This window comes from Sphingomonas sp. ABOLE (assembly GCF_003950455.1).
In the GTDB taxonomy this organism is placed as follows: domain Bacteria; phylum Pseudomonadota; class Alphaproteobacteria; order Sphingomonadales; family Sphingomonadaceae; genus Sphingomonas; species Sphingomonas trueperi.
The window spans coordinates 1-57,671 of record NZ_QQWY01000027.1; the positions used below are offsets into that span (position 1 = coordinate 1).

The window sequence follows — 57,671 nt, forward strand, 5'->3', positions numbered from 1 at the left end:
GCGGTCTTCACGCCAGCCTCATGCTCCCGCAGCACCCCAATGATCTGATCCTCGGTAAATCGGCTTCGCCGCATCACTCGTCTCCATCTGACGAGCTAACTTACCAATGGCATGATTTCTGGGGAGCAGGTCATCCGGTTCGTGATCGCTCGCTTTGTTCCACTGAAGCGCAAGGCCAAGTGGGGCCCTTTTCCCAGGATTGCGTCTATGCCGCCGAGCAATTCTCGAACACGGTCTCGGTCACCGATCCGGTCGAAGGAAAGCTGCGGCGTGATCCGCCTGGGCGATCCCAGCCCGCCAATTTCAGTCCGCTCTACAAGGGGCAGGTGCTGGTCCACGGGCTCGGCTTCTCGCCCGACGGCAAGACCCTGGCCGTGGTGTCCATCGGGTCGAACGCGGTAACCTTCATCGACACCGCCACCAACAGCGTGAAGCACACGACCTATGTCGGCCGCAGTCCGCACGAAGCATTCTTCACGCCGGACGGCAAGGAAGTGTGGGTGACGGTGCGCGGCGAGGATTACATCGCGGTGCTCGATCCGGCGACCTACCAAGAGACGGCGCGGCTGAAGACGCCGGGCGGGCCGGGCATGACGATCTTCTTGCCCGACGGGAAATAAGGCTATGTCGTTCAATCCCGAACTGGTGGTGTTCGACGTCGCCAGCCACACCATTGTCGGCCGCGTCGCCCAGCCCAGTCCTTTCTGCCCCAACATCGCCGCCACCCCGGACGGCAAGCAGGTCTGGTATACGCTCAAGGACATCGGCGAGACGGTCGTCATCGATGCCAGGCCGCCCTTCGCGACGCCGAAGGTGACCGACACCGGCCCGATCACCAATCACGTCAATTTCGCCACGACAGCCAGCGGCCTTTTTGCGTATGTCACCGTTGGTAGGCGCGGCGAGGTGCAGGTGTTCCGAACGGATAGCTATGAGAAGGTCGCGACCGTCCCCGTGGGGCGACTCCCGCACGGCATCTGGACGTCGGGCGATGGCCGCCGCGTTATCGTTGGCCTTGAAAATGACGACAGCCTGGCGATGATCGACACCGCGACCAATACGCTGGTCGGCACCGTGCCGATCGGCCAAGCGCCCCAGGCCATCGCCTATGTCGCCAATGCGGTGCCGCAGGGTGATGGGCTCCAGAACCTGCAACCGCTGGGCATCGCCGGACATACCAGCAAGCTGACGCTCGGCACGGGCGGCACGGCGCTGACCAACGTCACGCTGTTCGACCAGGGCCTGATCCAGATCCTCCAGGCATCCGCAACCGGGCTCATGCCCAGGCACCCCTATCAGCTTGTCCTCGCAGCACATGCCGACGGCACTGGCGCGGTACAGCCGCTCGCCAGCTTCATGACCAACCCCACGGGCGCGGCGATCGTGAATGCGAGCGGCCCGATCCGGCAGGTGGTGCAGCCGGATGCCCCGTCCGGGCGGCGCTGGCTCGCGATCCGGGAAGGCACCGCCGACGCGCCCGGCGCGAACGTGCAAGTGCAACAGCGCTGAAGCGCGATGCGCGACATGATGCTCCTGATCGAACCGCTGATCCCCCGGCTGCGGCGCTATGCGCGTGTGCTGCTGCGCGACAGCGCTGCGGCAGACGATCTCGTGCAGGACTGTCTCGAACGCGCGATCAGCCGCTGGCATCAACGGCGGGCTGACGGCGATGCCCGGGCCTGGCTGTTCACGATCCTGCACAATCTGGCGATGAACCGCATGCGCCAGACCGCGCGGCGGGGCGCGCACGTGCAGGTGGAAGACGCCAGCCCGGCCGCGGTGGCGCGCGCGCCGGATCAGGAAGCGGGCATTCATCAGCGCGACGTGCTGCAAGCGCTGGATCGCCTGCCCGACGACCAGCGCGCGGTGCTGCTGCTCGTGACGATCGAGGAACTGAGCTATGCCGATGCCGCAAAGGCACTGGGCGTACCGATCGGCACGGTGATGTCGCGGCTGTCCCGCGCGCGGACGCGCCTGCGCGAGGAGATTGCAGGCCGTGATCAGCCCGCCGTTTCCCATTTGAGGAGAGTGAAATGAATGGCGGCCGCCCGATTACCGAGGACGACCTCCAGGGCTATATTGACGATGCGATCGACAGCCGCCGTCGCGCCGAGGTCCAAGCCTATCTTGCCAGCCATCCCGAAGTCGCCGAGCGCATCGCGATCGACCGGGCCCTTCGCGACACGTTGCGCGATGCCCTGGCCCCGATCGCGGACGAACCGGTGCCGGCGGAGCTCAACCTCAGCCGCCTGGTCGATCGTCATCGGCGCCCGCGCCGGGATTGGCGCAGCGGCCCCTGGCAGGTGGCCGCCGCGTTGCTGCTGATGGTCCTGGGCGGCGCGGGCGGCTGGGGCTTGCGTTCCGTGCAGGAGCCGCCGCGCGCCGGCATCGCTGCGCTCGCCCAGGAGGCCACGGAGAGCTATGCAGTCTACGCGCCCGATATGGGCCGGCCGGTGGAGATCAAGGCCGCCGATGCGCCGCAACTGGTCCAATGGGCATCGCGCCGTCTCGAACGGCCGGTGTCGATCCCTGATTTGTCGGGCGCGGGATATAGCTTTATCGGCGGTCGCGTCGTCCCCACGCCGCATGGCCCGGCGGTGCTCTACATGTTCGACAACGGCAAGGGCACGCGGCTGACCTTGCTGGCGCGGAACATGGCGGTCGATCGCGACACGCCGATGAAGCTGGAGACCGAAGGGCACGTCACATCGGTGAGCTGGTCGCGCGACGGGCTGGGGTTCAGCCTGGTCGGGCCGCTCGACCAGGCCCAGATCCATCCCATCGCCGATGTCGCTAGGGCACAGTTCAGCCGGGCGATTTAGCGGGTTCGGCGGGAATAGACGCGGCCGGCTGGGGTCTAACGATCGAGCGCATCACCGATGCGCGCCACCGGCCGGTCCCGCATGGCGGGATGCGGCACCCAAGGAGAATCGACATGCGTTTCCTGATCCTGTGCAGCCTTTCGCTGTTCGCAGCCAGCCCCGCCGTCGCGCACAATCCGCCGTCGATCCATGTCGCCGCGACGGCCAAGGGCCAGACCCTGGTCGATGCGGCAGGCATGACCCTGTACGTGTTCGACAAGGACTCAGCGGACCGCTCCGTCTGCAACGGTGCCTGCGCCGCGAACTGGCCGCCGGTCGTCGCCGCCCCCGGCTTTCCCGCGCATGGTGACTGGTCGATCGTGACGCGCGACGATGGCAGCCGCCAATGGGCCTATCGCGGACATCCGCTCTATCGCTGGGCCAAGGACGCGAAGCCCGGCGACATCACCGGCGACGGCCTGCTGAACGGCGCCTGGCACGTCGCCCTGGCCGACGGGAAATAAATAGGGTCCTGCGGAATAATGGATGCCGGCCGGTGTCTGACAAGCACCGTGCCTGCCACGTAGCGGCCCGGCCGTCACAGATTAAAAGGGAGCTTCCATCATGTATTCCTATAGCAACGGCGGGCGCCTTGCCCGCCGCATCCTGTCGTGCGCCCTGCTTGTCGCGGGTTCGACGAGCGCACCGGCGCTGGCCCAGGCTATTTCCGATCCGACCGGGGACTTTATCCCGAGCTTTACCGGCCCGAAGAATGGCGATCTCGACCTGACGCGCATTGAGGCGACCTTTGACGGTGCCAAGTTCCGCCTCGACGCGACGACCGCCGCGGCGATCGGAACCACGCCGACCGGGCTCTAGAGCGTTTTCACCTTGGGCGAAGACGCTCTAGGTTTTCGACTGCCGCATTTTCCGAGTCGTTGACCGTAAACGGTCAACTAGAAAATGCTCTATGTCTGGGGATTGAATCGCGGCAAGGGGACTGCGGGCTTCGCCGCGATCGGCGCCACCAACGTGCTGTTCGATTCGGTGGTGATCGTGAATCCGCGCGCGGGTACGGTGACGCTCCGCGACCTGATCTCGGGCACCGGCACCACGCTGCCCGCCAGCGCGATCAAGATTTCGGGCAATTAGATAAGCGCCGAAATCCCTGCAAACTTGCTGACGCCGCAGTAGCTTGAACAGGCCAAGTTCCTCGTCAATCGGTGGCCGCGCAGCACCAATGGCGGCAACGAGACGATTCCCGACTTCAGACCTGACAATGCGAGTACGCGGCTGGTCCTCGCCTTCCCGAGGTCGGTGGAAACCTCCGTCCAGACCGAAGGCGTGTTCGACGATGCCAGCGACCCGTTCGCGCGCATCCAGCACCGGCTCGCCGCGCAGCGTCGCGGCGGTGGCGGGAACATCGGAGGCTTTCTCGATCTGGGCGCGCGGTTCGACACGCGCGGCATCGGCGATTCGCTCGCGCGCGATGCCGTCAATCGCGTAACGGCCGGGGCATCGATGTTGCACTGGGTCGCGATGCGGTCATCGGCCTAGCTGTTTGGTCCCACAGTCTGGTGTAGCTTGGGCGGCGTAGCCGCTTTGATCTCCGGTCAGTCCAGGGTCGATCACGCCGGCAAGGACGACAACGTGACGAGGGGATCATCGCTCAATTGCGAGACGCTTTCCAGTGTCATGTAGCGGCCCCGCTGAACGGCCCACTCGTCGTTCTGCTCGATCAGCAAGGCGCCGACGAGACGGGTGATGGCATCCTCGTTGGGGAAGATGCCGACGACGACGCCGGCCGGTCAACTCGCTCCAGCAATCGCGCCGGGAGTAAGCACAAGCGCCAACACCACCAGTCCGACGGCGAGATAGCCCCATGCGCCCATGCCCGACCAGGCGATCCGGCCGACGCCGCATCTCGCCGGATCGGCCTTCGACAGCCGCTTCGCGTAGATAATCGTGCCGGTCACGGACAGGCCCGTCAGAATCAGGCCGAACAGGAACCAGAGGATCTTGGTCGGCATCCCACCAAAGGTCCCGAAGTGAAGGGGATCCGCCATTTCCGAGATCCGCTGGTGTGCATTTAAGTTGCGTCCGTCGAGAGATGCCAGGATTTTGCCCGTTGCGGCGTCAATCGCGATGCCATTGGCACGATCACGTACCAGCCACGCACGATCCTGCCCGAGCAGAATGACGCCATTTCGCTTCGTAAACCGGATCTCGCGGATCTTGAGCGATGGACGGGCTTGGGCAGCCATCGATACCAAGCGGTCTAGCGCAGCGCCGGTCGGAATCGAGACGACGGCTTCGGACGTTGGCAGTTCCGGCACGGCAGCATTTCCGCCCAGGCTTTCGACCAAGTACCAGAGACCGGTAACGGCGATCAGCGTGACGAACCAGAGGCTCCATAGTCCACCCAACCGATGCACGTCGCCGGTCACCCGGCGAAGATCGCCGCCGCGCGGCATCCGGAAGAAGCCCCGCCACCACTTCTTGTAGGTCACCAGCCCGGTGATGAGGGAGGCGAGAAGCAGCAGCGCCAGTGTCGTTACGATCGGTATGCCGATGCGGGTCGGCAGCATGAGGTGGCGATGCACCTGCCGGAGGAACCGATGAACATTGGCCCAGCCACGCGTTCCCGCCACCCTGCCGCTCCAGGGATCGAGATACACCCGCCGCGGCGCACCGCCTCCCATGTCGACCCACGCCTCCGCCGTGAACCATGGATCGATGGGGGCGTACAGCGTCTGCAGCCTGCCCTTGGGCTCGGCGCGGACGGCCGCGGCAGCGAGCGTGCCCCAGCTGACCTTCGGACCCGACTGCGGCGTCGCCCGCATAGCAGGCGTCACGAGCCAGTCGATCTCGTGCGCGAACACGGCCAGCGTGCCGGTGGCGAGGACAAAGGTCATGAAGATCGCCAGCTTCAGCCCTGCCCAGCTATGCACCCGCCACCATAGCGACCGCTGCTTCGCCTTGCCCTGCGCCGCCACGATCAGAAACGAAGGCGCAGTTCGGTGAGGAAGGTGCGCGGCTCGCCAGGGAAATGGCCGCTCTGCGCCGAGAAGCCCGACGCGGCATAGACCGTGTCGAACAGATTATCGACGCGCAGCAGCAGTTCCGCGAACCCCAGCCCCTTGGTGATCGAAGCGTCGAACACAGTATAGGGCTTCACCGTCTGGCCCGAGAGGCTGATCCGGCGGGAGACATGCTCGCCGCCAAAAGCGAACGCAGCCCTGATCGCGGGCACCTGATAGCGCGTCCAGAATCCCAACTGGTGCTTGGGCGCGTTGGCGAAACGGTCCCCCACCGCGTTCGTGATCGCCTGGCCAGGCACGGTGCCGGTGATCCTGGTGTCGTTGTAGCCGTAATTGGCCAGCAACACCCAGTTGGGGGTGAGATCGGTGGTGAGGTCGAACTCGAACCCCTTGCTCGTCACCTCGCCGATCGGCGCGAGCGGGTCGACGCCGTTGACGGGCGAGCGCGTGGGATCCACCTGCAGGATGTTCTTGCGAAGAATGCGGTAGGCGGCCCCATTCGCCTGCAGCCTGCCTCCGAACAATTGCGTCTTCACGCCGCCTTCCAGCTGATTGCCGGTGATCGGCGCGAACGGCCCGCCGGCGTCGCGATTCTGGTCGGCTGCCGCCTGCGGCTCGAAGCTTTGCGACCAGCTGGCGTATAGCGAAACGTCCCTGCGCGGTTTGAAGACCGCGCCCCCACGGAACGTCACATCGTTGTCGGCATAGCGCGATCGTCCCGACACGGTGGCGCCGGTGCTCGTCGTCACGCCGTCTTCGAACTTGTCGTAGCGCACGCCCGCCACGAGGAGCAGCGCATCGGTGATGCTGATCTGGTCCTGCAGATAGGCGCCTTTGCGCCTGCTGCGCGTCTCGGTGACCGTGAAGGGCAGCGATGCCGCTCGGGCCGCGTCCCCGGCCCCGGAGCCATAGACCGGGTTGCTGAGGCTGAGCGAGGTTACGCCCGCGCGCAGGATACGCGAGCGCAGGATGCTCGTCTCACGGTACCAGTCCCCCCCCGCCTGAAACTTGTGCTCCATGCCCAGCAGGTCGACCCGCGCGGTCAGATTGGCCATGAAGGACAAGCCGTCGACGGGGCGGATCTGGTCGCGAAACTCGCGGCGCACCAGGTCCGGGTTGGCCGGATCAAGCCCCCGCGGCTCATGATATTGCTGCGTCTCGGTCGCCTTGAAATAGCGGACACCTGCGTCGAACGTCACCCGGTCGCCGATCGCCGTTGCATAGCGTGCCTGATACGCTTCCGAGCGCAAGCGGAGGAAATCGGTCTTCTCGTTGGCGTTCCAGCGGATGCTGGTCAGGAAGTTGCCGCGATCATCGACCAGCACCCCGCGCAGCCGATTTGCCTGATAGGTGCTGTCGTAGAGCGTCGCCTGCAGGGTCAGCTTGCCGCCCTCGTTCGTCTTGATCGCAATGCCCGCGTCACCGATGCGCGACTTGTTCTGGGTGTTGCGGCGATAGGGATCCATCGATTCATAGAAGCCGCCCAGCCGATAGGTAACGACCCCCTGCCGATCGACGGGTCCGGTCGCCTCGGCCGAAATGCCGATGCGGTCATAGGTGCCGCCGGTGATGACGGCGCGCAGGCCCGTCTTGTCCGACGGAATCTTCGACACATAGTTGATGATGCCGCCCGGCGATCCCGGCCCGAAGAACAGGCCGGCGGGCCCCTTGAGCACCTCCACCCGCTCGATATTGAACAGCTGGGGCACCGAGAAACCGATGAACGGATTGCCCCGCTGGCCGTCGTAGAAGGACTGGTCCTGGCGAAAGCCCCGGAAGGTGACGCCGGCATAGCTGAACGCCGTGACGCCCGAGATATTGCGGTAAATGTCCGTCGCATCCCGCGCGCCCTGGTCCGCGAAGAGGTCCGCGTTGATGACCTGCACCGCCTGGGGGATGTTCATCGGATCTTCCGCCGACTTGCCGACGGTCGTCTGCTCCACCCGGTACAGCCGCTGCGCGCGGCCGGTGACCGTGATCTCGTCTGCTTCGCCCCGCGCCTGCGCCGACTGTTCCTGCGCAAGCGCCGGAGCCGAGACGAACGCAACCGCCGCAGCCAGCGCTGTTTTCAAAGGCAACACTACTACCCCCTATGTGCGAATCAATCGCAACAGCACGTAACGCCCGGCGAAACGTTTGCCAATATTATTGCAATTTGTTCTCGATAGCGATTATTCTTTGAAATCCGGCGTGGGAACCTGCCATCGTGGTCGTAGCTGCCGGATCGTGGAGAGAGGCCATAATTGCGCAACCAGCCGCCCGTGTTACGTAAACAACACAGCAAAAGGGATCGTGTGCTTGAGAATCCTTGCGGCAGCTACCGACGGAGCCCCTTCGCAGGTGCGCTTGGCCAACGCGAAGCTTTCAGGACCTTCGCCCGCCTGGAGCGGAATGCCCATCGCTGCGTAAAGCCATCGCTTCCAACATCATGGCCGGAGCTGAAAAACTATTCCTCAGCCACAGAGACCACTTCCGGCCACCGGGCGATTGAGCGTCTTCACCGAACGGTGGACGGGTATCGCCGGCATCGTGATGTCGCCGTCGCCGATCGACAGGCGGCGCACGAGACGCTTAGAGACCGTTTGGAAATTCGCGAAAGAGCGAATTTCAAGGACTCCTAGACCCGCTGGAACCCAGAGCCTTCAAAGTGAGCCGGTCTGCGGGGGCTCTCGCCCTTGCCGCCCGCCTTTGCAGGTGCCACCCCGCCGGGACCGAGGCGCTACCGCGACACTGGCACGTTCACGATCGGCAGCGGCAGACAACAATGATACATTGTATCATTCGCGGTAGCCCGCTAGAGTCCACGCTCGACCAACAACATTGGACCCCGCATGCGCGCCTGTCGTCTTCTCGCCCTCCTCGCCACCTCGATGCTGGCCAGCCCGGCCCATGCCGACGAGGGCATGTGGACCTTCGACAATTTCCCCGCCGCCAAGGTGAAGGCGGCCTATGGGGTGACCATCGACCAGGCCTGGCTGGACAAGGTACGCGGCGCAGCCGTGCGCCTGTCGGGCGGCTGCTCGGCTTCGGTGGTGGGCGCGCGCGGGCTGGTGCTGACCAACAATCACTGCGTCGCCGAATGCGCGCAGGATCTCTCCTCCAAGGGCAACGACCTCTACATCCAGGGCATCGTCACCGCCCGTCCGGAGGAGGAGCGCAAATGCCCCGGCATGCAGGGTGAAATCCTCGAAGGCATCACCGACGTGACCGCGCAGGTGCGCAAGGCGGGCGACGGTCTGGCCGGCGCCGCGCTGATCCAGGCGCGCACCGCGGCGATCGGCGCGATCGAGGTGCAGGGCTGCGCCCAATCGCCGGCGACCTTGCGCTGCCAGGTGGTCGATCTCTACCACGGCGGGCAGTTCAAGCTGTATCGGTACCGCAAATATGCCGATGTCCGGTTGGTCTTCTCGCCCGGCGTGCCGACCGCGTTCTTCGGCGGCGACCCGGACAATTTCAACTTCCCCCGCTATGCACTCGATGCCGCATTCGTGCGGCTCTACGCAGAGGGCAAGCCGGTCGAGACCCCGCAGCATCTGCGCTGGAACCCTGCTGCGCCCAAGGCGGGCGAGCCGGTGTTCGTCGCCGGCAATCCGGGTGGCACCGATCGCCAGCTGACCGTCGCCCAGCTGGAGCGCCAGCGGGACCGCACGCTGCCGCTCACCCTGCTGCGCATGGCCGAACTGCGCGGCAGGCTGATCCAGTTCGGCACCGAATCCGACGAGCATCGCCGTCTCGCCCAAGATCTGCTGTTCGGGATCGAGAATGGCTACAAGGTCTATTTCGGCCGGCTCTTCGCGCTGAACGACGCGGCCTTCCTGGCCGAGAAGCGCACCCAGGAGGCGGCGCTGCGCACCAAGGCGGGCATCGGCAATGCCCCCTGGCAGCAGATCGCCGGAGCGCAGGCGCAGGCGGAAACGCTCTATCTCGACTATAGCTACATCGCCGGCGGCCCGATCGGATCGCCGCTGTTCGGCTATGCTAGGGCGCTCGTCCGCGCCGGCACGGAACGCGTCAAGCCCGCGGCGCAACGCCTGCCCGGCTTCGCCGACTCGCAGCTGCCGCTGCTGGAAAAGCAGATCCTGGACGCGGCCCCCGTTTCGCCGGAACTGGAACAGCTGACCCTTACCTTCTGGCTCTCCAAGGCGCGCGAATATCTCGGCAGCGACGGCGTCGGCACCCGGCTGCTGCTCGGCAAGGACAGCCCGGAGACGCTGGGCGCGGCGCTATCCCGCTCGCGGCTCGGCGACCCGGCCTATCGCAAGCAGCTGTGGGAGGGCGGCGCAGCGGCGATCGCGGCGTCGGACGATCCGCTGATCGTCTTTGCCCGCCGCATCGATCCCGAGGCCCGCCGGCTCCAGGCAGCGTGGAACGAGAGGGTGACCGGCCCCACGGTCGCGGCGAGCGAGCAGATCGCCCAGGCGCGCTTCACCGCGTTTGGCGACAGCCTCTATCCCGATGCAACCTTCACGCTGCGGCTCTCCTACGGGAAGATCGCCGGATGGAACGAGCGCGGCAATGCAGTGCCGCCCTTCACGACCTTCGCCGGGCTCTACGCGCGCGCGACCGGCCAGGAACCGTTCAAGCTCGATCCGCGCTGGCTAGCGGCGAAGGATCGACTGAACCCGGACACCATCTTCAACATCAGCACCACCAACGACATCATCGGCGGCAATTCAGGCTCGCCGCTGATCAACGCCAAGGCCGAAGTGATCGGCGCGGTGTTCGACGGTAACATCCACAGCCTCGGCGGGAACTATGGCTATGATCCCGCCACCAACCGGGCGATCTCGGTATCGGCGGCAGCGGTGAGCGAAGCCCTGCGCAAGGTGTATGGCGCAACCGCACTGGCCGACGAGCTTGGTAAATAAGCTGGCTGGGGAGCGTCTTCGCTCCCCAGCCATCACCTGAATCGGTCGCCGTCAAACAGCCAGACGCCGCTATCCGACGCTCAGGATGCCGCTGACACACGATGGTCATCGACCCGCAGCGCACCTCCCGGCTTGTTTGGCAGCAACGGCCATAGCCGCTCCCACTGCTCGTCGCTCCGCCAGAACTTTCCCGGCAATCCACCCTCCACGCCAACGTGCAGGGTGAATTCCGTCTCTCGCGCTAAGGGAATCCCGTTTATGGATCCCAGCAGCCTCCCGCACGGCATGCGCAGGTCGCATGCCGATGTGATCAACCCCGATCCGCTTGCCTTCGTCCGGAAGTGACGCGGGCGGCCCGATACAGGCGGTGGGTGGCGCGACGTGCCGTCCTCCGCTGCCAGATCTGCATCCTCAAGTGCCGGGACCAACCACCTAACCCTGCTCCAGGAAGAACGCCTTGCGCAGCGGCAACATCGCAGCGCCGATGCCGACGGCGTCCCCGGGCACTTCCGTCGGGACAACGGCCGGCAAGGGAAACGGCATGTCGTTGCGCATCGGCGTGGCGGGCAGGATGGTCTCGCGCGCCAGCGCTGCGGCGATCGGGGCGGGAAGGCGGCCGCCGATCACCACCTTTTCCGATGCGACCATATGGCCCAGCAAGAAGGCCAGCTGGCCGATCGACTTCGCTGCCTCGCGCACCCATTGCGCGACCCCGGGGGTGTCCAGGCACACCCGCCGCACCATCGCTTCCACGCCCTCGTCGGGACCACCCGCCGCGCGGACCGAGGCGTGCAGCGTATCCAGGCTCGGATACAGGCCGCCGAGAAGCCACAACACACCCCCAAAGTCGCCGGCATTCCCCAACCGCCCCTGCACGACCCGACCGTCGACCGTAAGGCCCCCGCCAAAGCCGTTGGTGAGGTGGCAATATCCGAAATTCCTGCACGTGCGGCCGACACCGACCAACCCTTCGGCGACGGTTGCGGCGATTCCGTCATTCTCGCTCAGCATCGGCAAGGCCAGCGCGGCCCCGAGCGCCGCCGCGACGTCCAGGCTCGCCCAACCGGCGAGTTGGGTCGGCGGATTGAACCGCGACGGCTCGCCCGGCACGAGAAAGCCCGAAACTCCGGCGCCGGCGCCGATGATGCGCGCCGGGTCGATTCCCGCCTCGGCGATCAGTGCCGTCTTGAGCGTCCGCAATGCCTCGAGCACCGAAACGGGTGCCATGTCGGACAGGCCGATCGTGCGCGCGCCGCGGACCTTGCCGGCAAGGTCGAGGATCGTGATTCCCACCGCGTCGCCCACCAGCGTAACGCCGATGGCAAAGGCATAGTCGGGCGCGAGCGTCACCTGGACGCTGGGATGCCCGCGCACCCCCGGCGTGCGCTCGCTCAGCGCGACGATGCCCGCGGCGTGGAATGTACCGACCAGACGGGCGACACTGGGTTGCGACAGATCGAGCACCTGGCTGAGCGACGCCTGGCTGGCCCCGCCAGTACGCAACAGATGATCGAGGACGGCCCGCCCGCCGCTGCTAATGCTGGGCACCCAATCCGGTGCACGGAACGAGGAAACAGACGAGGGCAACGGGGTTTCTCCCTTGAGCGACGGCACGACCGAAGCGCATCGCATACCGGGCGGATACTATTCAATAAACCGCCACGTGCATGCCGCGCGCCGCACGGGCGATCGACGGTGGGCGACGGAACGGATGACGAGCATCGTCGCCCACGCGGCCACCTAGGTCTTCGCCCGGGACAGGGAGGCGCGAAACGCCAGCAGCGCCTCGGGTTCGTCCGTCTGAAACACGGTCACGCCGTCCGCCAGCAGCCGGCCCCAGACCGCCGCCGGATCACGCAGCGCGTCGAGATCGCTATAGGCGCCCTCCACGAAGCCCTCGAAGATGGTGTTGACGAGCAGCCTCAGCCGATGGCGCCGGGCGAGCGCGGCGACGGACGACAATTGCTCCGCGCGCAGGCGCGGCAATTCGGCGCCGATGGGCCGCTTGCCGTCCAGCTGCCGGGCGAGCACCGCGGCCAGGTCCGCCTTGCCCTCGACATTGAGCAGGATCGGCATGAACGCCACCCGGTCATAGGGCGTCAGCCCGGCGAGCGGCGGCGTGGCGATCCCGGCCTCGGTCTTGATGAACACCCGGTCCTGCGCCCCTGCCCGCACGACCGCTTCGATCACCTCGGGATAGATCGCCGCCTTGATGTCGAGATTGAGCAGGATCCGCCCGCGCGCCGCCGCCAGCATCTCGTCCAGCGTGACGATATGTTCGTCGGTGAGCGGCGCTGCGGCACCGCCCAGATTCTGCCGCAGCCGCAACGCCCGGAGCTGCGCCAGGCTCAGCGTTGCCACCCGACCGGTGCCGTTGGTGGTGCGATCCACGCTGTCGTCATGGATCATCACGAGATGGCCGTCCGCCGTGCGCAGCACGTCGGTTTCCATCACGTCGGCGCCGATCGTCACGCAATGCTCAAGCGCCAGCAGCGAGTTTTCGGGCGCCGGCCCCAGACCATGCCGCGGCGCGGGATTGTGGCAGCCGCGATGCGCGACGACGATCACGCCGTCCGGATCGGCGAAGCGCACCTGGACGCCGGGCACCGCTTCCCGCGGTGCGGCGGGCACCGGGAAGGCGGGCAGCACAAGCGCGAGGGCCAGGACACCCTGGCGAAGGAACGACGCCATCCTCAGAACTTCGGGGTCAGGCGGATGCCGACCCAGAAGGTGGTGGGCACCGAATAGCTGTCCTTCAGCAGGTTCTTGCCCGGGCCGGTGACGCTGGTGATCCGCGCATGGGTGACGTTGCTCACCTGCCCGAACAGGCTGATGCCCGATCGCACCGCATAGCTGGCGGAAAGGTCGACCTGGTCGCGCGCCGCCCAATAAAGGTCCTGCCAGGCCACGTCGTTGACGATCGCCCGGAGCGCCTTGCCTTGCCGGTTATAGGCCGCCCGCAGCTCGATCCCGCCGCCATTGTAGAACAGGGTGCCGTTCAGCGTATAGTCGGGCTGGCCGACCAGCCGGTCGATCGCGCGCTGGCCGCCGGCGCTCAGCGGCACGGTGATCCGCCCGTCGAGATAGGCGGCGTTCACGCTGGCGCCGAAGCCTTCGAGCAGCGTGCCGGGCGCACCGAACGAATTGATCACCGCGTTGAACTCGGCGCCGCGAATGCGGGCATCCGCGGCGTTGACCGGACGGCTGACCAGCGCGTTGACATAGGTGACGCCCGACGCCGGATCGGTGAAGCCGGGGCTCGAAAGGGTGAAGATCTCGTCGTCGATCTGCTTGTTGAACAGGGCGACCGAGACCATGCCGCCGCGAGCGCCGCCGAAGCGCCAGTCGGCGGCGAGGTCGAGATTGGTCGACTTGCGCGGGCGGATGTCCGGGTTGCCGATGGTAACGGTGACACCGGTCGCGTTGGGATTGCCGGCATCGGACGCGTTGACGAAGTTGATCGCGCTGCGCGCCGCATAGGCGTCATAAGGCGGGCGGCCGATCGTGCGGCTGGCGCCCGCGCGCAGGTCGATCGCCGGGGTGGCGTGCCAGGTCAGCAGCGCGCTCGGCAGCAGATAGTCATAGTCCGACCGGGTCGGGATGTCCTGGAACACCCCGGCGCGGCGGATGCGGCCGGTGGTCGCCTGCTTGGTGCTGTCGAAATGCACGCCGGCCTGCGCGTCGATCGCCTCGCTGGCATAGCGCACCAGGCCATAGGCACCGAAGATCTTCTCGCTGTGGCGGAAATCGTCCTGGTTGTTGAAGCCGCTCTGGTCGGGCATGTTGAACATCGACTTGGGCAGCGCCGAAAGGATCGCGTTGGCGCGGCGCGGATCGATCGTGATCAGGTTCAGCCCGTCCGAATAGCGAAGCGGCGCCCCCTGCGGCCCGAGCACGTCGGCGACGCCAAGGCGCGGCGCGCTGGTGTTCGGGGCATATTCGGTGCGATCGACATTATAGGTCGGGCGGTCGTCGGTATAGCTGGCGCCCGTCTCGAAGCCGATGCCCTGCTCGCCCGGGCGGAAGCTATAGTCGATCCGCCCCGTCCAGATCTTGTCGTCGGCATAGCGCTTATAGTCGGGACGCCAGTAGAACAGGCTGTAGGCGCTGTAATCGTAGAAGGCCGATCGCGCGACGGGGAAGCGAAAGTTGAACGCGCTGGTATCGTAGGTGAAGCCGAGCGCCGGCGAGGTGTTGACGCTGGTGCCACCGCCGCCGGGCGCGGCGCGGCCGACATTGGTGATGTATTTGATCATCGCGATCGGTTCGTCATAGGTGGCGAACGAATAGCCGCCGCGCAGACTCAGCCGATGCGCGGGCGTCGGCGTGAAGTCGATCCCCGCCTGGGCCATGCGCGTCCGGCTGGTGAGCTGCTGGCTGGCATAGCCGAGCTCGATCGCCCCGGCCGGATAGCTGCCCGACGTCGCGGTCTGGCCGGTGACGGTGCCGCGGTTGCGCGGATCGATCAGCAGCTCGTTGCGCTGCATGTCGTCCTTGAAATAATAATAGCCGCCGGTCACGAAGCCGTGGACGGCATCGCTCAGCCGCGCCTCGAACTTGGCCGTCACGCCGTAGCGGTCGCGCTTGTCCTGCACGTACCAGTATTTGTCCTGCTGCGGCACCGCATAGCCGTTGCCCAGATTGTTGCCCGACTGGAGCTGACCGGCGGCGTTGTAGAAGCTGTAATGCACCGTGTCGGTGGTCATATGGGTTTCGGTGTAGCTGCTCAGCGTCTGGTAGTTGGCCGAGACGGTGAGGCCCAACTGCTGCTCCGCGCCGAAGGTGAAGCTGCCGGTGCCGACCAGGCGATAGCCGAGGTCCGGCTGGTCATAGGGCTGGCCGTTGTCACTGGCATGGCCGAGCGAGGCTTCGAGGTTGAAGAAGGGCTTGCCGCCATTCTCGAAGGCGCTGCGCGTCTTGAGGTTGATCGCGCCACCGATCGCGTTGGGATCGAGATCGGCGCTGAACGTCTTCACCACCTGAATCTCGCTGATCATCGACGAGGGCAGGATGTCGAGCCGTACGCCGCGGGTGACCGAGCCGAGATTGCCGTTCGGCGTACCCGGCGAGGCGACCAGCAGCCCATCGATGATGACGTTGTTGTAGCTCGGCCCGAGGCCGCGGATCACCGGCGTCGAGGCTTCGTCGCGCGGATGCTCGTTGTCGATCGCCGGCAGTACCGAGAGACCCGGCACGCGGCGCAGCGCCTCGACGATGGTGGCGTCGGGAAGCGCGCGCACATCGGTGGCGCTCACCACGTCGATGATGTTCGCGGCGGCACGCTTGCTCTCGATCGCGCTCAGATTTGCGCAGCGAATGCCGGTGACGACGATGTCGCCTTGTCCGTCCGGCTGGTCACTTGGCGCGGTTTGCGCATGCGCCTGACAGATCGAGGCTGCGAGCGCCGGTCCGGCGAGCGAGAGGAGCAGTTGCGTACGAATGGACATGAGATCCCCTAACGAATCATTCTTTCGCTATAGTATTCGCTATGTATTACATTTACGTGACGACCTGGACGACGACGCCCGCCCCCCCGCTACGCCGTCTACCGCCCCCTGCAACGAGGGAGGGCTGACACGTCGCGCCAAGCGTCACCGACTTCTTTATTTCATACACTCCGAATACAACTTTGCATGTAGCGCTGAGGAGCGTGATTCCCGGGCGCTACAGCATCGAGTCCCCGGCCTGGCGAAGACCGTAGTTCCGTCCCGCCACGCCGGCACCGGCATCGCTGCGCGTTCGTCACCAAATTCCAAGGAGAAGCCATGACACGCCTGCTTCACGCCGCGCTGGCGCTCGCCGCCGGTCTGTTTCTATGGGCCGGCCCGGCCGCCGCCCAGGGAAACCCCTGCGGCCTCAATCCAGCCAAGATCATCACCGAGATTCGGCACCCGCATAAGAGCGAGCTGACGGTACTCGTCGCCCATCGCGGCCTGCATGCGCAGCTGCACACCGACGCCTTCAGCAGGACGCCCGAAAACTCGCGCGAGTCGCTCGACAATGTTGCGGCAACCTGCTTCGAAGCGGCCGAGATCGACATTCGCCGGACCAGCGACGGCGTGCTCGTCCTCTCGCACGACTTCAAATGGGGGCGGGCAAGCTTCGCGAAATATGTCGACTATGCCGTCAGCAGCTTGCCCGAGCCCAAACCGCATTTCGCCGAGCGCAAGGCGAAACTGGTCGCAGCCTATCGCAAGGAACAGGCGAAGCACGCCGAGAAGCTCAACTGGGCCCGCATCGAGCCCGGGATCATCAAGGCGTTCGGCGGGATCGACCCGCGCGACGCGGCCGCGATCGAGGCCTTCTACCGCACGCCGGCCGGGAAAGCCTGGGCCAAGGCGTCGCCGGCCGTGAAGATCGGCATCGCCGACGCCGTCACGAAGGTCACCAAGGAGATCGCGCCGGACACGTTCGAGGCGACGGAACAGCTGCAGAAGAAGGTCGATGCGATCAAGCTGGACCGGCTGAACCACGCAGGAGGGAAGGAATGATCCTGGAGCGTCCGCTGCGTCTGCGCGCCCGCTTCCCGGCGTCATGGATCGCCGCGGGTTTCGGCATGCTGTCGCTGCCGGGATGCAGTTGCACGCCGAGCGACGACGCAACGGGTATCGTCACGCTCGCCGAAAGCAACGACGAGACGCCGGCCGGGCATGCGAAAGGCATGCCCGGCGCCGGGGAAGCCGCACCGCGCCGGCATGCGCCGCCGATCCCGCCGACACTGGTGCCGATCGCGGGAGCCGAACGCACCGACAAGTGGGTCGGGGCCTGGCGAAGCGATACTGCCGGGATGCTGATCGTCGAAGGCACCGGCGTGGCCGGCAACTACACCGTCACCAGGACGCGCCCCGGGCGCGACGCTGAAATGCGCACCTTCCCGGCGAAGACAAACGGCGCCGGAATCGTCGTCGAGCTCGGCAGTGCGGTTTCCTCCTTGCGCGAAGCATCGCCGGCCGAAGCGCAAGCAAGCAGCGATGCGGCAACGCAATGCATCGTGGACGACGAGCGAAACTATTTCTGCAGGCGCGAGACTGCCGCAGGTCGCGTCGACTCCGGTTGAAGCCGCGAATCTCGACGTTCGCAAGCATGGCGCACCAGGCTTTCCTGGATCTCCTTGGCCCGCGGACTCGTGGTCGCCTCGCCCAGTTCCAGTGTGCTGATGGCGCGCGTGCGGCATTGCCGGCGGCACGCCCCCCCGCCCGACCCTGCCGCTGAAACCTGCCATCCATGGCCTGTCCTGTGACCCAAGGGCTACCGTGTCTTAGAGACCGTGAGGGGTAAGGTTAGCCTGAAAATGGATTGCGTACGGGTCCGGCCATATGCGGCATCGCCGCCATGGGCGCGCGCGATGGCCCGGACGACGGCGAGCCCCAGTCCCGTGCCCTGCGTGCGCTGTGTGTCCCTCGCGAAGGGATCGAACGCCCGGTTCTCGAAGCCGGCACGAAGGCCGGGCCCTTCATCGATGACGCTCACGGAAGCAGTGGCATCGGTGAAGTAGGTTTCGATGCGGATCACGCAGGGATCGGCATGGCAGCGCGCATTCTCGACGAGCGCAATGATCGCTTGGCGCAGCCGAGCGGGATCGCCTTGGATGGTCCCGGGCTGCAGGTCCAGCGCGAGGCCGAACCCCGCGGGCGCGAGCATGGCGGCAAGGGTGGGCGCCAGGGCATGCACCTCCCCCGCGAGATCCACTTCCGTCAGCATCAGCTCCAACCGCCCGCTGTCTGCGAGGCTGACACTCCGAAGGTCCTCGACAAGCCGTGTGAGGCCGTCGACCTGCTGCAGCAATCCGGCGATCAGTTGCGCATCGAGCGGGAAGACGCCGTCCTGCACCCCCTGCAGCCTCCCGCGCAGGATCGTGAGCGGGGTGCGCAGTTCATGCGCGATCTGGGCATTCCAGGTCGACAGGTCCTCGGACATGCCCTGCAAGCGCCCCGCCATGGCGTTGAAGTCTGCAATGAGCAGCGCCGTCTCGCCATGCGCTTCGGAGATTTCGTCGACCCGCGTGGCGAGATCCCCGCCGGCGATACGGCGCGCAGCCTCTCCGAGGGCGCGCAGCGGATGGACGATCCTCCTGGAAATCCAAAGCGCAATTCCCAGCGCCAGCATCGCGCCGAACAGGCAGCCGGTGAGAAGGATGCCGAAGTCGAGGCCGGTGAAGTCATCGGCTCCAGGAGGCGACGGGGCGAGGATGTGCAGCCGTTCGAGCACCGCGTAGACGATGTAGAAGGTGGCCGACGTGGCGATGATAGCCATCATCGCGAGTGCCGCCATCACCAGCGCCAGCTGGCGGGTCAGGCTGATCCGCTTCCTCATGCCCGTGACCAGAGCCGGTAGCCGACGCCGCGAACGCCTTCCGGCATGTCGGGGGCGCCCGCCTGGTCCAGCTTGCGGCGCAGCTTGCTGATGTGACTGTCCACCGTGCGATCGAGCGCATCCGACCCCGGCAGGCACGCGTCGAGCAGTTCGCTGCGGCTGAACACGCGGGTTGGCGTGCGGGCCAAGTGGGTCAGCAGCCGAAACTCGGTCAGCGTGAGCGCCACGTCGCCCCGATCGGTGCGGACGATGTGCGCGATCGTGTCGATCTCGACCGGGCCGATCCGCAGCACGCCGCCCGCAGCTCCGGGCCCGGCGCGGCGCAGCACGGCCTTCACCCGCGCCACCACCTCCACCGGGTTGAACGGCTTGACGACATAATCGTCGGCCCCGATGCGCAGCGCCTGGAGCTTGTCGATATCCTGGTCGAGCGCGGTGAGCACGAGCACCGGCGTGCCGCCCCGCCGCCGCACTTCGGACAGCACCTCCCAGCCGTCGACCAGCGGCATCGTGATGTCGAGCAGCAGGACGTCGGGCTTCAGCGCCAGGTGCAGGTCCAGTGCGGTGCGGCCGTCGCCCGCCTGCACGGTACGAAAGCCCTCGCGCTCCAGATAGGCGCGCAGGATGTCGGCGATGTCCTTGTCGTCTTCGGCGATCAGCGCGAGCGGGTTCATGCGGGGCGGGCTCCGGCGGGCATGGCAACGTCCTATCAGCGAAGACGAAGCCGCCGCCAGTGCGCCTCCACAAAGCCTCCACACAATCTCGACGGAGGCGCAACCCGTCGCGCGGATAGGCGGCCGCATGATGGCTCGAATGCTTTTCCGAACCCTGCCGCTGGCACTGGCGGCCGCTGGCGGGCTGGGCGCCTGCACTGCCGATACGTCGCCCGCCACACCAACCCAGGAGGTGGAGGTGCTGACGCTGCGCGTCGCTCCCCAGGCCGTGATCGCGAGCGACGAGCTGCCGGGCAGGGTCGTCGCGTTCCGTACGGCCGAGATCCGGCCGCAGGTGGGCGGGATCCTGCAGCGCCGCAGGTTTGAGCAAGGCGCGATGGTACGCACCGGGCAGGTGCTGTTCGAGATCAGCCCCGCGCCGCTGCGCGCCGATGCCGATATGGCGCGCGCGACCGTCCAGAAGGCCGCAGCGGCCTTCGCCCGCGCACGAACCCAGGCAGAGCGGCTCAAGCCGCTGGTCGCGGCCGATGCGATCAGCCGCCAGAGCTATGACGATGCCGTCGCCGCGCGCGACCAGGCCGCCGCCGAGCTTGCCGAAGCGCGCGCGACGTTGCGTCGCCGCCGCATCGACCTCGGCTTCGCCCGGGTCACTGCGCCGATCGCGGGCCGCATCGGCGCGGCGAACCTCACAGAGGGCGCGTTGGTGACCGCCGGCGACGCCACGCCGCTCGCCACCATTATACAGATCGACAGAGTCTATGTCGACGTTCGCCAGCCTGCCGAGCGCTATGCGCAGCTCCGGGACGCGGGCGGGGCGACAGGCCCGGTCGAGATCGTCCTGGCATCGGGTGCTGCGCATCCGATCAAGGGACGCCTCCTGTTTTCGGGCATTGCCGTCGATCCGGCGACCGGCGATGCGCTGGTCCGGGTCGAGGTCCCCAATTCGGGCGAGCGCCTGCTGCCGGGCATGTTCGTGCGTGCCCGCCTGCCGCGCGCGCCGTTACCGGCCGCACTGACCGTGCCGCAACAGGCCGTTACCCGCGCCGATGACGGTGCCGCGCAGTTCGCGGTGGTGGACTCGCAGGACCGCGTGCATCTCCGGCGCGTGCAGCTCGGGCCGATCGTCGGCGGCCGATATGTCGTGCTGTCCGGGCTTCGTGCCGGGGAAGTGGTGATCGTCGAGGGGCAGGATCGCGTGCAGCCCAACACCCCGGTGAAGCAGCTCCCCTGGCGCGATCGCAGCGCGGGCTGAGGACAGGACCATGCCGCACTTCTTCATCGACCGCCCGGTCTTCACCTGGGTCATCGCCATCGCGATCGTGCTGGCGGGCGCACTCGCCCTTCCGCAACTGCCCGTCGCGCGCTTCCCCAGTGTCGCGCCGCCGACCGTCAGCATCTATGCCAGCTATCCCGGAGCCACGCCGCAGACGCTCAACGACAGCGTCGTCTCGCTGATCCAGCGCGAGCTCTCCAGCGTGAAGAACCTGCTCTATTTCGAGAGCTCGGCCGACAGCGCCGGCTCCGCCACGGTCACCGCTACCTTCCGCCCGGGCACCAACCCGGAAATGGCGCAGGTCGACGTCCAGAACCGGCTCAAGGCGATCGAGGCGCGACTGCCCCAGGTGGTACGCCAGACCGGCGTCACCGTGGAGTCCGCGAGCTCCGGCTTCCTGATGATCGTCAGCCTGATGTCCGACGGGCAGCAGGACGAGGTCGCGCTGTCCGACTATATGACCCGCAACATCGTCGACGCGCTCAAGCGCGTGCCGGGCGTCGGCCGCGTCCAGAATTTCTCCGCCGAGCGCGCGATGCGGATCTGGATCGACCCGACCAGGCTCGCCGGCTTCGGCCTCACCGCCAGCGACGTTACCGCAGCGATCACCGAGCAGAACGTCCAGATCGCGCCCGGCGCGCTCGGCGCGGAACCGACCGCGCAGGAACAGCGCGTGCTGGTGCCGCTCACTGCCGACGGTCAGCTCAAGACCATCGAAGACTTCGCTGGGGTCATCCTGAAGGCGAACCCCGACGGATCGAGCGTCACGCTCGACAAGGTCGCCCGAATCGAGCTGGGCTCGCAGAGCTTCGGCAACGCCACCCGCGAGAACGGCAAGGTCGCCGCATCCGTCGGGATCCAGCTGAGCCCCGGCGCCAATGCCGTCGCAACCTCGCAGGCGGTGCGCGCGCGCATGGACGAACTGGCGCGCGCGCTGCCGCCCGGAATGAGCTGGTCGGTCGGCTTCGATACCGCGCCGTTCGTGCGCATCTCGATCGAGAAGGTGGTGAAGACGCTGGCCGAGGCGATGCTGCTCGTCTTTCTGGTGATGTACCTGTTCCTGCAGAAGGTGCGCTACACGCTGATCCCGGCGATCGTCGCCCCCATCGCGCTGCTCGGCACGATGACGGTGATGCTGGCGACGGGCTACTCGATCAACGTGCTGACCATGTTCGGCATGGTGCTGGCGATCGGCATCGTCGTCGACGACGCGATCGTCGTCGTCGAGAATGTCGAGCGGCTGATGCACGAGGAGCACCTCTCGCCCCGCGACGCCACGGCCAAGGCGATGCGCGAGATCACGCCCGCGGTGATCGGCATCACGCTGGTGCTCTCGGCGGTGTTCATCCCCATGGCGCTCGCCGCGGGATCGGTGGGCACCGTCTATCGCCAGTTTTCGATGGCTATGGCGGTATCGATCCTGTTCTCCGCCTTCCTCGCGCTGACGCTCACCCCGGCGTTGTGCGCCACGCTGCTGAAGCCGCTGGACAAGGCGCCGCGCAAGAACCGCTGCTTCGCCTCGTTCGACCGCATGTTCGAGGCGGCGACCCAGCGCTATGAGGATTGGGTGCGAGCGCTGCTCAAGCGCTCGCTGCGGATGATGCTGGTGTTCGCGGCGCTGCTCGGTCTGCTCGGTTTTGCCTTTACCCAGCTGCCGTCGTCGTTCCTGCCCGAAGAGGACCAGGGCTATTTCATGACCAGCTTCCAGCTTCCCGCCTACGCCACCGCCAGCCGTACCCTGGAGGCCGTGCAGGCGTTCGAGCGCCACATGGCCGGGCGGCCGGGCGTCGAGCGGACCGAGGCGATCCTGGGGTTCGGCTTTTCGGGCTCAGGGCCTAACGCGGCGATGATCTACACCATCCTCAAGGATTGGGGGCATCGCGGCGGCACCGACGTCCGCTCGGAAGCCGCCGCCGCCGATGCCGCGATGCACAAGGCGGTGCACGAAGGCCAGGTGATGAGCATGCTGCCGCCGGCGATCGACGAACTCGGCACGTCCTCGGGCTTTGCGCTGCGGCTCGAGGATCGCGCGGGCAAGGGGCGACAGGCGCTATTCGACGCGCGCGACGCGCTGATCGCTACTGCCGCGCACAGCCCCAAGCTCGAGGGTGTCTATGCCGAGGGGCTGCCGGCGGGTGCCAGCGTGCGGCTCGACATCGATCGGGCCAAGGCGCGCGCACTGGGCGTGTCGTTCAGCGCGATCAGCGACATGATCGGCACCGCGCTCGGCAGCAGCTATGTCAGCGACTTCCCCAACAAGGGCCGCTTGCAGCAGGTGATCGTCCAGGCCGACGCCAAGGACCGCATGAACCTGGAAGACGTGCTCCGCCTGCGCGTGCGCGGGGTCGAAGGCAAGACGGTGGCCCTCGCCGAACTGGTGACGCCGGTGTGGACCACCAGCCCCCTCCAGCTCGCCACCTATAACGGCTATCCTTCGGTGAGCATCACCGGCACCGCTGCACCGGGCACCTCGAGCGGCGATGCGATGCGGGAGATGGAGCGTCTGGCGGCACAGCTGCCGCCCGGCTTCGCGATCGAATGGACCGGACAGTCGCTCCAGGAGCGCGAAGCGGGCGCGCAGGCGCCGATGCTGGTCCTGCTCTCGATGCTGGTCGTCTTCCTGGTGCTGGCTGCGCTGTACGAGAGCTGGTCGATCCCGATCGCGGTGATGCTGGTGGTGCCGCTGGGACTGATCGGCGCGGTCTCGGCCGTGGCGCTGCGGGGGCTGACCAACGACATCTTCTTCAAGGTGGGGCTGATCACGATCATCGGGCTGAGCGCCAAGAATGCGATCCTGATCGTCGAATTCGCCAAGCAGTATCACGCGAACGGCAGCGACCTGGTCGAAGCGGCGATCGCTGCGGCCCGCGTGCGCCTGCGGCCGATCGTGATGACCAGCCTGGCTTTCACGCTCGGCGTGTTGCCGCTGATGCTGGCGCATGGCGCGAGCGCCGAGACCCAGCATGCGATCGGCACCGGCGTGTTCGGCGGCATGATCACAGGCACGGTGCTCGCGCTGTTGTTCGTGCCCGTCTTCTTCGTAGTCGTGGTGGGACTGGCGGAGCGCTGGCAGACGCGTCGCGCCGGCAAGGAGGCATGACGATGCGCCGTCTTTTACTCGTGATGCTCCTGACGACGACCGCCTGCTCGATGACGCCGAGACGGACCTTGCCGGCACCGCCCGTCGATCATGCCTATCCGGTGGTCGATGGAACGGAGGCGCTGCCCGAATGGCGGGGCATGTTCGGCGATCCGCGCCTGCAACGGCTGATCGCATTGTCGCTCGACAGCAACCGCGACCTGCGCATCGCCGCGCTGAATGCCGAGGCGACCTATGCGCAGCTGCGGGTGCAGCGCACGCAGGCCTTGCCGGGCGCCAATGCCGAGGGAAACTATACGCGCCAGCGCCAGCCCTCGTCGGTGGCCGGTGCCGGCGTCGGCCTGGCGCCGGGCGGCAGCGCGACCGGTTTCGAATTCGGCCAGTTCGCCGCGCAGGTGGCGCTGACCAGCTTCGAGCTCGATCTGTTCGGGCGCGTGCGCGCGATGAACGCGGCGGCGCTGCAGCGCTGGCTGGCCTCGGTCGAGGCGCGGCGGGCGGTGCGGCTGGCGGTGATCGGCGCGGTGGCCGAGGCCTATTGGACCGAGCGGCTCGCCGAGGAACAGCTGTCCCTGGCGCGCGCGACGCTGGAGGACTGGCAGGCGTCGCTCGAGATCACCCGCCTGCGCCGGGCGGCGGGCCAGGCGAGCGGCGTCGATCTCGAGCAGGCGGAGGGACAGGTCCGGCAGGCCCGGGCCGACCTCGCCCAGCGCGAGCGTGAACGGGTGCAGGCGACGAACGCGCTGACGCTGGCGGTGGGCGCGCCGCTGCCTGCCGATCTGCCGTCCGCGCTGTCGCTGCTCGACCAGCCGGTTCGCACCGCGTTGGCAGCCGGTGCGCCCTCGGATCTGCTGATGCGCCGCCCGGACATCGCCCAGGCGGAACATGAGTTGCGCGCCGCCAACGCCGATATCGGTGCGGCCCGCGCGGCCTTCTTCCCGCGCGCCTCGCTGACCGGGGCGTTCGGTTTCGCGAGCCTGGCGCTGGACAGCCTGTTCCGCGGTGCCAGCCGCAGCTGGTCGTACACGCCGGCGATCAGCGTGCCGATCTTCCGTGGCGGCGAACTGCGCGGCAATCTCGACCTCGCCAAGCTGCGCGCGTCGAGCGCTGTCGCCGCTTATGAAAAGGCGATCCAGACCGGGTTTCGCGAGGTTGCCGACGGGCTCGCCGCCCAGTCGACCTATGCCGCGCAACTCACCGAACAGCGCGCCGCCGTCGTCGCGACCGAGCGCCGGACGGCGCTGGCTGCCATGGCCTATGCCGCCGGGCAGACCAGCCGCATCGAACTGCTCGACGCACAGCGCACCACCTATGCGGCACGGCAAGCCACGCTCTTGGCACGACGAGATCAACTAGCCGCTGCTGCGGCGCTGTACCGCGCGCTGGGCGGCGACGTTCGAGAGAAAGCAACACGATGATGCACGCGAGCACGCGCTATCCGTTGCCAATGCGGATGCTGCACTGGATGCGCGCCGCGCTCCTGTTGGGATTGGTCGCTCTGGGTTGGACGATGACCAGCCTCCCCGACAGCCTGCCTGCGAAGTTCGCGTGGATGTATCCCCTCCACAAAGAACTCGGCGTTCTCGCGTTCGTTGCCGGAAGCATTGCACCGGCCATCCGCCTGCGTTCCGCCCTGCCACCGCCTCCTGCTGGCTTGTCCAAAGCGGAAAGGACACTGTCCGCTATCGTACATCATGCGCTGCTGGCGCTGGCGATGCTGGTGCCGCTGATGGGCTATGCGATGTCCAGCAGTTTCGCGCAAAGCGACGGCATTCCCTTTTTCGGCCTCGATCTGCCCGAACTCCTGCCGAAGAACGACCGTGCTTTTGCGGTATTCGCATGGGCGCACAAGACGCTCGCCTACGCGCTGCTCGCCTTGGTCGCCCTCCACGTCCTGGGTGTGATCAAGCACCGCTTTCTCGATCGCGGGCGTGATACCAACGTGCTGCCACGGATGCTATGACCTCTCACTGTGCTTCCGAACCACCTGTGCCCGCTACGGAATCCGATCCGGGTTCTGGCTGGCGTTGGCGCTATTGGTCGATCTTCAGCGGGCAGACGCTATCGGTAATCGGTTCCGCGATGACCCAGTTCGTGCTGATCTGGTGGATCACCGATACGGTGGGCACCTTCGGCGCGCTGGCTACCGCAGGGCTGGTGGGGCTGTTGCCGCAGGCATTGCTCGGACCGATCGGTGGAACCTTCGCGGATCGCTACAGCCGCCGCACGCTGATGATCATGTCCGATGCGATCGGCGCAGGCTGCATCCTGGTGCTGATCGCGCTCTTCCTGCACGGCAGCGTCGCGCTCTGGCATGTCTATGCGGCAATGTTCGTGCGCAGCGCCGCCGCCGCCTTCCAGATGCCGGCAGCCGCGGCCAGCGAGGCAATGTTGGTGCCGGCTCATTTCCTGCCGCGCGCTGTCGGGCTCAACCAGACGATGATGGGCATCGTCACCGTCGCCGCTGCGCCGCTGGGCGCGCTGGCGATCGGCCTGATGCCGGTGGGCATGGCCTTGTGGATCGATGTCGCGACGGCGGTGCTCGGGATCGCGCCGCTGCTGTTCTTCCGCATTCCGCAGCAGCGGATGCCAAGCGAAAGCAAAGGCATGTGGGCCGAATTTGGCGAGGGCATCGCCATCGTTTGGCGTAGTCCCAGGCTGCGTCGCGTCTACGCCCTGCTGACTGCCGTGGTGCTGGTGGTGATGCCCAGCGCCGAATTGTTGCCGTTGCTTGTGAAACAGCATTTCGGCGGCGGCCCGCAAGCGGTCGCAGTGCTGGAAGGATTGGGCGGCGCGGGTATGATCGTTGGGGGCGCGATCGTCGCGACCTTCGTGCCGAAGCGGCTCATGTCCTGGATATTGTGGGGGTTCATGTTATCCTGCGCCACGCTGATGGCGGCAGCGCTGGTGCCGCCCGGCTTGTTCTGGCTGGCGACGCTGTTCTGGGCGCTGAGCGGCGTCACCTTCATCCTTGGCGACGCGCCGTTCACCGTGCTGATTCAGACGACCGTGCCGAACCATCTGCAGGGCCGCGTGCTGGCGCTGCTCGGCACGATAATGGGCTTAGCCGCCCCCGTCGGCCTGCTTGCCGCCGCACCGCTCGGCGAAATCCTCGGCGTGCGGTGGCTGTTCGTGCTGACGGGAGGGTTGGGAACGCTCGTTTGCCTGATCGCCTTGCTTTCCCCGGTTGTCTGCACGGAGCTGACGGATCGAGGTTGACGCGGCATGAGCGGCCGATTGGTTTGCCTGCGGTACTGTTCGTACCCTTGGCGCTCCGCCTGTCCGGCTTCCTCATAGGCAACACACCGATCACTACGCCGTCCCCAGCCGGGACGGTCGGCACCATCGCTCACACCGTGAGCGGTTTCGCGGTCGTCTTCCTATGGTGGTTCTGCCTATCGTGCTTTGAGAGTCGGTTCAGGTTGGGAGGGGGCGTGCTGGGTATCGGTCTGGCCTGGGTCGCCATCGACGCAGTGGATCGCGGGCTGCTCGGCGACGCGCTCGCGGGCACGGGCCTGTCGTTCCTGCTCGTACCGATGGGCTTCGCGATCGCCGGCCATCTGGTCTGGCGGCTGATCGCCGAACGTCAGGGCGACCTGATTCAGCAACGTCACGACGCCGGGATCCTGGTCGCCGTTCTCCTTGGCGGGATGCTATTTATCGACTGGCGGCCGATGCGCTGTTCGGCTTCGCCTGGCGTCCGCTCGCGTTCGCCATGGCCCAGACCGCGATGGCGTTCGCCTTTGCACTATGGCTGGCGGGCAGGCTGATGACTGTGCGTGCCGATGTGCTGACGCTCGGCATCCTGGAAAAAGCTTCGTCGCCGACGGAAGCAACGCCACAGCCCGGCCTCTGGCATGTTGGCGAGTTGCATCGCTGGCTGTCGAGCCTGATGGACCGAACGCGTGTTCCTTGATCCCGAGCTAACCTTCGCGGCTTTCGTCGAGCACATGGGAGCGTCGGAACGCACCGTGCAGACGCTCATCAACCATGAAATGGGCAATGATCATTTCCGCACCTTCAGCCGACAGGCGGTGTGGGTGGTCGCCGCCGCACTCGCCGCCGCTGCGCCCCTGCTCGCGTTCCGGATCGATCTCGCCAGTGCCTATACGCAGGGGCTGCCGACCAAGCTCGCATTGACCGGCGCTGCTCCCTCTGGCCGGCGTGAACAGGCAGCCCCTCACACTCCGCATTGCCCACAGCCCGCCCACGCGCAGCTGGCTGCGCCGGGTGATCATCGCCGAGATCCTGCTGTTCGCCGGCGTACTCGCGGCGACGGCGTATCTTACCACCTTCCTGTCACCGCATGACGCAGGGCACGCGCGGCGTGCCCATGGCGACGCGGGTGTGGTCCACGACCCAGTTTCCGTCGCCGAAGCATATGGCGCAGGTCCCGCTTCGCCTTGCGCACGCCCATCCAGGTGCCGGTGGCGCAGACCAGGGTAACCATGGCGAGCAACGGCAGCACGACCAGATCCCAGACCGGGCGCGACCGCAGGCCCGGCAAATCGAGCCGGTGCAGACCGTCCTGAAGCCACCGAAAGGCCCGCGCATTGCCGTCTACCGCGCGCAGCAGCTTCCCGCTTTGTGCGTCGATATAGAGCCGGGTGGCCTCGCGATCGGCGCGCACCGCCCGCCATACCGGCAATGCAACCGGGGCCTTGTGTCCGTAATAATAGGAATCCTCGGCCGTCAGCAGGTCGAGGCTGGCGAGCGGCGGACCGGCGCGCAGTGCCGCTGCCACCGCCTCGCGTCGCAACGGCGCGGGTTCTCCCCGGTCGTCGAAGCGCATCGAGCTGCCGGACCCGCCGATCGCGATCGGGAAGACGCGACCGGCCATGGCGACGCTCTCCACCCGGCGGGTATCGGCGGGGACGCGATCGAGACGGGCAAGTGCGGCGCGCACCGTACCCCAGGCCATCGGCCCGGCGAGTTGCTGGTGTTCGGCGGCACCTGCGCGGCTGTCGAGAAAACCCCAGGGGTTCATCGACAACAGCCCGCTCGCGACCCAGCTCAGCGTCAGTACGCCGAAGACCAGTCCCAAGACATGGTGCCACCACCACAGCCCTTTGTACGGCGAGCCGAAGCTGCCATCCTTCCGCCGCCGCAGCCGGGCGATGCCGACCCAGATGCCGGTGGCGGTGAGGAAGCAGCCGACCAGGGAGGTCCAGATCACCACCTGGCTCCAGGCAGCGCCGTTCTGGCGGAGCAACGTCGGATAGAGCCAGTGGGGCACCGCACCGAGCCATCCCCAGAAGCGCTCGAACCGCGTCGTCTGCTGGACGATCTCGCCGCTCCTGCCGGCAATGTACACGCTGGTGCCGGCCGGATCGGCATAGTCGACGCGGATGAGCGGACGGTTGGCACGGAAGGTTTGAACGGTCCATTGGTCGATGCCGGTCTCGGCAATCCGCGCGGGTGCGCCGGCGATGTTGGCCTGCGCGGCATAATCGACGGCGATGCGGCGAAAATCCTCCGGCGCCAGTTCGGCCAAGCGCGCGCCGGTGGCGAGATCATAGCTGACCGGCATCGCGCGAATCTGCCCTATCCGACGCTCCGTCGCCGCGGCGGGGACGATGCGCAGGACGGTCCGCCCCGCCATGGTCTCCAGCCGCGCCGAGGCCAGCGGCAGAGCGTCCGGCAGGTCGATCCGCGCCCGCGTCGCCGCAGCGGGCAGCCGCAGGAGCGGCAGCCCCCGCACCTGCTCCGCCGGGGTCAGCCGGGGATAGTCTACATACAGCATCACGAAGCCCGACAGACACCAGAGCGTCATCACCATGCCGATGACGACGCCCAGCCAGCGGTGCAGGACAAGGACTGCCTTGGGCATCGTCAGAAGCCCAGGCCGTAGCTGACTCGCAGCGTCCGCGGCACGCCGCGCGCGAAATAGAGGAAGCGCCCCACCCCGCTATCCGACACGGCGGACTGGAAGCCGCGCGTCGCGTAATCGCGGTCGAACAGGTTCTCGACGTTGATGCCGAAACGGTGCCGGCGCGCCGCATCGGGGAACAGGTGCACACCGGCATCGACGATCGCGTACTTGCCATAGTTGCGCCGGCCGAAGCCGCTCGCCGAGGTATAGGCGTCGCCCACCCAGTTGACCGAGGCGTTGGCGCCGATCGGCAGCGTGCGTGGCCGCCACGCGACCGTGCCGCGCGCCAGCTGTTCGGGGGTCCGGTCGCGCTGGAGCGACGAACCGGCGTTGCGCGCGCGGGCATAGGTGTAGCTCGCGTCGAGGTGCCAGGCGTCGGCGATCACCGCGCCCAGCACCAGCTCGGCACCGCGCACGTTCACGCGCGAGTCCGAATTGCGGTAGATGCCGTCCGGATAGGCGGGGTTGGCGGTATCGATATCGATCAGATGATCGATGCGCCGGGCGAAGACCGTGCCCTGCCAGTGGAACAGGCCGCTCGCCAGTGTGCCGCCGATGCTGGCATTGGCGCTAAGGCTCTCCTCCGGCCTGAGGTTGGGGTTGCCGCGTTCGCAGCAGGGATCGATCTGGTAGAGCTGCGAGGCGCTGGGCAGCAGGAACGACGTGCCACCATTGGCCTGGACGAACAGATCGTCGCGCAATTCGATGCGGCCGGTGACGTTCCACACCGTCTTCCGCGATCCGCTGCCATCGTTGTAGCGCAGCCCGGCCGAGAGCCGCGCGCGACGCGAAAGGTCGTCGTTGGTGCGGATCTGGAAGGTGCCGGCATGGACGCGCTCCTCGGTCGCGGCGATCCGCAGCACGTCGTCGCGCCCGCTGAACTGCTGGAAATCATAGCCGATCAGGTAATCGAGCCCGCGATGCGGCCGCAGCTGGACCAGCGCGCTGCCGCCATAGTCCTTGAAGCCCCAGAAGGTGCCGGCGGGGTACACCACCACCGGCGCGCCACCACTCGGGGAGTTGCGGATCTGGACATAGGCGGTCTTCCAGTCGTGGAAATAGCCCTTGAGGAACAGCTGCACCACGTCGCTCCCCACATAATCGAGCCGGGCGCTGGCGATCTCCTCGTTGCGATCGTTGCGGCTTTCGCGGGTGCGGGTGGGGCTGAGATTGTCGAGCTTCGCCTCGGTGTGGATATATTGGAGGCTGAACCGCCAGTCGGGACCGAGATCGTAGCGATATTTGCCGCCGACGGACCACAGGTCGTAGCCGCGGGCACGATCGGTCGCGCTCGGTTCCATCCGGCTATAGGGCTGGTATCCGTCGGAGCGATTGTGGGAACCCCAGGCTACGAACTGGTGCTTGCCCGCCCCGCCGCGCACATAGCCGCCGAGGTTGGTGCCGGCAAAACTGTCGACGCTGGCGTCTACCTGCCCGCCGAAGCGGTCCGAGAAGTCGCGGGTGACGACGTTGATCACGCCCGCGGCAGCCTGTGTGCCGTAGAACAGGCTTTCGCCGCCCTTCAGCACCTCGACCCGCTCGATCATGCTGGCCGGCAGCGTGTCGTTGGGCGAGGTACCGCCATAGAGCCGGTTGTTGATGCGGATGCCGTCCACGGTCCACAAAACGTCCTGCGTCCGCGAGCCCTGCAGCGACACGTCGACATAGCTGAACGGCCCGCTGGCAGGCTGAACGTAGAGACCCGGCACGGTACGCAGCGCGGTCGCGACGTCGATCGCTCCGCTCTCCCGCAGCTGGGTTTCACTGCGCAGGGCCAGATCGCTGCCATAGCGGGCGCGCTGGCGCGGCAGCGTTTCCTCCAGGCTGGTGCCGGTGACGAGCAGCGCGTCGGCGTCATCCTCGGTCTGCGCGTGCACCGGCTGAAGCGAGGCAGCAGCGGCCAACGCAAAAGCGGCCGCAGAGCGAGAAACAATAAGGAACTTCATAGACATACCCCCGGCGTCGTCGACGTCGGGCGGAAGCGTGCCGTTCACGCGAACGGTCGGCGCACGGCGCCGGCCGGACGCCATGGGCGACCGGCGCACGTGACCGATGCGGCTCCCGCCGCTCGTTCGTCGCTCAGACGGAGTACACCGTGCCGCGGCCATCCCCTGGACCAAGGCAAGAGCGACCAGACGCCGGCAGGTCTCCTGGCTCACGGGTCGTCGCTCGACGCACGCCTTCCCAGGCCCTGAGGCCCAGTGGCTGCTTCCGTGGAAGGAAGCCCGTGCGTCTCGCTCACCGCTTACAGTTGCAGGGACAGCCTCGGATTCAGGCGGCATGCCGCCCTCACCGTGTTCCCTTTTAAGCCTCTCGTCGAGGCACCGGCGCGATCTGCGCTCGCGGCAAGAAACGCCGAAAGCGTCGCCTTGGTAGAGGCTCGCGGTCGACACCGCAAGGTGCCGGTCAGCCCGCCCCCCGCTGGGGTTTAGACCTTATCGCTTCCCCGCCCGCGGCGGCTCGCACCACTATTGCGGCCGCGCACCGAGATATGCCGCGAGCCGATCGACCATTTCCTCGGGTATGCGCCGCGCAATCACCGGCATCGTTGCCTGCGACTGGCGGGCATCCACCTGCTTGCCGTCGCCGCGCATCTGCCATAGCCGCGCGGCGAGATAGGCCGGTTTCTGCCCCGCCAGGACCGGATAGGGCTTGCCCGGCGCGTGGCAGCTCGCACAGGCGGGAAGCTGCCGGTTCGGCAGGCCGCGCGAAACGATGCGCTCGGCATCCGCATCGCGGACCTGCGGTGCCTCTCCCAGTCCCGGCAGTGCCGCAAACCGCCGCGCCAGCGCGGCCGCATCGGCATCGCTCAGCAACGCGGCGGCGTTGGCCATCACGCCGCTGAAGCGGTGCCCATCGCGATAGGCGCGCAGCGCCGCTTCGAGATAGGCCGGGTTCTGCCCGCCCAGCACAGGGATGTCGCCCTGCCCCCGCCCCCGTCCATCGGCACCGTGGCAGCCGGCACAGGCCTCGAACCGCGGCGCCCCCGCAATCCCGGCGATGCCGCCGGCCAGTCGCGCATAGTCGGCGGGTGTCATCGTCGGCAGGCGGCGGACGAAGGCGACCATGCGGCGGACCTCGTCCGGCCGGTCACGCGCCGGCCAGGCGGGCATGCCACTGAACTTCACGCCGTGATCGATGATCCAGAACAGCTCGCGGTCGCTCCATTGCTTCGCGGTGCGGGCAAGGTCGGGCGCGGGGGGCGTCGCCGCCTGGAACACCGCGCGCGGCCGCATGCCGGGGGCGCCGTGGCAGGCGGCGCAGCTCGCCGCGAAATGGCCGGCGGCGCTCACCAGCCCCTGGGGATCGGCCGCCGCCCGGGGGCTCTCCAGCGCGCTGCGGGTGCCGACCGAATTGCGCATCACCCAGTGCAGGAACCAGTTGGTGATCGGCCAATGCCCGCTCGACGCGGCGACGTTGATCGCGCCAGACCAGCCGACCGCGAGCGCCAGCGCGACGACGCCGGCCAACGCCAGCACCACGCGCTTCCAGGTGATCCGGATCATCATGCCCGCGCCTCCTGCCGCAACAGCGTGGCCAGCAGCGCCAGCCCGCCGACGAAATAGGCCGCACCACCGACGAGCAGCATCACCACGCCGGCAAGCTGCTGGTCGGCGAGCGGCGCCAGCCCCCAGGGCGCGGCATGCGCCATCGCCGGATAGAGCGGCCGCGGTGCCAGCCCGATCAGCGCACCAAGCAGCGTCATGTGCATCGAGGTGAGCAGCAACGCGCCCACCCCCATCGCCCGCGCGCCCGGTGCCAGCACCGCGCTCCACAGCAGCACGCCCGCGGCGAGGAAGCTCGCCTGCTCGAGCGCCAGCAGTATGGAACTATGCGCCGCCGCCGCCCGCAGCGCCGGCAGGTGCCAGCTCCACACCACGCCGAGCTCGACCATGCTCATCGCCAGCGGCGTGACGATGCGGGGCAGGCGCCGCGCGGGATCCATGCGCGTGCCGGCAATGCCCAGCGCCACGCATGGCGCCGCGACGGCGGTCGCCAGCATGTGCGCGGCCATGTGCCCGGTCATCCCCTGCCCGGCGAGCCTCCAGCCGAGCGCGAGCAGCGCGGCCCCCAGCGCCAGGGGGGCGGCTCTCACCGGCAGTCCCGCAGGAACAGCACCGGCAGCGCGGTGAAGACGACGCCGATCACGCTCAGCCCGGCGAGCAGCAAGGTGGCATAGGCGAGGAAGCGCAGTCGATCGCTGTCGGTGCCGGCTTCGTGCGGCGGATGGTCGCCGGGCGTGCGCGCCTGCACCCAGGCGATCCACCCCGAGGCGAGGATCACCAGCAGTGCCGCCGCCGTGCCGCCCCAGAAGATCGCCGGCGCGTCGACATAGCGCCCGGTCTTGGCGCAGCGCACCGCCGCCCAGAGATAGGAGAAGAGGAAATGCGCCGCCCAGCCCGTCGGCGGTACGATCAGCGTCCACAGGGTGACCCGGAGCGCGCGGAAGCGCTGGTGCAGCCGCCCGATCATGCCACCTCCGGGAACAGGCCCAGCGTCGCCCAGGTGACGAGCGCGGTGAACAACAGGAAATGCTGGTAGAGCGTGACGTTGCGGATGTCGGCATCATGGGTCGGCGTCGCGAGCCCGGCGAGGCTGCGGGCGAGCGCATAAAGCTGTCCGACCACGCCGACGCCGGCATGGGCGACGGTCCAGCCCGTCAGCGTCCAGACAATCGCCGGATAGCTGTGGAGCGTCGGATCGAGATGCGACAGCCAGGGGCCCGCCAGTCCAGCCGGAATCGCCGCCAGCCCGGCGAGCGCGCCTGCCGCCAGCAGCAGCCGCGCCGCGGTCACCGCGCCCCGGCGGTTGGTCTCGCGCGCGGCGAGCGTCGCCGCCCAGCCCAGCACCATCAGCGCCAGCGCGATCATCGGCCAGAACACGCCCGGCCCGGTCATGCCGGGCGGCGGGAAGCTCGGATGCACCGTCCAGAAGAAGTAATAGCCGAACACCAGCCCCGAAAAGGCCGTCGCATCGGCCATCATGGTGATGAACATCGCCCACCAGCCGGGCGCCAGCGGCCCCGCCACATAGAGCGGCAGATCGATACCATGGCCGATCGGCTTGCACGGCTTTTCGGGGATCTCGGCGGTCTGCCACAGCCAAGTCAGCACCAGCGCCAGCGTCAGCACGGCGGCGGCGAGCGCGAGCCAGTAGAGATGGTAGGTCGTCAGGATGAACACCCCGCCCAGCGCCGCCGCCGTCGCCATCGGCACGAAGGACGGCGTCGGCAGCCGCAGCACCGCGACGGGCTTGGCATCGAGCACCGAGGTGATCAGCGATTCGCGCCGCCCCTCCTCGGCATCGGGGAGGAAGAAGCGGCCCTCGTCGACCTTCTTGACGAAATCGGGCTGGTCCCAGATCGGATAGCGGGTCTCGATCAGCGGGATCGAGCGCACGCCCCATTGCTCGCCGCTGGGGGTGGCCAGCCATTCGAGCGTACCGGCATTCCAGGGGTTGCGGGCCCCGAGCGGCCGCCAGGGCGAGCGCAGCAGGTCGATCACGATCAGCAGCACGCCGAAGGCGAACAGGAAGGCGCCGATCGTCGAGGCCATGTTGAGCCCCTGCAGCCCCAGTTCGGCCGGATAGGTGAACACCCGGCGCGGCATCCCCATCAGCCCGGACAGGTGCATCGGGAAGAAGGCGAGGTTGGCGCCTACGAACAGGATCCAGAAGGCGGTGCGGCCGATCCGGTCGCTCAGCTGCTTCCCCGTCACCAGCGGCCAGTAGTAATAAAGGCCCGCGAACAGCGGCATCAGCGTGCCGCCGATCAGCACGTAATGGAGGTGCGCGACGACGAAATAGGTGTCGTGCGCCTGCCAGTCGAACGGCACGATCGCGACCATCACCCCGGTCAGCCCGCCGATCACGAAGATGGCGAGGCTGCCGGTGGCGTAGAGCAAGGGCGTCGAGAAGATCACCCGCCCCGCCGCCAGCGTGGCGATGAAGGCGAAGATCTGGATGCCGGTGGGAATCACCACCGCCTGGCTCGCCGCCGAGAAGAAGGCGAGGCTGATCTTGGGCAGCCCGGTCGCGAACATGTGGTGCACCCACAGTCCAAAGCTGAGGAAGGCGGTGCCCACCGCCGCCAGCACGATATAGGGATAGCCGAGCAGGTGCCGCTGCGCGAAGGTGGGGATCAGCATCGCGAACAGCGCGATCGAGGGCAGGAAGATCACATAGACTTCGGGGTGCCCGAAGATCCAGAACAGGTGCTGCCACAGCAGCGGATCGCCGCCACGGGCAGCGTCGAAGAACGGCCAGCCGAGCAGCCGCTCCATCTCGAACAGCAGGTCGCCCGCGATCAGCGGCGGGAAGGCGAACAGGATCATCACCGCGACGACCAGGATGTACCAGGCATAGAGCGGCATCAGGTTCAGCCGCATGCCCGGCGGACGGCACTTGAGTACGCCGACGATCAGCTCCACCGCCGCCGCGACCGACGAGACTTCGATGAACGACAGCCCCAGCATCCAGATGTCGGCGCCGAGGCCCGACAGGTCGGTGCGGGTGGTCAGCGGCGGGTACATGAACCAGCCGCCATCGGGGGCGGCATTGAAGAAGATCGAGCCGAGCACGAACACGCCGCCGATCAGGAAGCTCCAATAGCCGAAGGCGGAGAGCCGCGGGAACGGCAGGTCGCGTGCGCCGAGCAGCTGGGGCAGCAGGATGATCGAGACAGCCTCGAACATCGGCACCGCGAACAGGAACATCATCGCCGAGCCGTGCAGCGTGAACAGCTGGTTGAAGGTGTTGGCGGAGACCAGGTCGTTCTCCGGCACCGCCAGCTGGGCCCGTATGATCAGCGCGAGCACGCCGGCGAACAGCATGAAGACGAAGGCGGTGCTGGTGTACCAAGGCCCCACCGCGTTGTTGTTGGTATCGCTCCACCGCCGCAGCCAGCCCTTGGGCGGCGCCCATACGGTGCGCAGCCGCTCCTCCTGCGCGCGGCGCAGCTCGGGATCGTCCTGCGCGTGGAGGCTCATTGCAAGGTTCCCAGATAGCGCACAATCGCGCGGGCTTCGGTTTCGGGCAACTGCGGATAGGCGGGCATGCGCGCACCCGGCTTCACGGCGGCGGGTTCGCGCAGGAAGCGCAGCCGGGCAGCCTCGTTATTGGGCAGCGTTCCCGCGCCGATCGTCGCGCGCTGGGCGAGATGGGTGAAATCCGGCCCGATCGTGCCGGTCGCCGCGGTGCCCCGGATCGCATGGCAGCCGCCGCAGCCGTGGCGGAGGAACAGCGCCGCGCCGGGATCCGCGCTCGCCACCGCCGGCCGGCGCTGCGCCGCGAGCCAGCGGTCGAACGCCTCGGCCGGCATCGCCACCACGTCGAACGCCATCAACGCGTGGGACAATCCGCAAAACTCGGTGCACTGGCCACGAAAGCGCCCCGCGCGGGTGGCGCGGACGGGCAGGTCGTTGGTGCGGCCGGGGATCATGTCCATCTTGCCGGCCAGCCCCGGAATCCAGAAGCTGTGGACGACATCGCCGCCCGCCAGCCGGAACAGCACCGTGCGGCCGACCGGAATGCGGATCTCGTTCGCGCTCACCACCGCCGTCCCGTCCGACGGTCGATAGGCGACGCGCCACCAGAATTGCTCGCCGGTCACGTCGATGCGCAGATCGGCGGGGGCCACGCCGCGCGGCCGCATATAGGGCAGGCTGAAGACGAGCAGCGCGGCCAGCACCAGCGCCGGGATCAGCCCGCCGGCGATCAGGATCAGGCGTTCGCCGCCGCGCAGGCTCAGCGCCCCCGGCCGAGCGCGCACCGCCCAGATCATCAACCCTGCGACGCCCGCGGCGACGATCATACCGCCCGCCACCATCACCAGCGTGATGTAATTGATGCCCGCCGCTTGCTCGCCGAACGCCGCGAACACCGATTGGTGGTGGTTACAGCCTCCCAGCGCCATCGTCCCAAGGACGATCGCCAGCCTTCCTTGCCTGCTGGTCCCGGCTCGCATCCCGCCGCCCTATCCCGCGCGGCGTGAGCCGTCCATCAAACGATGGAAACATCCTGTAATATATTGTTTCCAGGCGCTGCAGCAGGGCCGACCCCGCGCTGCGCACGGAACTTGTCACCTCGCTGATGGCCGCGCGGCGTGCGGTGGGGGCGGCGCAGCGAAGACAGGATGCCGACGCAGAGGCCCAGGCACGAGCCGCGTGAAGCGCCAGCTCGGCGAGCGCGGTCCTCTCTGGTGGGAAGACGGCGCGCCGGACTTCAACCGCTACCTGGCACGCAACACGCCCTATGCCGATTGGTACGCGTATCCCGATCCCCCGCCCCCACCGCGCCCCCATCCTGTCGCGGAGACGGCCAGAACGGGCGTCACTTGAGCGGCGTATAGCGGCAGGTGAAGCGGGGCGCCGTGGCGTCGGGCATCCGCGTCAGATGGATGTACAGCCTCTCGCCCATTATGGCGTCGAGATCGAAGACGGCGTCCGCATCGTACAGGTCGTCGCGATGGGCATCCTTCCAGCCGCGGACGGTCCCAAGGGCGCGCGCTTTCGCGTCGCGCGCTGATCCTGCGACGACGAACATGTTCTTATGCTGCTCGGCGAAGTCGACCCCGTCATAGCCGCCGAGGTTGACGAACCAGAGCTTCTCGGGCCCAGCCGACGGCGCGGCGTGCAGTGCGACGGCATGGCCGTCGGCCCGGTCGATCTCGGCCCAGCAGTCGATGTGCAGCGTGCCGGGCGTACCCCACCAGTTGGTGCGCAACCGATCATAAGTGTCCTCGATCCGGTTCGCGACGACAAAGCGGACGTCATGAACCTCGACATGCGCCGACGGATGCTCCCCGCCGGTTTCACGATGCTGCCGAACCGCAGGTCCGCGTCTTTCGTGATCGTCAGCGGCTGCACGATGGTCAACAATGCCGTCGCCGTTTCGGCGACCTGCGCCATCGCGACGAGCGGCAACAGAAGCGCGAGCGCCGAGCATAATGTGCGGAGAACAGTCGATCAGTCTCGTTATGACGGCAACCGATTTTCGGCATACCCTCGGCCACAGAAACGCGTTAGACGCACGTCGGTTACAAATGCCCGCGCAAAAATGGTTTATCGGCGGCACCTGTCCGAAGGGACAGCGCCCTTCCTCTCAAACAAAATCCGCGTTGGCGATGTAGCGGGTCGCGGCCACGCCCCGCTGCCCTGGGGCGACCGTAATATCCATCCCGAACTGGATGGTGACGACGTTGCCGAGCGCCATCGGGTTGAGCTGGAAGTTCATCGTGCTCGCATCCGCTGGCCCCCAGCGACGAAGCTGGTGCCGGTCACCGCGCCGATGCGGAACCTCGTCACCGAAGCGATCGTGCCACTCGCCTGGGGTGCCATGGTAATGCGGATGTTGCGGGCAAGGCACAGGCTGGCCAGGTTGAGCAGGCCGCAGGTCCGGCGCATCGTGGGCGGTGGTACCGGCGCATTGCTGCGGCGGACGGCATCGCCGGAGATCCGCGTCACCGTCACCTCGGCGGTGGCAGGAACGGCCGCGAAGCACGACAACGCAGCGGCGAGGCCGCCGAACCTCCTGCAACCTCGCATCATCTTTCCTCACCCCAGTAGTGGCACGTCCATCTGCACCGGTGGCAGAAGGGCGCCCGTTCCGGCCTTGCATCGCGTTTGCTGTTGAACGGTATTTCAGGGGTGGTCGAACGACCGCATACGCGCCGCCCCGTTTCACGACGCAGCGGAAACCGGTACGAGCATCGACACGTTGGTGCGTGCAACCGGTAAACAGACGCCGCAGGAGCGAATGCATGGACAAATCGAAAGCGCTCGACCTTGGCATTCGCAGGTCGGCGGAAATGGCCGCGGTGTTCATGATCGGTGATGGCCTGCTCGGGCTGCTGCAGCCCCGGCGCCATGTCGCGCTCTGGCGGTCGGACGTCCCCGCGGTGGACGCGCTGGTGCGCCCCTTCGCGGAGCGGCCCGGTCGCCGGCGCGCTTATGGTGCGCTGCAGATCGTCGCCGGGATCGCGCTTGCCTCCGCCTTGAAGCGGCGCCATCCGCGCTGATCCATCCGCCCACGCCAGGATCCGCACCCCCTTTTGGCTTGCAGAAAGCGGCTCCCATCCCGCAGGGTGCGTACCAGAAGCAAGCGGTAGCGGAAGAGGACGGGATGCGTAAGATACTGGCCGTACTGGCACTTTTGACCATGGCGCAAACCGCGCCGGACCCGCACCTGCCCAAGCCGACGCAGGACTCCGTCGCACCCACCCTGCCCCACGGATTGCAGCATGCAGTCCTTATCATCTCTAAAACCAATGGCTGGCGGCATGTAGAGCACATCCCGCACTCGAACCGCGTGCTGGCGGAGATTGCCGAGCGCCTGGGCCGCGCAAGCTTCGTCACCGAAAATGCGGCGGTGTTCAACGACGACCAACTGCGTCATTTCTCCGTCGTCGTGCTCAACAGCGCGAGCGGCGACTTCCTCACGTCGGAGCAGCGCGCAGCCTTTGCGCGGTTCGTCGCGCGCGGCGGCGGCGTCGTGGCGCTGCACGCGGCGGGGGACAACAGCCATACCGATCCCTGGTACGTCCAGACCGTGATCGGCACCAGGTTCATCGGCCATCCGGGCGGCGCCGATCATCTTCAGGCCGCGCAGCTGCTGGTCGACAGGCCGGATCACCCCGCCATGGCCGGGGTGAAGCTGCCCTGGTCGCCGGTCGACGAATGGTACTCCTTCGATTCGAACCCCGCCGCGAAGGGGATGACCGTGCTCGCGCGGATCGATGAGGGAAGCTACCGGCCGGGTGCCAAGCTGACGATGGGCATCCATCCCGTCCTCTGGGTCAATCCCTCGACCAAGGGGCGCGTCTTCTATTCGGCACTCGGCCATTCGCCGGAAGCCTATGACGACCCCAATTATCGGCGCATCCTCACCAACGCCATCCGCTGGGCTGCCCGCTAGCCAGCGGGATGCCGCGCAGGCACAGGTTACGCCGCATCGCCACGGTTGCCTCTCTATGCGGCACCACGCTACACACGCGAACGATGGCCCGGGGCAATCCTCGTCGACGGATCGGAGACGCGCCCGTCCTGCGCCACCGGGGGCGTACGCCAGCCTGGGTCTCGCTCGGCTGGCGGATGGCACTGGCGCTGGCGCTGATCGGGATCGCGCTTGCCGGCCACTGGATCGATCGCGACGGGCTGCGCGACAACACCGATGGCAAGGTCAGCTTCGTCGACGTCGTCTACTTCACGATGATCACGGTGACGACGGTAGGCTATGGCGACATCGTGCCGGTGACGGACCGCGCCCGGATGTTCGACACGTTCGTCGTCACCCCGGTGCGGCTGTTCGTATGGCTGATTTTCCTCGGCACGGCCTATGATTTCGTGCTGCGGCGGGTTTGGGAGAAGTGGCGAATGCGAAGCCTGCAGCGCGATCTGAACGGCCATGTCATCGTCGCCGGCCACGGCACGAGCGGGACGGAAGCGGTGGTCGAGTTGCTTCGCCGGGGCAAGCCGCACGACGCGATCGTCGTGATCGATCCCCATGCCGACGCCGTGGCGCGCGCCGAAGCCGAAGGGGTGATGGTGCTGGAAGGCGATGCCAGCCGCAATGCCACGCTCGATGCCGTGAAGGTGGCCAGGGCGAGCGCAATGATCGTGGCGGCCGGTCGCGACGACACCTCGATCCTGATCGTGCTCACCGCCCGGCGCCTGGCGCCCAGCCTCCCCATCAGCGTCGTCATCCGGTCGGAGGACAATGAAGCACTGGCCGTCCAGGCCGGTGCCACCACCGTGATCAATCCGGCGAGCTTCGCCGGCCTGTTGCTGGCGGGATCGACCACCGGCCCGCATCTGGCGGAGTACATGATGGATCTGGCCGGGCTTCACGGCGCGGTATCGCTTCGCGAACGCAAGGTGGTGCCCGGCGAGATCGGCATGCCGCTGTCCGCCATCACCACCGGTGCGGGCCTGCGCCTCTATCGGGGCGGACAGCGCTACGGGTTCTGGCAGCGCGAGGCGCAATCGCTCCAGCTCGGAGATACGATCATCGAAGTGGTGCCGTCTGACGAAGCCTAGCCGGCAAAGGCATCCTTGGTCTTCCACTTCACCGGATTGCGCAGATAGGTGACGCCGTTCGCCTCGGCTTCGTGAAAACGGCCGGCGCCGATATTGACCTGGATCGAAGGCAACAACGGCTTCGGTGCTGCTCGCCCACCATGGTCCCCCAACGATCGCGCCGAACGCCCGGCCTCAATCCCGCGACAGCGCCGCCACCCGCAGCATCGCGGCCGCCGCCAGCAGCAGCGTCCCGCTCGCAAAGGCCATCGTCCAGATCGGCTCGCCGGGGAAGAAGCGGTTCATGATCGACCCCATCACCGTCGCGACCAACAGTTGCGGCACCACCACGAAGACGTTGAACAGCCCCATATAGATGCCGAGCTTCGCCTGCGGCAGGCTGGAGGCGAGGATCGCATAGGGCATGGCGAGGATCGAGGCCCAGGCGATGCCGATGCCCACCTCGCTGGCGATCAGCCACGCCGGATCGCGCACCAGGAAGAAGCTGGCATAGCCCGCCGCGCCGCAGAGCAGCCCGAAGATATGCGTGCGCGGCTTGCCGAAGCGCGCGGAGAGCAAGGGCAGCAGGGTCAGCGCCGCAACCGCCGCCACGCCGTTATAGGTGGCGAACAGCACGTCGACCCAGCTGGCGCCCTCCTGGTAGCCGGCGCTCTTGGGATCAGGCGCGCCGTAAAAGGCACCCGCAACGATTGGCGTGGTGTTGATCCACATGATGAACAGCGCCGACCAGCTGAAGAACTGCGCCACCGCCAGCCGCTGCATCAGCACCGGCATACCCGCGAAATCGCCGACGATATGGCCGAGCATGCTCGCGCGCCCTGCCCGCGCCCGCAGGATCGCCACGGCCTGGGCCAGGCCATAGGCAGCGAGCAGTCCGCCGAGCAGATAGACCTCCTTCTCCAGACGGAACTGCGCAACGGCCAGCACGACCAGCGCCCCCGCAAGTATCCAGGGCAGGCCCGCCGCCGGATGCCGCGCCGCGAGGAGGCGCACCGCCGCTCCCTCCTCGGAAGCCGCGGGCCCGTCGAATGCCGCCATCTCCGCCGGGCTGTATTCGCGCGTGGTCAGCACGGTCCACAGCACCGAGCAGAACAGTGCCGCGCCGCCGAACCAGAAGGCGTATTTGACCGTATCCGGCACGCCATGCGCCACCGCCGCGTTCGAGACGCCGAGATGCTCGAGCGCCCAGGGGAAGATCGATCCCAGCACCGCACCCATGCCGATGAACGCGGTCTGCACTGCATAGCCGGCACTGTGCTGGTCCTTGCGGAGCATGTCGCCGACAAAGGCGCGGAACGGCTCCATCGAGATGTTGAGCGAGGCGTCGAGCACCCACAGCAGCCCCGCCGCAAACCACAAGGCGGGGCTTTCCGGCATCAGCAGCAGCGCCAGCGCGGCGAGGATCGCGCCGCCGAGGAAATAGGGCCGCCGCCGACCCAGCCGCCCCAGCCAGGTCCTGTCGCTGAGGTGTCCGATGATCGGCTGGACCAGCAACCCGGTGAGCGGCGCTGCCACCCACAAGGCCGGAAGGTCGTCCAGCCGCGTGCCGAGCGACTGGAAGATCCGGCTCATGTTCGCATTCTGCAGCGCAAAGCCGATCTGGATGCCGAAAAAGCCGAAGCTGATGTTCCACAGCCCGGCAAAGGACTGGCGCGGCTTCTCCACCCTCATGCCCCGCACGACTTGCGTACGACCAGCCTGGTGGGGAGCAGCGCCGGGCCCACCGGCCGCTCGCGGATCCGCCCGATCAGCGTTTCCACCAGCGTGCGGCCCGCAAGCCGTGCATCCTGCATCACCGTGGTCAGCGGCGGGCTGGCCGAGCTGGCCGCCGGAATATCGTCGAAACCGATCACCGAAACATCCTCTGGAATGCGCTTGCCCGCGGCCTGGAGCACCCGCATCGCGCCGATCGCGATCAGGTCGCTCGCCGCGAGGATCGCGTCGAAATCCGCGCCGCTGTCGAGCAGCGCCTGTGCCGCCGCCGCCCCGGAATCCTCCGTCGTGATCGCGTCGATCTGGAGCGCGGGGTCGGCGGAAAGACCCGCCCCGGCCAGCGCTTCGGCATGGCCGCGATAGCGCTCGTGAAACTCGGGATAATGGCTCGAAGCCGTACCCAAAAAGGCAATGCGCTTGCGACCGCGCCCGAGCAGGTGCCGCGTAGCCTCGCCGCCGCCACCGCGATTGTCGCAGCCGACGGTCAGCCCGGCGCCCTCGGCCAGCACCGATCCCCAGCGGACGAAATGCGTGCCGGCATCCTGCAGCGCCTTGAGCCGCGCGCGATAGAGTTCGAAATCGCCATAGCCGAGCAGAATCAGCCCGTCGGCCTTGCGCGCATCCTCGTAATCGGTGTGCCAGTCGCTGGAGAGCTGCTGAAAGCTGATCAGCAGGTCATGATTATGCTCGGCGCAGGCACGGATGATCGAACCCAGCATCGAATGAAAGAAGGGATTGATCAGTGAATCGTCCGAGGTCGGATCCTCGAAGAACAACAGCGCCAGCGTCTGCGAGTGGCGCGTACGGAGATTGGAAGCCGCCTTATCGACGCGGTAGTTCAACTGCTTGGCGATCGACTCGATACGCAGCCGCGTCGCCGGATTGACTCCCGCCTCGCCACGCAGCGCGCGCGATACGGTCGGCTGCGAGACGCCCGCGAGTTGGGCGATGTCGAACGATGTAGGCTTGCGCTGCATGCCCATCCTGGTCCCTCCACGGCGTGCGGGCGTCTTCCCCGCATCGCATATTATGCATGGGCGCAGCAGCACCGTCCCGTCAATCGGGGGACTGGTGCCAAAAGGCCATAGCGGCGGCGGAACGGGCTTGAATACGTATGTGAGTGGCTGGCCTCCATACCCCCTTTTGCAAGATTGAATGCAGCACTGCGCAGATCCGGCGCATCCCGCATGGGGCGGGCATTCACTCGGCCACTCGAGAGCCGGGGGTGAGACAAATTGGGGAGAGACATGGTATTCAGCAATTTCCGCGGCCGTCGTGCCGCCCGCATCACCCTCGGCGCCAGCGCCGCCGCGATCGCCTTCAGCGTCACCACCGCTGCGTTCGCGCAGGACAGCGGCACCCCCGCAGCCGACGCCCAGGATAGCGGCCCCGGCGAGATCGTCGTCACCGGCTTCCGCGCCGCGCTCGCCACCTCCGCGAACATCAAACGCAACAACACGATGATCGTGGACTCGGTCTCCTCCGAAGACATCGGCAAGCTGCCCGATGTCTCGATCGCGGATTCGCTAGCTCGCATCCCCGGCGTCACCGCCCAGCGCCTCGAAGGCCGCGACCAGCGCCTGTCGATCCGCGGCCTCGGCCCGGACTTCTCCACCACGCTGCTCAACGGCCGCGAGCAGGTGACCGTCGGCGACAATCGCGGCGTCGAATACGACCAGTATCCCTCCGAATTCTTCAAGAACGTCAATGTCTACAAGTCGGCCGATGCCTCGCTGATCGCCGCCGGCATCGCCGGCACGGTCGATCTGCGGATGCTGCGCCCGCTCGCCCAGTCGCAGCGCACCTTCGTCGTCGCCGCACGTGGCCAGATGAACGAGCAGAAGAAGCTCAATCCCGACGGCACCCGCTACGGCTATCGCGCCTCGGCGACCTATGTCGACAAGTTCGCCGGCGACACGCTGGGCGTCGCGGTCGGCGTTTCGGCGCAGAACACGCCCACCCAGATCGAGCGCTACGCCGCCTGGGGCTTCCCCAATGAATCCGCGGCCGGCAACAACCTCTTCCTCGGCGGCGCCAAACCCTATGTGCAATCGAACCTGCTCAAGCGCTATGGCGGCGTCGCCACGATCGAATGGCAGCCGAGCGACAATTTCCACTCGACCTTCGACGGCCTCTATTCACATTTCGAGGAAACCCAGCGGCTGCGCGGCATCGAGTTCCCGATCGCGCCGCAATGGGGATCGGGTGCAGTCATCCAGCCGGGCTATCAGGTCCAGAACGGGCTGGTGACCAGCGCGACGCTCAGCAACGTCGTCGCCGTGCAGCGCAACGATTACAACAAGCGCAAGGCCGAGAATATCTCGCTGGGCTGGAACAATGATTTCAAGCTGAGCGACAGCATCCACTTCATCGTTGACGCCAGCTGGAGCCACGCCACCCGCACCGACTTCCTGCTCGAGACCTATTCGGGTACCGGCTACAATTCGTCGGGCGCGAAGGACACGATCAAGATCAGCCAGAATGCGAACGGCACCTACAGCATCGTGCCGACGCTCGACTATTCCAATACCAGCGTGATCAAGCTCACCGATCCGCGCGGCTGGGGCTACAACGGCACCCAGGCCGTGGTGCAGGCCGGCTTCCTCAACCGCCCGGATTTCGAGGACGACCTAAAGTCGCTGCGCGCCAGCTTCAACGGTGAGTTCAGCGGCAGCATCGTCAAGAGCTGGGAAATCGGCGGCAATTTCAGCCGTCGCGAGAAGACGAGCCGCTACACCTCCTACTTCCTCTGCCCACCGGGCGGCGGCACCAACTGCACCGTCGCCAGCGGCACGCCGACCAACTTCGCCGTGCCCGCCGACGCGGTGCTGGGCGAGCAGGTGGCGCTTGCCTATCTCGGCGTGCCGAAGATGCTGACCTATGATCCGCTCAAGGTGTACAGCCAGCTTCGTTCGGTGTTCGACAACCGGCCGGACTCGCTGGTGCGCGACAATGTAGTCACCGAGAAGGTCTATACCGGCTATGCCAAGGTCAACATCGACGGCACCGTCGGTGGCAAGGCGCTGAAGGGCACGCTCGGCCTGCAGGTCGTTCACACCGATCAGGGCTCCTCGGGCGCGATCGCGGCGCTGCAGAACGGCGTGGTCACCACATCGCCGGTCCAGGACAGCACCAAATATACCAACTTCCTGCCCTCGGCGACGTTCAGCCTGGAGCTGATGGACGCCTTTTACGTGAAGATGGGTGCGGCGCAGACGATGGTGCGCCCGCGCCTCGACCAGGAACGCATCACCCAGGCGGTGAGCATCGACCTGTCGAAGCTCGGCCTGGGCAGCCTGCCACAGAACAGCCCGTTCAGCTCGAACGGCGGCAATTTCCGGCTTCGCCCGTACCAGTCGACCAACATCGACATTTCGGTGGAAAAGTATCTGCGCGGCGGCGGCTATCTGGCGCTGACCGGCTTCTACAAGCACCTCACCGATTTCGTCGATCCGAACAACAGCACGCTGTATGACTTCTCGGCGCTGCTCTCGGCATTGCCGCCGGCAGCCGCAGCCATCGTGCGCGCCCAGAACGCCCAGTTCGGCCTGGTACGCGTACCCGACAATACCGGCCGCGGCGACATTCTCGGCGTGGAAGCGACCGCCTCGGTGCCGTTCAGCACCTTCACCCAGGCGCTTGACGGGTTCGGCGTGTTCGCGAGCGGCACCTATGTCGACAGCCGGGTCGTCTATGGCAGCAACGCCACGCAGGCCGTGACCATCCCCGGCCAGTCCAAGTGGATCGCCACCGGCACCGCCTATTACGAGAAGAACGGCTTCCAGGCGCGCGCCACCTATCGCTGGCGTGACAGTTTCCTGGCGGAGCTGGCCGGCCTTTCGGCCAACCCCGAGTTCCGCACCGGCAAGTCCGAGGGCGTGCTGGATGCGCAGATCGGCTATGAGTTCCAGGCCGGTCCGCTAAAGGGACTCGCGATCCTGGCGCAGGCCAAGAACCTCACCGACGCGCCGTTCATCACCACCGAGGCGGGCGACCCGCGCCTGGTGCGCGAATATCAGCGCTACGGCCGCGATTATTATCTCGGTATCACCTACAAGTTCTGAGGTTCGGCGGTCCGGTCTTCCTGGGAGGGGGCCGGGCCGTTCCATCGGCACCGGAGGGGTAGGCCATGGCAACCACAACACCCTATCGCATCGTCATTGCCGGCGGCGGCACGGCTGGGTGGATGGCTGCGGCTGCGCTGATCCGCTTCCTCGGACAGGGCTTTGCCGTAACATTGGTCGAATCCGATGCGATCGGCACGGTGGGCGTCGGCGAAGCGACCATCCCGCAGATCGGCATGTTCAACGCCAGCCTCGGCATCGACGAGGACGCCTTCGTCGCCGCCACCCGGGCGAGCTACAAGCTGGCGATCGAATTCGTCGGCTGGACCAGGGGCGGCCGCTACATGCATGCCTTTGGCGATGTGGGCCGCGACAACGGCCTGCTCGCCTTCCGCCACACCTGGCTGCGCGGGATGGCCGAAGGCGTGGCCGCGCCGCTCTGCGCCTATGCGCTCAACAATGTCGCGGCGCTTGGCAACCGGATGCAGCGCGGACCGACGCGCACCGTCCGCGTGCTGCCGGAAATGCCCTATGCCTTCCATCTCGACGCCGGCCTCTACGCCCGCTTCCTGCGCGACTATGCCGAGGCGCGCGGCGTGGTGCGGCACGAAGGGCGGATCGAAGCCGTCACCCGCAACGGCGCGGATGGCGACGTGGCGGCGCTCCACCTCGACAGCGACCGCCGGATCGAGGGCGACCTGTTTCTCGATTGCACCGGCTTCCACGCGCGGCTGATCGGCGAGGCGATGGGCGTCGGCTATCAGGACTGGTCGCACTGGCTCCCCTGCGACCGCGCGCTCGCGGTGCCCAGCGCGCGTGCCCGCGACTTCACCCCCTATACCCGCGCCACCGCGCACGATGCCGGCTGGCAGTGGCGGATCCCGCTGCAACACCGCACCGGCAACGGTATCGTCTATGCGAGCCGGTATCTCTCCGATGACGAGGCCGCCGCGCGGCTGCTCGCCGGGCTGGACGAGCCGGCGCTCGGCGATCCGCGTCCGATCCGCTTCCGCACTGGCCGGCGCGAACAGGCCTGGGCGGGCAATGTCATCGCACTGGGTCTGTCCAGCGGTTTCCTCGAGCCGCTGGAATCGACCAGCATCCATATGATCCAGTCCGCCGTGGAGCGCATATTGAAGCTGCTGCCCGGCCGCCGCGCGCCGGCGCCGCTGCGCGACAGCTACAACCGCCAGGCCGCGCACGAGAGCGAGCGCATCCGCGACTTCCTGATCCTGCACTATTGGGCGAACGATCGCGACGCGCCTTTCTGGCGCGAGCGGCGGGAGACCCCGGTGCCCCACGGGCTTGCCGAGAAGATCGCCCTGTGGCGCGAAACCGGCGAGATCCTCCGCGAGGACGGCGATCTGTTCAGCGACGTCGCTTGGCTGCAAGTGCTTGTCGGCCAAGGCATCACCGCCCGGGGACACCACCCCCTCGCCGATCAGCCGCCGCGCGCGCAAATCGCCGAATATCTCGACCTTCTCGCCAAGCTCAATGCGCGCGAAGTCGCGCAGATGCCTCCCCATAGCGACTTCGTCCGCGCGCACGGCGCCGCGGACGCGGAGATTGCCGCATGATCCGTTCGACCGCCCTCGCCCTGCTCGCCGCCGCGCTCACCGCGACGCCGGCCATGGCGCAGACCTATCGCGACCGCCCGCCCGAGGACGAGGTGCTCTACTTCCTCCTCCCCGATCGCTTCGACAATGGCGACACCGCCAATGATCGCGGCGGGCTAAGCGGCGACCGGCTGGTCACCGGCTTCGACCCCGCCTCCAAGGGCTTCTACCATGGCGGCGACCTGAAGGGCGTGCTGAACCGGCTCGACTATATCCAGGCGCTGGGCGCCACTGCGATCTGGGTCGGGCCGATCTTCAAGAACAAGCCGGTGCAGGGGCCGAAGGGGCAGGAATCGGCCGGCTATCACGGCTATTGGATCACCGATTTCACCCAGGTCGATCCGCATTTCGGGACGAACGTCGAGTTCAAAGCGCTGGTCGACGCGGCACACAAGCGCGGCATCAAGGTGTACATGGACATCGTGGTCAACCACACCGCGGACGTAATTCAATACCGCGAATGCGGCGACTGCAGCTATCGCAGTCGCGCCGACTATCCGTACAGCCGCAAGGGCGGTGTTGCTGGCGCCGCGATCAACCCGGGCTTCGCGGGCGATGGCGATCATAGCGACGCGAACTTCGCCAAGCTTGTCCGGCCCGACTATGCCTATACGCCATACGTCCCCGAGGCGGAGCGAAACGTGAAGGTGCCCGCCTGGCTCAACGACCCGATCTACTACCACAATCGCGGCAACTCGACCTTTGCGGGCGAGAGCTCGACCATGGGCGACTTCGTCGGCCTCGACGACCTGATGACCGAGCATGCGCGCGTCGTCGCCGGCATGATCGCGATTTTCGGCGGCTGGATCGATCGCTTCGGGATCGACGGCTTCCGCATCGACACCGCGCGCCATGTGAACCCAGCATTCTGGCAGGCCTTCGTCCCGGCGATGCTCGCTCGCGCCAAGGCCAGGGGCATCCCCAATTTCCACATCTTCGGGGAGGTCGCAGATCCGGAGGTCGCGGCGCTGGCCCGGCACACGCGCGTCGACACGTTCCCGGCGGTGCTCGACTTCGCCTTCAACCAGGCGGTGATCGACGTCGCCGGCGGCAAGGGCACCGATCGGCTCGCCAAGGTGTTCGCGGCGGACGTGCTCTACGAAGGTGGGGAGAAGACCGCGCACCGGCTCCCCACCTTCGTCAGCAACCATGACGCCGGCCGCGCCGCTACCTTCATCCAGCAGGCAAACCCGAAGATAAGCCACGCCGAACTGCTCCAGCGTGTCCAGCTCGCCCAGGCGATGCTGCTGCTGCTCCGCGGCGTGCCCACCATTTACTCCGGCGACGAGCAGGGCTTCGTCAGCGATGGCAACGACCAGGATGCCCGTGAGGATCTGTTCGGCAGCATGGTGGCGAGCTACAACGACAACCATCTGCTCGGCACCGACGCGACCACCGCCACGCCCAGCTTCAACACCGCCAACCCGCTGTTTCGCGAGATCGCCGCGCTCGCACGGCTGCGGACCAGCCACCCGGCGCTCACCCGCGGCCGCCAGGTCACCCGCTTCGCCAGCGACAAGCCCGGGCTGTTCGCCGTCTCGCGCTTCGATCCCAAGACCGGCGCGGAAACCGTGATCGCCTTCAACACCAGCGCCGAGCTCTGGACCGGCAATATCCAGGTCGAGACCGGCTCCACCGCCTTCCGTACCCTGGCAGGCGCCTGCCCCGCCAACGCTGTCGCACCCGGCAGCCTCGCCCTTTCCCTTCCCGCGTTCGGCTACACCGTCTGCGCGGCCGGAGCAGCCAAGTGAATCTCATGACGATGCGCGAGCTTTCCACCGAATCCCGCCCCTGGTGGCGCGGCGCAGTGATCTACCAGATCTATCCGCGCAGCTTCGCGGACTCGAATGGCGACGGCGTGGGCGACCTGCCCGGCATCACCGCGCGGCTCGAGCATGTCGCGGCGCTGGGCGTGGATGCCGTGTGGATCTCGCCCTTCTTCACATCACCGATGCGGGACTTCGGCTATGACATTGCCGATTTCTGCGATGTCGATCCGGTGTTTGGCACGCTGGGCGACTTCGACGCGCTGGTCGCCCGCGCCCATGCGCTGGGCCTCAAGGTGTTGATCGACCAGGTCTATTCGCACAGCTCGGACCAGCATCCGTGGTTCCAGGAGAGCCGCACCAGCCGCACCAACGCACGCGCCGACTGGTATGTCTGGGCCGACGCCAAGCCCGACGGCAGCCCGCCTAACAACTGGCAATCGGTATTCGGCGGCCCGGCCTGGACCTGGGACGCGCGGCGCGGCCAATATTATCTGCACAACTTCCTGCGCGAGCAGCCGGACCTGAACTTCCACAATCCGGAGGTGCAGGCCGCCACCCTCGCCACCGCCAAGTTCTGGCTGGATCGCGGCGTCGACGGGTTCCGGCTCGATGCGATCAACTTCACGATGCACGATCCGCAGTTGCGCGATAACCCGCCCGCGCCAGACACGGGCGCCCCACGCACCCGCCCCTTCGACTTCCAGCAGCATGTCTTCAACCAAAGCCATGCGGACATCCCGCTGCTGCTCGAGAAGCTGCGCGCACTCGCCGACCGCTATCCCGGCCGCTTCACCGTCGCCGAAGTCGGCGGGCCCTCTCCGGAGGCCGAAATGCACCTGTTCACCGCCGGGAGCACGCGGCTGAACAGCGCCTATGGTTTCAACTTCCTCTACGCCGATCGCCTGACCCCCGCGCTGGTCCGCGACGCCGTCGCCGAATGGCCCGACGCGCCAGGCGTGGGCTGGCCGAGCTGGGCGTTCGAGAACCACGACGCCCCGCGCGCGATCTCGCGCTGGGTAGCGCCCGAGCACCGCGCCGCCTTCGCCGCGCTCAAGATGCTGCTGCTGCTCTCCTTACGCGGCAATGCGATCCTGTACTATGGCGAGGAGCTGGGCCTGACCCAGGTCGAGATCGGGTTCGAGGACCTGCAGGACCCCGAGGCGATCGCCAACTGGCCGCTCACCCTCAGCCGCGACGGCGCCCGCACACCGATGCCCTGGGTGGCGGATGCGCCCAATGCCGGCTTCTCGGTCACCCGCCCCTGGTTGCCGCTCGGAGCCGATCATCTGGGCCGCGCGGTCGACGTGCAGGATGCCGATCCCGCCTCATTGCTCCGCCTCACCCGCCGGCTGATCGGCCTACGCAAGCAGCACCCGACGCTGGTCGACGGCGCGATGACGGTGCTCCACGCCGACGAAGCGCTGCTGGTCTTCGCCCGCACCGCCGGGGACGAACGCCTGGTCTGCGCCTTCAACCTCTCGGCGGCGCCCGTCGACCTGCCGCCCGCCTTGCTGGAAGGGCTTTCGGTGGTGGAGGCGCTGAACGGCGCCACCCTCCATCGCCTGCCGGCTTATGCGGGGCTCATCGCCGGTTGATCCGATCCCGCGGGCATGCCGCGGGCGAGCTCGATCATCCGGTTGGCGGTCTCGCGCTCGCCCATCACCACCTCGTCGGCGCCCAGGCCCTCAAGGTGCGCGACCTCGTCGGCCGAATGGGCCCGCACCACCACTGGCACGCCGGGCGCGAGCTGGCGGGCATGCTGGAGGATCGCCCCGCCCTCGAACCCGGCGGGGATCGCGATCAGCAGCTTGCTCGCCTGTCCGATCTGCGCGGCGACCAGCGTCCGCACGTCGATGGCATTGCCCGCCACCACGGTGATGCCGGCCTTGCGCGCCTGCTCGGCCATGTCGTTCTGGTCCTCGATCAGCGCGAAGGCCTTACCGTGCTGCTGGAGATCCTCGGCGATCATCTTGCCCACCCGGCCATAGCCGATCAGGATCACATGGCCCTTGGGCAGATCGACCGGCGCCACCGCCTCGCGACCCGCTTCCGCAACCTCGTAGCGCTTGGCGACCCAGGCGAAGAGGAAGGGGTTGAGGAAGATCGACAGCATCGCCGCCGCCAGGATCACGTCGCGCGCCGCCGCCGGCATCAGCCCGAGATCGGTGCCGAGACCCGCCAGGATGAACGAGAATTCGCCGATCTGCGCGAGACTGACCGCGACGGTGAGCCCGGTATGGTTCGAATAGCCGAACACACGGACGATCCCATAGGCCGCGAGCGACTTGCCGACGAGGATGATCGCCACCGCCGCCAGCAGCACCAGGGGCTGCTCGACCAGCACCGAAGGGTTGAACAGCATCCCCACCGAGACGAAGAACAGCACCGCGAAGGCATCGCGCAGCGGCAGCGTCTCCTCGGTCGCGCGCCTGCTGAGCGAGGTCTCGCCCAGGATCATGCCGGCGAAGAACGCCCCCAGCGCGAACGACACGTCGAACGCGAGCGCGGCGCCGAACGCTACACCGAGAGCAATGGCCAGCACCGCCAGCCGGAACAGCTCCTGCGAGCCGGTGCCGACCACCCATTGCAGCGTCCACGGGATCACCCGGCGGCCGACCAGCAGCATCAACGCGACGAAGCCGGCGACCTTGAGGAAGGTGGACAGCAAGGGCTGGAGCAGCGACCCGCCGCCCTCGCCGCCCATCACCTCGCCCAGCACCGGCAGCAGCACCAGCGCCACCACCATCGCCAGATCCTCGACGATCAGCCAGCCGACCGCGATCCGCCCGCGCTCGGTCTGTACGATGTCGTGCCCCTGCAGCGCGCGGAGCAGCACCACCGTGCTCGCCACCGACAGCGCCAGGCCGAAGACGATGCCCGCCTGCAGTCCCCATCCGGCTACAGTGGCGAGGCCGATGCCCATCGCGGTCGCCGCGGCGATCTGCACCACCGCGCCGGGCACTGCGATCCTGCGCACCGACAACAGGTCGCGCAGCGAGAAATGCAGGCCGACGCCGAACATCAGCAGGATCACGCCGATCTCGGCGAGCTCGTTGGCGAGCCCCGAATTGGCGACGAAGCCGGGGGTAAACGGCCCCACCGCCACGCCCGCGAGCAGATAGCCGGCGATCGGCGAGACTTTGATCCGGTGCGCGATCGCGCCGAAAATGAAGGCGACGACAAGTCCGGCGACGATGGTGGCGATCAGGGGCGCATGATGCGGCATCGATCCTCCTTGAAATGAAAAACTGGTTCGACACCGGCCGCGCCTGAAGGCAACCGGTGTCGATGCAGGTCAGGACTGGGCCACGCCGATCGCGGCTGCCAACAGCGCCGCGGCACCGGCAATGCCGGACCAGACGGCGATGGCGAACCATTTCGGGGGCCGCTTGCCTCTTCTTCTACGCATAGGGTCCTCCTCCAGCGCCGCAGCGGCGGCGAAGACGAAGTTCAGGCGTTCGGGCGCGCTTGGCGCCTCAGCAGCGACGCGCCGGCGGCGACCGTGCGCCGCGCGCGCCGCAGCGGACCGGGCGCAGCACCCTTGTGGGCGTGCGCGCGTAGGAAAGACCAAGAAGGACGAGAATCGCCGCGAGCGCCGGTGCCAGGGCAAGTACGACACCGCTACCGGCAGCGCCATCCTGCCGCCCGCCACGCGCGCTTTGCCAGAGGCCTACGCCCTGGTCACCGCGCTTGGCGGCAATCGCCACGCTGGTCGTCGCGGGGTTGAACGCCGGGCCGTGCACCAGCGTGTCGGGCGGGCCGAGCGGCGCGACTGCCCCGAACAGCACCGCCAACACCAAGGTCCATACCGCAACCGGCAACGCGAAGCGCCGGCTGGTGCCCCGATCGGGCATGGAGGTGAAGGAGCGGCCCATTACGCGATCAACGCAGGGATCGCGTGATGGTGCCGTAACGAAATGTTACTTGGGCATGCCCGTCAGCCCGCTCGCCTTGCGCAGCGCGTCGCCGTCGAGCCGATAGCCGTCGAGGAACACGGTCTGCACATGACGCAGGTTGCCGATGTCCTTGGAGACATCGCCTTCGACGAGGATGATGTCCGCCGTCTTGCCCGGCGCGATCGCGCCGACGTGGTCGTCCATCCCCACCATCCGCGCGGGCACGATCGTGGCGGTCTGCAACGCCTCGACATTGGTCAGGCCGGCCTGCTGGTAGAGCTCGAGCTCGCGGACCAGTTCGAGGCCATAGCCGTCGGTGCCCGCGACGATCGGCACGCCTGCCTGGTGCAGCCGTCCGACCACTTCGACCATCTTGCCGAAGCTCTTGCGGAAATCCGCGCGGGTCAGGCCGGCGAACAGCGGATAGCCGCCGATCTTCCACCCACGCGCCACTGCGGGCGGCGCGATGTCGACATAGGCCGCATATTCGGGGGGCACCGCGCTGCCGTCGGAGGTCAGCATCGGCTCCCACACCGAGAGCGTCGGGTCGATGATGGTCTTGCGCTTGGCGAGTTCGGCATAGAAGGCGCGCAGTTCGGGGGAGTCGAGGTTGAGGTCCTTGCCGTACTGCGCCGGCCCTTCCAGCCGCGCGGCGGTGTTGGCCTTGTCGACCACGTCCTGCGGCATCGCCTGCATCAGGATGAAATTGATGTGGGTGACCTCGTCATAGCCCGCGCGCACCGCGTCGAGCGGACGCATATGCGCGGGCACATGGCCGTGGACGTGCAGCCCCAGCCTGTGCGCCTCGGCCGCCGCAGGGGCAACCCAGGCCGGGTCCATCGAGGTGTAGAACTTCACCCCCCACATGCCGGCGGCCTTGATCTTGTCGACCGCCGCCACCGCCTCCGCCGCCGAGGAGACGGTGAGCGCGCCCTGCGCGGCCAGCGGATCCTTCTTGTCGATGATCACCGAGACCTTGCCGTCGGGCGCCAGCAGGTCGCCCGCAGCGCGGCGCTTGAAGATGCTCTGCGCATCTTCGATCGACGAGCCGGGGCTGCGATAATTGGTCATGCCGGTTGCGACGTTCTGGAGCAGGTTCCAGTCGTCGCCGACATGCTGGTGCGAGTCCCACAGGCCGGGCAGCAGCGTACGGCCCTTGCCGTCGAGCACCGTCGCCCCCGTCGGCGCCGCGATGCTGCCCGCCGGGCCGACCTTCGCCACCTTGCCGTCGGCGATCAGCACGGCCTGGTCGGGCACATATTTGCCGGCGACCGAATCGAACAGCAGCACATGGTCGACCAGCGTCGGCGTGCGGTTCGCGGGGACGAGAAACCGGTGCGCGACGCCGCGCACCATTTCGGCCGCCACCTTGTCCTGGACTTCCTTCAGCTTGGGGCCCGCCGCCTCATAGCCTTCCGGCAACAGGAACATGCCCCCGGAAACGCCGAAGAAGCGGTTCTGCGCGTCGAGCCACACCGGCGAGGGCGAGAAGCCGGTGCCGGTGATATAGGCGAGCTTCACCGTCTTCTTGCCGCTCGGCCCGTCGATCTCCATCGCCTTGCCGATGCTGATGCTGGCATGGCCGCTCGGCAGCAGGTCGATCCCTGCCGTGCCGGCCGCGACCAGCGCGTTGACGTCGTTCTCGAACGCCAGCCACGGGCCGCCATAGCTGGTGTAGCGCGCCTTGCCGAACGGCTTCTCGCCCGCATCGACTGCGGTCTTCCAGCGGGCGACGCCGCCGGCGTCCACGGTGAAGGTCTCGGTCGCGTCGCCGCTGTCGGTGAAGCCGCGCACGGCCAGGTCGATCGGCCGCTGGTCGGGCCCGAGCCGTACCACTTCGTCGGTTTCGGTGATCCAGCCGCGCAGCGACATCGACATGCGATAGGCGATGCGCCCGTCGGCCAGTGTCCACGACCAGACGTCGCCATGCTTGCCCGCGGTGGAGCTGATGGTGAAGTGCCGTGCCCCCGCGGGCGGCGTCATCAGCTCCGCCTTCTGCGTCTGCGCGGCGGCCGGCAGGATGGCGGCGGTGGCGAGCAGAAGCCCGAGGCGAAGTGCGTGCATGTGGTGGTCCCTCCCGTCGTGTCCATGGTCTGGCATGCCACCGCGCGGGACACAATTGTTCAGCATCGCCGGGGGTGTTGCTGCAAAACCTCGCATGCGGCGAAAGCGCATGGTCTGGCCAACGGGCCATTGACGGCCAGACCAAAGCGTGGAAGATACCGCTAACATGACGCTGGCAGCATAAGTCGGCGCGCACCCCGGGAAGAGGATGGATGAGCCGACCGACGCATCTCATGCCGAGCGAATCGATCGCACGGGCAGGCGTTGCAGGCGACGCCGATCCACCCTGACCCGGCACCTCTGAACCAACAGCGCGAACGAGTCTCCTTGCCGCGGCACACGATGTGCGCCCGCCATCGGAGCATCTCGTCCGTCACGATCAACACGTTGAAGGAAAGGACCGGCCGCGCGCCGGGCCACTTCGAGGGGACCTGAAACATGACCACCATTTCCCGCAGCTTCCGCCCTGCCCGCACCGCCCTGCTGTGCGCGACCATCCTCAGCGCGACCTGCGCGTCCACCGCCTGGGCGCAGAGCACGCCGCCCGCTGGCGAGACGGCGCCGGACGCGCCCTCCGT

Annotated in this window: 48 protein-coding genes, 2 pseudogenes and 1 riboswitch (1 of these 51 running past the window's edge); of the genes and pseudogenes, 27 read left to right on the top strand and 23 right to left on the bottom strand. The window is 67.3% G+C overall.

Annotated features, from left to right (window positions below; translation table 11 throughout):
- The 8 genes and pseudogenes from CA234_RS24990 to CA234_RS16100 form a co-directional block, all read left to right on the top strand.
- Positions 1–620, top strand: a pseudogene (locus tag CA234_RS24990) (YncE family protein); the annotation flags it as partial.
- Between the two features lie 4 nt (positions 621–624).
- The gene (locus tag CA234_RS24995; protein ID WP_241213540.1) at positions 625–1,509 is read left to right on the top strand and encodes a hypothetical protein; all 885 of its coding nucleotides are present in this window, start codon (positions 625–627) and stop codon (positions 1,507–1,509) included.
- Positions 1,510–1,524: 15 nt separating this feature from the next.
- Positions 1,525–2,037, top strand: a complete 513-nt coding sequence (locus CA234_RS16075; RefSeq protein WP_241213541.1) for a sigma-70 family RNA polymerase sigma factor — start codon at positions 1,525–1,527, stop codon at positions 2,035–2,037.
- Positions 2,034–2,822 (top strand): anti-sigma factor, encoded by a 789-nt coding sequence (locus CA234_RS16080; protein WP_125978050.1) that lies wholly within the window; start codon positions 2,034–2,036, stop codon positions 2,820–2,822. The genes CA234_RS16075 and CA234_RS16080 overlap by 4 nt, the downstream gene beginning before the upstream one ends.
- Before the next feature lie 113 nt (positions 2,823–2,935).
- Entirely contained in the window at positions 2,936–3,325 is a 390-nt protein-coding gene (locus CA234_RS16085) for a hypothetical protein (RefSeq protein ID WP_126002217.1), read from the top strand.
- Between the two features lie 100 nt (positions 3,326–3,425).
- A complete protein-coding gene (locus CA234_RS16090) occupies positions 3,426–3,680 on the top strand; it encodes a hypothetical protein (protein WP_126002218.1) in 255 nt (84 codons plus the stop codon).
- A gap of 84 nt (positions 3,681–3,764) precedes the next feature.
- Positions 3,765–3,953, top strand: coding sequence for a hypothetical protein (locus tag CA234_RS16095; RefSeq protein ID WP_126002219.1), 189 nt, complete (start codon positions 3,765–3,767; stop codon positions 3,951–3,953).
- A 165-nt stretch (positions 3,954–4,118) separates the two neighbouring features.
- The gene (locus CA234_RS16100) at positions 4,119–4,358 is read left to right on the top strand and encodes a hypothetical protein (protein WP_126002220.1); all 240 of its coding nucleotides are present in this window, start codon (positions 4,119–4,121) and stop codon (positions 4,356–4,358) included.
- A 71-nt stretch (positions 4,359–4,429) separates the two neighbouring features.
- On the opposite strand, the pseudogene CA234_RS16105 reads toward CA234_RS16100, so the two are convergent.
- The 3 genes and pseudogenes from CA234_RS16105 to CA234_RS16115 form a co-directional block, all read right to left on the bottom strand.
- Positions 4,430–4,597 (bottom strand): annotated as a pseudogene (locus CA234_RS16105) (transposase); the annotation flags it as partial.
- A 12-nt stretch (positions 4,598–4,609) separates the two neighbouring features.
- Positions 4,610–5,797, bottom strand: a complete 1,188-nt coding sequence (locus tag CA234_RS16110; RefSeq protein ID WP_241213542.1) for a PepSY-associated TM helix domain-containing protein — start codon at positions 5,795–5,797, stop codon at positions 4,610–4,612.
- A 2-nt stretch (positions 5,798–5,799) separates the two neighbouring features.
- On the bottom strand, positions 5,800–7,923 hold the full coding sequence (locus tag CA234_RS16115; protein ID WP_241213543.1) for a TonB-dependent receptor: 2,124 nt from the start codon (positions 7,921–7,923) through the stop codon (positions 5,800–5,802).
- A 750-nt stretch (positions 7,924–8,673) separates the two neighbouring features.
- Between CA234_RS16115 and CA234_RS16120 the strand changes: the two genes are divergently transcribed.
- Positions 8,674–10,710, top strand: coding sequence for a S46 family peptidase (locus CA234_RS16120; RefSeq protein WP_126002222.1), 2,037 nt, complete (start codon positions 8,674–8,676; stop codon positions 10,708–10,710).
- A gap of 432 nt (positions 10,711–11,142) precedes the next feature.
- Here the strand turns inward: CA234_RS16120 and CA234_RS16125 are convergent, their stop codons facing one another.
- The 3 genes from CA234_RS16125 to CA234_RS16135 form a co-directional block, all read right to left on the bottom strand.
- The gene (locus CA234_RS16125) at positions 11,143–12,324 is read right to left on the bottom strand and encodes an ROK family protein (RefSeq protein ID WP_164521849.1); all 1,182 of its coding nucleotides are present in this window, start codon (positions 12,322–12,324) and stop codon (positions 11,143–11,145) included.
- 126 nt (positions 12,325–12,450) lie between these two features.
- Positions 12,451–13,401 (bottom strand): glycerophosphodiester phosphodiesterase family protein, encoded by a 951-nt coding sequence (locus CA234_RS16130; RefSeq protein WP_125978066.1) that lies wholly within the window; start codon positions 13,399–13,401, stop codon positions 12,451–12,453.
- A 2-nt stretch (positions 13,402–13,403) separates the two neighbouring features.
- Positions 13,404–16,157: a TonB-dependent receptor gene (locus tag CA234_RS16135; protein WP_126002224.1), complete on the bottom strand. Its 2,754-nt coding sequence runs from the start codon at positions 16,155–16,157 to the stop codon at positions 13,404–13,406.
- Between the two features lie 318 nt (positions 16,158–16,475).
- Between CA234_RS16135 and CA234_RS16140 the strand changes: the two genes are divergently transcribed.
- Complete coding sequence (locus CA234_RS16140; RefSeq protein WP_125978070.1) at positions 16,476–17,201, top strand: glycerophosphodiester phosphodiesterase family protein; 726 nt, start codon at positions 16,476–16,478, stop codon at positions 17,199–17,201.
- Positions 17,198–17,767, top strand: a complete 570-nt coding sequence (locus CA234_RS16145; protein ID WP_126002225.1) for a hypothetical protein — start codon at positions 17,198–17,200, stop codon at positions 17,765–17,767. Before CA234_RS16140 ends, CA234_RS16145 begins: the two co-directional genes overlap by 4 nt.
- A 191-nt stretch (positions 17,768–17,958) precedes the next feature.
- On the opposite strand, the gene CA234_RS16150 is transcribed toward CA234_RS16145, so the two are convergent.
- Complete coding sequence (locus CA234_RS16150; RefSeq protein ID WP_126002226.1) at positions 17,959–19,023, bottom strand: ATP-binding protein; 1,065 nt, start codon at positions 19,021–19,023, stop codon at positions 17,959–17,961.
- Positions 19,020–19,697: a response regulator gene (locus tag CA234_RS16155; RefSeq protein ID WP_125975417.1), complete on the bottom strand. Its 678-nt coding sequence runs from the start codon at positions 19,695–19,697 to the stop codon at positions 19,020–19,022. The genes CA234_RS16150 and CA234_RS16155 overlap by 4 nt, the downstream gene beginning before the upstream one ends.
- 139 nt (positions 19,698–19,836) lie before the next feature.
- Here CA234_RS16155 and CA234_RS16160 point away from each other — a divergent pair, with 139 nt between their 5' ends.
- The 8 genes from CA234_RS16160 (at position 19,837) to CA234_RS24645 (ending at position 28,377) form a co-directional block, all read left to right on the top strand.
- Positions 19,837–20,949, top strand: a complete 1,113-nt coding sequence (locus CA234_RS16160) for an efflux RND transporter periplasmic adaptor subunit (protein WP_241213544.1) — start codon at positions 19,837–19,839, stop codon at positions 20,947–20,949.
- A gap of 10 nt (positions 20,950–20,959) precedes the next feature.
- Positions 20,960–24,070 carry a multidrug efflux RND transporter permease subunit gene (locus CA234_RS16165; protein WP_126002228.1) on the top strand — a complete coding sequence of 1,037 codons (3,111 nt, stop codon included), beginning with the start codon at positions 20,960–20,962 and terminating at the stop codon, positions 24,068–24,070.
- A gap of 2 nt (positions 24,071–24,072) precedes the next feature.
- Positions 24,073–25,485, top strand: coding sequence for an efflux transporter outer membrane subunit (locus CA234_RS16170; RefSeq protein ID WP_164521850.1), 1,413 nt, complete (start codon positions 24,073–24,075; stop codon positions 25,483–25,485).
- Positions 25,482–26,030 (top strand): cytochrome b/b6 domain-containing protein, encoded by a 549-nt coding sequence (locus tag CA234_RS16175; protein WP_206431217.1) that lies wholly within the window; start codon positions 25,482–25,484, stop codon positions 26,028–26,030. Before CA234_RS16170 ends, CA234_RS16175 begins: the two co-directional genes overlap by 4 nt.
- Positions 26,031–26,056: 26 nt before the next feature.
- Positions 26,057–27,286: an MFS transporter gene (locus CA234_RS16180; RefSeq protein ID WP_206431218.1), complete on the top strand. Its 1,230-nt coding sequence runs from the start codon at positions 26,057–26,059 to the stop codon at positions 27,284–27,286.
- A gap of 215 nt (positions 27,287–27,501) precedes the next feature.
- Positions 27,502–27,837: a hypothetical protein gene (locus tag CA234_RS24635; protein ID WP_206431219.1), complete on the top strand. Its 336-nt coding sequence runs from the start codon at positions 27,502–27,504 to the stop codon at positions 27,835–27,837.
- Complete coding sequence (locus CA234_RS24640) at positions 27,837–27,983, top strand: hypothetical protein (RefSeq protein ID WP_206431220.1); 147 nt, start codon at positions 27,837–27,839, stop codon at positions 27,981–27,983. The genes CA234_RS24635 and CA234_RS24640 overlap by 1 nt, the downstream gene beginning before the upstream one ends.
- A complete protein-coding gene (locus tag CA234_RS24645) occupies positions 27,973–28,377 on the top strand; it encodes a hypothetical protein (RefSeq protein ID WP_206431221.1) in 405 nt (134 codons plus the stop codon). The genes CA234_RS24640 and CA234_RS24645 overlap by 11 nt, the downstream gene beginning before the upstream one ends.
- Here CA234_RS24645 and CA234_RS16190 read toward each other — a convergent pair.
- The 10 genes from CA234_RS16190 to CA234_RS16235 form a co-directional block, all read right to left on the bottom strand.
- Complete coding sequence (locus CA234_RS16190; protein ID WP_126002231.1) at positions 28,353–29,897, bottom strand: PepSY domain-containing protein; 1,545 nt, start codon at positions 29,895–29,897, stop codon at positions 28,353–28,355. The genes CA234_RS24645 and CA234_RS16190 overlap by 25 nt on opposite strands.
- 2 nt (positions 29,898–29,899) lie before the next feature.
- Positions 29,900–31,885 (bottom strand): TonB-dependent receptor plug domain-containing protein, encoded by a 1,986-nt coding sequence (locus tag CA234_RS16195; protein ID WP_126002232.1) that lies wholly within the window; start codon positions 31,883–31,885, stop codon positions 29,900–29,902.
- Between the two features lie 176 nt (positions 31,886–32,061).
- Positions 32,062–32,283, bottom strand: a riboswitch (cobalamin riboswitch).
- A 124-nt stretch (positions 32,284–32,407) separates the two neighbouring features.
- Complete coding sequence (locus CA234_RS16200) at positions 32,408–33,448, bottom strand: c-type cytochrome (RefSeq protein ID WP_126002233.1); 1,041 nt, start codon at positions 33,446–33,448, stop codon at positions 32,408–32,410.
- Positions 33,445–34,035, bottom strand: coding sequence for a cytochrome c oxidase assembly protein (locus tag CA234_RS16205; RefSeq protein ID WP_126002234.1), 591 nt, complete (start codon positions 34,033–34,035; stop codon positions 33,445–33,447). Before CA234_RS16205 ends, CA234_RS16200 begins: the two co-directional genes overlap by 4 nt.
- The gene (locus CA234_RS16210) at positions 34,032–34,412 is read right to left on the bottom strand and encodes a hypothetical protein (RefSeq protein WP_125975398.1); all 381 of its coding nucleotides are present in this window, start codon (positions 34,410–34,412) and stop codon (positions 34,032–34,034) included. The genes CA234_RS16205 and CA234_RS16210 overlap by 4 nt, the downstream gene beginning before the upstream one ends.
- Positions 34,409–36,925 (bottom strand): cbb3-type cytochrome c oxidase subunit I, encoded by a 2,517-nt coding sequence (locus tag CA234_RS16215; RefSeq protein ID WP_126002235.1) that lies wholly within the window; start codon positions 36,923–36,925, stop codon positions 34,409–34,411. The genes CA234_RS16210 and CA234_RS16215 overlap by 4 nt, the downstream gene beginning before the upstream one ends.
- Entirely contained in the window at positions 36,922–37,902 is a 981-nt protein-coding gene (locus CA234_RS16220) for a c-type cytochrome (protein WP_126002236.1), read from the bottom strand. Before CA234_RS16220 ends, CA234_RS16215 begins: the two co-directional genes overlap by 4 nt.
- Before the next feature lie 365 nt (positions 37,903–38,267).
- A complete protein-coding gene (locus CA234_RS16230) occupies positions 38,268–38,882 on the bottom strand; it encodes a DUF1543 domain-containing protein (protein ID WP_126002237.1) in 615 nt (204 codons plus the stop codon).
- 156 nt (positions 38,883–39,038) lie between these two features.
- Positions 39,039–39,170 carry a hypothetical protein gene (locus tag CA234_RS25255; RefSeq protein WP_277600105.1) on the bottom strand — a complete coding sequence of 44 codons (132 nt, stop codon included), beginning with the start codon at positions 39,168–39,170 and terminating at the stop codon, positions 39,039–39,041.
- A complete protein-coding gene (locus CA234_RS16235) occupies positions 39,167–39,442 on the bottom strand; it encodes a hypothetical protein (protein ID WP_125975390.1) in 276 nt (91 codons plus the stop codon). The genes CA234_RS25255 and CA234_RS16235 overlap by 4 nt, the downstream gene beginning before the upstream one ends.
- 254 nt (positions 39,443–39,696) lie before the next feature.
- Between CA234_RS16235 and CA234_RS16240 the strand changes: the two genes are divergently transcribed.
- The 3 genes from CA234_RS16240 (at position 39,697) to CA234_RS16250 (ending at position 41,971) form a co-directional block, all read left to right on the top strand.
- The gene (locus CA234_RS16240; protein ID WP_126002238.1) at positions 39,697–39,954 is read left to right on the top strand and encodes a hypothetical protein; all 258 of its coding nucleotides are present in this window, start codon (positions 39,697–39,699) and stop codon (positions 39,952–39,954) included.
- A gap of 104 nt (positions 39,955–40,058) precedes the next feature.
- Positions 40,059–40,850, top strand: coding sequence for a ThuA domain-containing protein (locus CA234_RS16245; RefSeq protein WP_126002239.1), 792 nt, complete (start codon positions 40,059–40,061; stop codon positions 40,848–40,850).
- A gap of 83 nt (positions 40,851–40,933) precedes the next feature.
- Positions 40,934–41,971, top strand: a complete 1,038-nt coding sequence (locus tag CA234_RS16250; protein ID WP_125975384.1) for a potassium channel family protein — start codon at positions 40,934–40,936, stop codon at positions 41,969–41,971.
- A 174-nt stretch (positions 41,972–42,145) separates the two neighbouring features.
- Here the strand turns inward: CA234_RS16250 and CA234_RS16260 are convergent, their stop codons facing one another.
- Entirely contained in the window at positions 42,146–43,642 is a 1,497-nt protein-coding gene (locus tag CA234_RS16260; RefSeq protein ID WP_126002240.1) for an MFS transporter, read from the bottom strand.
- Positions 43,639–44,667: a LacI family DNA-binding transcriptional regulator gene (locus CA234_RS16265; RefSeq protein ID WP_125975380.1), complete on the bottom strand. Its 1,029-nt coding sequence runs from the start codon at positions 44,665–44,667 to the stop codon at positions 43,639–43,641. The genes CA234_RS16260 and CA234_RS16265 overlap by 4 nt, the downstream gene beginning before the upstream one ends.
- 264 nt (positions 44,668–44,931) lie before the next feature.
- Here CA234_RS16265 and CA234_RS16270 point away from each other — a divergent pair, with 264 nt between their 5' ends.
- From CA234_RS16270 to CA234_RS16285, 4 genes are all read left to right on the top strand, one after another.
- Complete coding sequence (locus tag CA234_RS16270) at positions 44,932–47,748, top strand: TonB-dependent receptor (protein WP_125975378.1); 2,817 nt, start codon at positions 44,932–44,934, stop codon at positions 47,746–47,748.
- Between the two features lie 65 nt (positions 47,749–47,813).
- Complete coding sequence (locus CA234_RS16275; RefSeq protein ID WP_125975376.1) at positions 47,814–49,325, top strand: tryptophan halogenase family protein; 1,512 nt, start codon at positions 47,814–47,816, stop codon at positions 49,323–49,325.
- Entirely contained in the window at positions 49,322–51,115 is a 1,794-nt protein-coding gene (locus tag CA234_RS16280; RefSeq protein WP_126002241.1) for an alpha-amylase family glycosyl hydrolase, read from the top strand. The genes CA234_RS16275 and CA234_RS16280 overlap by 4 nt, the downstream gene beginning before the upstream one ends.
- A 5-nt stretch (positions 51,116–51,120) precedes the next feature.
- On the top strand, positions 51,121–52,728 hold the full coding sequence (locus tag CA234_RS16285) for an alpha-glucosidase family protein (protein ID WP_125975425.1): 1,608 nt from the start codon (positions 51,121–51,123) through the stop codon (positions 52,726–52,728).
- On the opposite strand, the gene ybaL is transcribed toward CA234_RS16285, so the two are convergent.
- The 3 genes from ybaL to CA234_RS16300 all read right to left on the bottom strand — a co-directional run bounded on the left by ybaL (position 52,704) and on the right by CA234_RS16300 (position 57,093).
- Positions 52,704–54,359: a YbaL family putative K(+) efflux transporter gene (gene ybaL / locus CA234_RS16290; RefSeq protein WP_125975372.1), complete on the bottom strand. Its 1,656-nt coding sequence runs from the start codon at positions 54,357–54,359 to the stop codon at positions 52,704–52,706. The two genes, CA234_RS16285 and ybaL, sit on opposite strands and share 25 nt — an antisense overlap.
- A gap of 250 nt (positions 54,360–54,609) precedes the next feature.
- On the bottom strand, positions 54,610–55,008 hold the full coding sequence (locus CA234_RS16295) for a hypothetical protein (protein ID WP_126002242.1): 399 nt from the start codon (positions 55,006–55,008) through the stop codon (positions 54,610–54,612).
- 45 nt (positions 55,009–55,053) lie between these two features.
- A complete protein-coding gene (locus tag CA234_RS16300) occupies positions 55,054–57,093 on the bottom strand; it encodes an amidohydrolase family protein (protein ID WP_125975368.1) in 2,040 nt (679 codons plus the stop codon).
- Between the two features lie 438 nt (positions 57,094–57,531).
- Here CA234_RS16300 and CA234_RS16305 point away from each other — a divergent pair, with 438 nt between their 5' ends.
- On the top strand, positions 57,532–57,671 hold the start of the coding sequence (locus tag CA234_RS16305; RefSeq protein WP_126002243.1) for a TonB-dependent receptor. The gene runs 2,995 nt beyond the window's last position; 140 of the gene's 3,135 nt are visible here — the first part of the coding sequence; the start codon lies at positions 57,532–57,534; the stop codon falls past the right edge of the window.

Bases quoted from the DNA above. Each gene is read 5' to 3' on its own strand.
- CA234_RS24995 (WP_241213540.1), top strand. From the start codon at position 625: ATGTCGTTCAATCCCGAACTGGTGGTGTTCGACGTCGCCAGCCACACC.
- CA234_RS16075 (WP_241213541.1), top strand. From the start codon at position 1,525: ATGATGCTCCTGATCGAACCGCTGATCCCCCGGCTGCGGCGCTATGCG.
- CA234_RS16080 (WP_125978050.1), top strand. From the start codon at position 2,034: ATGAATGGCGGCCGCCCGATTACCGAGGACGACCTCCAGGGCTATATT.
- CA234_RS16085 (WP_126002217.1), top strand. From the start codon at position 2,936: ATGCGTTTCCTGATCCTGTGCAGCCTTTCGCTGTTCGCAGCCAGCCCC.
- CA234_RS16090 (WP_126002218.1), top strand. From the start codon at position 3,426: ATGTATTCCTATAGCAACGGCGGGCGCCTTGCCCGCCGCATCCTGTCG.
- CA234_RS16095 (WP_126002219.1), top strand. From the start codon at position 3,765: ATGCTCTATGTCTGGGGATTGAATCGCGGCAAGGGGACTGCGGGCTTC.
- CA234_RS16120 (WP_126002222.1), top strand. From the start codon at position 8,674: ATGCGCGCCTGTCGTCTTCTCGCCCTCCTCGCCACCTCGATGCTGGCC.
- CA234_RS16130 (WP_125978066.1), bottom strand. From the start codon at position 13,401: ATGGCGTCGTTCCTTCGCCAGGGTGTCCTGGCCCTCGCGCTTGTGCTG.
- CA234_RS16135 (WP_126002224.1), bottom strand. From the start codon at position 16,157: ATGTCCATTCGTACGCAACTGCTCCTCTCGCTCGCCGGACCGGCGCTC.
- CA234_RS16140 (WP_125978070.1), top strand. From the start codon at position 16,476: ATGACACGCCTGCTTCACGCCGCGCTGGCGCTCGCCGCCGGTCTGTTT.
- CA234_RS16145 (WP_126002225.1), top strand. From the start codon at position 17,198: ATGATCCTGGAGCGTCCGCTGCGTCTGCGCGCCCGCTTCCCGGCGTCA.
- CA234_RS16150 (WP_126002226.1), bottom strand. From the start codon at position 19,023: ATGAGGAAGCGGATCAGCCTGACCCGCCAGCTGGCGCTGGTGATGGCG.
- CA234_RS16155 (WP_125975417.1), bottom strand. From the start codon at position 19,697: ATGAACCCGCTCGCGCTGATCGCCGAAGACGACAAGGACATCGCCGAC.
- CA234_RS16160 (WP_241213544.1), top strand. From the start codon at position 19,837: ATGCTTTTCCGAACCCTGCCGCTGGCACTGGCGGCCGCTGGCGGGCTG.
- CA234_RS16165 (WP_126002228.1), top strand. From the start codon at position 20,960: ATGCCGCACTTCTTCATCGACCGCCCGGTCTTCACCTGGGTCATCGCC.
- CA234_RS16170 (WP_164521850.1), top strand. From the start codon at position 24,073: ATGCGCCGTCTTTTACTCGTGATGCTCCTGACGACGACCGCCTGCTCG.
- CA234_RS16175 (WP_206431217.1), top strand. From the start codon at position 25,482: ATGATGCACGCGAGCACGCGCTATCCGTTGCCAATGCGGATGCTGCAC.
- CA234_RS24640 (WP_206431220.1), top strand. From the start codon at position 27,837: ATGACTGTGCGTGCCGATGTGCTGACGCTCGGCATCCTGGAAAAAGCT.
- CA234_RS16190 (WP_126002231.1), bottom strand. From the start codon at position 29,897: ATGCCCAAGGCAGTCCTTGTCCTGCACCGCTGGCTGGGCGTCGTCATC.
- CA234_RS16195 (WP_126002232.1), bottom strand. From the start codon at position 31,885: ATGAAGTTCCTTATTGTTTCTCGCTCTGCGGCCGCTTTTGCGTTGGCC.
- CA234_RS16200 (WP_126002233.1), bottom strand. From the start codon at position 33,448: ATGATGATCCGGATCACCTGGAAGCGCGTGGTGCTGGCGTTGGCCGGC.
- CA234_RS16210 (WP_125975398.1), bottom strand. From the start codon at position 34,412: ATGATCGGGCGGCTGCACCAGCGCTTCCGCGCGCTCCGGGTCACCCTG.
- CA234_RS16215 (WP_126002235.1), bottom strand. From the start codon at position 36,925: ATGAGCCTCCACGCGCAGGACGATCCCGAGCTGCGCCGCGCGCAGGAG.
- CA234_RS16220 (WP_126002236.1), bottom strand. From the start codon at position 37,902: ATGCGAGCCGGGACCAGCAGGCAAGGAAGGCTGGCGATCGTCCTTGGG.
- CA234_RS16230 (WP_126002237.1), bottom strand. From the start codon at position 38,882: ATGCTCGGCGCTCGCGCTTCTGTTGCCGCTCGTCGCGATGGCGCAGGT.
- CA234_RS25255 (WP_277600105.1), bottom strand. From the start codon at position 39,170: ATGAACTTCCAGCTCAACCCGATGGCGCTCGGCAACGTCGTCACCATC.
- CA234_RS16240 (WP_126002238.1), top strand. From the start codon at position 39,697: ATGGACAAATCGAAAGCGCTCGACCTTGGCATTCGCAGGTCGGCGGAA.
- CA234_RS16245 (WP_126002239.1), top strand. From the start codon at position 40,059: ATGCGTAAGATACTGGCCGTACTGGCACTTTTGACCATGGCGCAAACC.
- CA234_RS16250 (WP_125975384.1), top strand. From the start codon at position 40,934: ATGGCCCGGGGCAATCCTCGTCGACGGATCGGAGACGCGCCCGTCCTG.
- CA234_RS16260 (WP_126002240.1), bottom strand. From the start codon at position 43,642: ATGAGGGTGGAGAAGCCGCGCCAGTCCTTTGCCGGGCTGTGGAACATC.
- CA234_RS16265 (WP_125975380.1), bottom strand. From the start codon at position 44,667: ATGGGCATGCAGCGCAAGCCTACATCGTTCGACATCGCCCAACTCGCG.
- CA234_RS16270 (WP_125975378.1), top strand. From the start codon at position 44,932: ATGGTATTCAGCAATTTCCGCGGCCGTCGTGCCGCCCGCATCACCCTC.
- CA234_RS16275 (WP_125975376.1), top strand. From the start codon at position 47,814: ATGGCAACCACAACACCCTATCGCATCGTCATTGCCGGCGGCGGCACG.
- CA234_RS16280 (WP_126002241.1), top strand. From the start codon at position 49,322: ATGATCCGTTCGACCGCCCTCGCCCTGCTCGCCGCCGCGCTCACCGCG.
- CA234_RS16285 (WP_125975425.1), top strand. From the start codon at position 51,121: ATGACGATGCGCGAGCTTTCCACCGAATCCCGCCCCTGGTGGCGCGGC.
- ybaL (WP_125975372.1), bottom strand. From the start codon at position 54,359: ATGCCGCATCATGCGCCCCTGATCGCCACCATCGTCGCCGGACTTGTC.
- CA234_RS16295 (WP_126002242.1), bottom strand. From the start codon at position 55,008: ATGGGCCGCTCCTTCACCTCCATGCCCGATCGGGGCACCAGCCGGCGC.
- CA234_RS16300 (WP_125975368.1), bottom strand. From the start codon at position 57,093: ATGCACGCACTTCGCCTCGGGCTTCTGCTCGCCACCGCCGCCATCCTG.